Origin of the sequence: uncultured Methanobrevibacter sp., assembly GCF_902774605.1 — an archaeon.
GTDB lineage: Archaea > Methanobacteriota > Methanobacteria > Methanobacteriales > Methanobacteriaceae > Methanocatella.
In genome coordinates this window covers 1-57671 of the sequence record NZ_CACYJE010000012.1, presented here as the reverse complement: position 1 = coordinate 57671, position 57671 = coordinate 1, and the positions used below count along the sequence as shown (strand labels likewise).

Here is a 57671-nt window from a genome sequence, read left to right as displayed (position 1 = left end):
TCCAGGGCAGAAGTTTCATGTGCTCGTTGCGGGCTTGTTTTTGAAGAAAGCTTGATTGACAACGGTCCTGAATGGAGGGCTTTTAATAATGAACAGAGAAACCGACGTACCCGTACTGGTGCTCCGTTATCCTTTGCAATATCGGATAAGGGTTTAAGCACTATGATGGATTTCAGAAACAAGGATATCAATGGTCGAAATATCCCTGAAAGGAACAGGGCTCAATTGTATCGTTTGAGGAAATGGAATAAGAGGATTAGGGTTGCCAATGCCAGTGAAAGGAACTTGGCATATGCATTAAGCGAACTTGACCGTAATTCTTCAAGGTTAAGCATTCCCCGTTCAGTTCGTGAGGACGCAGCATTTATCTATAGGGATGCTGCCAGAAATAAGCTGATTCGTGGCAGAAGCATTGAAAGCATGGTTGCCGCTTCCCTTTATATGGCTTGCAGGCGCAATGGCATTCCTCGCAGCCTTGATGAGGTGGCTGAATCATTCAAGATTTCTAAAAAGCAGATCGGTAGGAATCAGCGCTTTTTATCAAGGGAATTGAAAATAAAATTGAATCCGACTTCCCCTATTGACTTTATCCCTAGGTTTGCAAGCAGATTAGGTGTTTCCACCAGGGTTGAGGTCAAGGCGATTGAAATCATCAACAAGTCCATTGAGCAGGGCTTGAACAATGGCAAGGGACCGACCGGTTTGGCGGCCGCTGCATTGTATATTGCATCCTACTTGTTGAATGAAAGGAAAACCCAAAAGGACATTGCAGAAGTTGTCGGTGTCACTGAGGTCACTATTAGAAACAGGTATAAGGAATTGTCCGAGGAACTTGGTAATGTGTAGTTATATTTATATATTAAAATCTATAGAACTTAATTAGTTTTATATATTTTAATTTATTTATTGTTTTATTGTATTTGTTAAATTTGTATTTATTTGACTTTGTATTTGTTAATTAGTTTGTTTGTGTTTGTATTTGTTTAAATTTGTATTTATTTGACTTTGTATTGTTATGTAGTTTATGATTTGTATTTTATTATTTAGTTTCAATTTTTAATATTATATTTTGTATTTTTAAATTTTATCTACACATTACCTTTGTTTGAATTGTTCTAGACAATTGAATGTTTCACATTCATTTAAAACACTGGGGGCTTATGGAGCAATTGTACATAATATAATACACCACAGGGGCACTGAAACACGGCATCGAGAGTCACTCTTGATGGGGTTATTTTTTTTATTTTTTGAAAATAGTTAAATATGATTTTTTACATATTATATTATTGTCGTATCATTTTTTGACCAATGCCTACGGTCCTTCTATGAGGGAAGTTGATACTGTTGATGATTAGGAGAAACCCAGCATTGGATAGGCTGCCCGTTTCGAGGGTTGCTCGAGGAGCGAAGGGTATTCTAGCAATGATTCAAGAGAGTTAGTATACGGGCAAAATCCATTTTACAAAGTTTTTTAAATTAATAAAACAATATTTTTATTTAATTTTACTTTTAATCTATTATAATATGGGTGAGAAGTGCATGGAAGAATATTTGATGGAAACACCAAGCATTGATTACATGAATCCTCTTTTTCAGGATAATGTTCGGGAATTGATGAATCAATCTGAAGATAATCTGGATTATATAAAACGATGTTACATCTTTGTTAGGGATGAAATTTCTCATTCATGGGACATTAAAACAGATGTGGTTTCAAGAACTGCCAGTGAGGTGCTTGAAAATAAAACTGGAATCTGCTGGACAAAATCTTGTCTTCTTGCAGCACTTCTAAGAGCAAATCAGATTCCATCAGGCATCAGTTATCAGTTGCTTACAAGAGCGGATGATGCAAGTGAAGGTTATATGATTCATGCTTTAAACACTGTGTATATAAAGGATTTAGATAAGTGGATCAGACTTGATGCTCGAGGAAATAAGAAAAATATTAATGCATTTTTCAGTTTGAATGAGGAACGCTTGGCTTATACAATCCGAAGTGAACTTGGTGAAATTGACTATCATGATAACCATGCAGATTTGGATGAAAGATTGGTTAATATTCTGATGCAAAGTGTAGATATCTTGGAGCTTACAACTGATTTTGAGTTTTAGTTAGAATTTCATTAATATGTGTTTTTTCATAAAGTCGCACTTTTAAAATGTTTTTTATTAATAAAAATTATAAGATTAAATAACGACCATTACATTATGGTGATTTTTCATGGTTTTTACTATTGATGATATTAGAAAAAGAGTTATTCCAATTGTAATTAAATATGGTATAAGTACTTTTAGTCTTTTCGGATCTTACGCTCGGGAAGAGGCCAATGAAAATAGTGATTTGGATTTTGTAATGGATAAAGGTGATTTGAAAGGTCTGCAATATGTTTCTTTAGTCCAAGATTTGGAAGATGAATTTAATTGCCATGTTGATGTAGTTAGTAAAGGCAGTTCAAATAAAAAATTTCTCGAAGCAATAAGCAAGGAGGGGGTTCTTTTATATGAACGAGAAAGATAAAAGAAGTGCAGAAACCATAATTGACTATTGTGACCGTATTGCTGATTATTTAAATCGATTTGATGATGATAAAGAAATTTACATGTCTGACAGTTTATATAAAGATGCTTGTGCATTAGTTATAATCCAAATGGGAGAATTTGCCAATGATTTTCAGATGAATTTCTTGAAGAATATGATGGAATTGAATGGGGTCAATTAATTGGATTGAGAAATGTCACTGCCCCTAATTATGAAAATATAATTGATGATATAATTTGGGAAGTTATGCATGATGATGTTCCAGAAATTAAAGAATATTTAGAAAAAATTCTTTATCATTAAAGTTATCTTCAATTCAAATATTAAAAAAGTAATAAATATTTTGTATAGTATACGGGCAAAATCCATTTTAAAAAGTTTTTTAAATTAATGGAACAATATTTTATTTTACATTTTTTTTTGGAATGGTGTTAATTAATGTTAATTAACACGTATTCACATTTTCCTTCATTTCTAATTCCCCATCCCCATCCTGTAAGGCCTGAGGACACTATCTGTTCCATATCTCCAGTAGTGTATTTGCCATATGAATTTACTCCTTCATATTCTATTATTTCCTTATATGGGAATACCTGTCCTGCATGGGTATGGCCTGAAACTTGTAAATCAACACCTAATTTTGAATTTTCTATTGCCTCTAAAGGTTGGTGGTCTATAACTATCACATATTTTGATAAATCGTCTTCATTCAATATTTCACTAACATTTGCTCTTTCGGCATTTCCATCCCATTCAGCATCGCTTCTTCCAACCAGAACAATATCTCCATTGATTGTTGTTTTTTCATCATCCAGTATCCTTATTCCATTTTTCTTTATTGTTTGATTTAATTCAATGTCAGTAAATGTTCTGTTTCCATTTTCATAATCTGTTTGTGAAGGCTGTGTGTCGTGGTTTCCAAATACGTAATATGTACCATATGTTGAGTTGATCTTGCTTAACTCTTCAAAAACTTCCTTCATTTCAGAATTGCTTGTTCTCTCATCAACAATATCTCCACCTAAAATAATAATATTGGGTTTTATATCATTGATTCTTGAAATTGAATCCTTAAGCAATTGGGGATTTTGGATGGTTCCATAGTGTGTGTCGCTGATGAATATTATTTTATAGGAATCATTGCCTATTTTCTGTGTGGTCATATTGTATTCAGTTTGATCAATATGGTTCATGCCGTACACTCCTGATATGATTATGATCATGAAAAGGATTAATGCCAGCCCGCCTTTTTTGTGAAGTTTTGGCATGAATTTTAAATATTTGTCTTTAAGTGCATATTTAACGATTAGTCTAATGATGTCTGCAAATAAAGAGCATAAAAAGATGTATAATGTGTATATTGCAGCATTTGACCATATGTTCAAACAGCATATGAATGCAAATATTGAAATCAGGGCACTGATTATCATTACTTTGTTTTTAGATAATTTGGAATCATTAAGAGCATGTCTCACTCTAAAAAATGCATATGTTCCAATGACAATTCCTATAATTATTCCTGTTAACAGGTACTTGGGGTAATAGCCCAATGTGAAAAAATGGATAGGATTCATATTATCAATTTTATATTTGACTTTTCATGTTAAAAAAAACATTCCATTTTTCCAGTTTTGAGGAGGCATATATTAATTTTTTAGTTTTAAAAGTCCAATTCGGCAACTGATTTGTTGGAAAAGAGTTTGGGAAAATCCAGTTTCATTACCTGCTTGGGTGTTTTTGTTCCTAGGAATATTATAGTTTATTTTATTAATTAATTTGATTAAAGTATGTAATAGGAGAGATTATGAATAATATTTTCAACTTTGACGGAATTGAAATTGACCAGGGCTTGTTGGAGAGAACCAATCCCATATTCAACACTGCAAGGATGACTCTTTTTCAATTGGCCAAGACAGGTCATGATGATGCCAGGGATTTGGTCGAGTGGCTGAATCTCACCCGTGAAGATACTCAAGACAGCAAGACAGTCAAGGCCGACGAGGATGACCTTTTCGTTAACAGCATAGTTATGGATGTGAGATATTCTACCAATGGAAAACTCGCCGAGGAGTCTGGCTTTACAGTGGCTGACTTGCCATGTGGCTTCACGCCCCGTGCCCTTGAATTTGCAAGAATGGGCAGGAAATATGTTGGATTGGATCTTCCTGCAACAATCAATGAGGTTGAGCCGGCCATAATGGCACTGCTTGATGAGAAACACAGGGACCTTGTTGATTTCGAGGGTGTCGATGTAACCAATTATCAGTCGCTCAAATCCGCATTTGATAAGATTGACGGGGAGGTATGCATAACAACCGAGGGCCTCATGATGTATCTTACGGATAATGAAATGGATGCTATGTGCGAGAATATTAAGAGGGTTCTATCAGAGCATGGGGGATACTGGATTACCCTCGACCCTGAGATATCTTTTCTGTATGTTTTGATAGTTAAGGCGTTCTATGGGGACAGGACAAGAGAGATCATGTGGAGGTCCAAGTATAGGATAGATGACAAATCAGATGTAAAGTCCGTAGAGAATTCAATAACCATTAGCCTTCGAGGGGATGTTCAAGAGAATATGAGGAATGCAATTGATTATATTAAATCTAAGGGATTTAAACTGGAGAGGCTTCCATATGCAGACCATGTGCCTGAGTTTAGAAGTCTGGAGAATGCCGACCCTAAGATTGCGGCTCATATTAAGGAAGGATTTAAGAATGTATGCATATGGAAAATCAGCATTGATGAATCAGTGGAGGATGACATTTCCGATGCCAAGGCCGAGTCCTTTAATGCGGATGCGTCAATTTATGGTGACAGGCTTAACCTGGTCTTGTCAGGGAATTTGGACACGCTAAGCGCCCCTAAGCTTCTTGCCAATTTTGAAAAGATTAAGGAGAATAACACTATCGACAGTGTGTTCATTGACTGCTCCAAACTGGAATTTGTATCGTCTGCAGGTCTACGGGTTCTTCTTATCATGCAAAATGACTGCGATGGCGGAATCATAATGGAATCATGCAATGAAACTGTCATTGAAGATTTGTCAGGCACGGGCATTAGGATGTTGTAAGAGCCAAGATAATATTTCAGTAATCTTTTTATTTATTATAAAATAAATTAAACAATATGATTGAAACAGTTTTCTATTTTCCATGGGAGGTTAATCTGATACTATTCATGCAGAGTATCCTTCCGGGTTTCATATTTAGTTTTTTTGAAATTATAGCGAATGTAGTTTCTAAGAATGTTCTTGCATTATTATTCATTTTAGTCTATTTGGCATACAATAAGGATTGGGGCAAATTCACATTGCTCTCGTTGGGTGTGGCTGGCGTTTGCTGCGAGTTTGTCAAGGTGACGGTTGCACGTTTAAGGCCATATGCCGTTGTGGATAAAATCAAGTGTATTTACCCCAATGTTCCGGGCCAGAATCCTTTGGACTTTAAAATACAAGGGTATTCTCTTCCAAGTGGGCATTCGATGATGGCAACCAACCTGTTTCTGGCCATTCCAGTATACATCAGGAATAATCTATATATTGCACTTGGATTGATTGGAGTTTTGATTGTTGCGCTTTCAAGGGTAGGTTTGGGAGTTCACTTTCCCACAGACACAATTGCAGGTTTCCTCATTGCCCTGGTGATAATATTGCTATTGTCCCGCATTTTCGACAGGACTGAATATAGGCAGTATCTTTATTTGGGCATTGTCGCATTGTCTTTAGTGGGAATCGTGTTCTGTCCTGCAATAAGCTATATCAAGTATGTGGCATTGGCTGCAGGTATATCATTGGGTTTTCTTGTTGAGGAAAAATACGTTAACTTCGAAAACCCTAAAAGCAGACGTGATGCGATAGTTAGGGTTTTAGGGGCAATCGTATTGTTTGTATTGCTTTTTGTCCTGATTCCGAAACTTGCAGGCAAAACCGATTTAGTTGACTGCATCAAGTATTCATTATGCACATTCATAATGCTTGCAGTATATCCTATGGCCTTTAAAAAGATTGATAGGGACGGATGATTGAATCCCTTCAATCAACTTTTGCTTTTTTATCATCATTCTTGTTTTAGGTAAAAATACTTCTTTTTGAAATATGTGGGGATATTTTAAATTTCTAAAAAATAATTTTTAAGAATGATGAAATAAAATTAGATATTATGAGTAGGCTTTTCAGCAATAATGATGTCAACAATGGAAGCAAATCGAATGGGATTATGCAAAGGTTTTTGCAATTTTAGCAATGATTTTTGTTCATTTTCTGGCGTTTTGCACATTCGGTAAAATAGATTATGGGTATCTTGAAGAATACCTGTTTATTTTAACCCAATCCTCTGCACCAATTTTCATGTTTGCAATGGGAATTGGAATGGTTTATACCGGCATGATTCCTCAAAGGAATTTGTAATCAGGGGAATTAAGTTATTGCTATTGGGTTTGACATGTAATGCGATGTATTTTTTGTCAAATTATTCAGCTGGAGTTCCGCTTGAATACTCATTGCTGTCCTTTTTGGCAAATGACATATTGCAATTTGCAGGAATTACATTTATCGTGGTTGGAATATTTAAAAAATTTAATATAAGTCATATTCAGATTCTGTTGATTGCTATTTTATCGTCTTTGATCGTATCATATCATCCGGACATTACATTGCATAATAGGTATTTAAATCAATTTTTGGGCAATTTCATTGAAACAACCGGGTAGAATATTGTTAGTTGTTTTCCATTTTTAAATTGGTTTATCCTGCCTGCAGCTGGAATGATGTTTGGAAAAATTTAAAAAAAAGAAATGAATAAGATGGATATTATCTTATTCTATTATAAACTAAAGCTCCAATTGTAACAATCACGAATGCAACTATTATGATTGCTCCATTTCCAATAACGTTAACTAATGAACTGCCGATTGATTTCAGGAAGTCTATAATTGCTTGAACTAATGCTATTAGTTGGTCGATTAAACCAGTAATGAAGCTTATGATTGAATCCAGTAATCCAAACAGGAATCCTAAGAGTTGCTGGATAAGTCCTATAACGAAATTTATTAATCCAGATATTAATCCTATAATTTGATTGATAAGTGAAATTATTGAGGAGATAAGTCCTGCAAGGAAATTCAGCACTGATCCGATCAGGTTTAATAGCTGTTCTACTGCATTTAACAGAATGGCAAACAATTTGAAAATTCCCGTCAGTTCTTTCCATATCGACTCGAGCATGTTTAATAGTTGTTGAATGGCATCTATCAGGGACTGAAGTTCATTCATAAAGTTTGCAAACAACGCCTCCAGCGCATTCAGGGCATTGAGAATCATTAGTATGTCATTTATTAATGTGTCGATAATAGGTTTCCAGGTGTCATAGAGTGCATTGAGAAATGCTAGCCAGTAAGCATACAAATCATCCAGGAATGTCCCATTGGTGTCATTGGTGACTTGCTGAGTTAAATTTGTAATGTTGGTTGGATTAGTGGCATTTGTTGCATTGGTTGTGTTGGTGGTATTGGTCATGTTGGTTGTTGCGTTTGTAATGTTGGTTAAATTACTCACTGGAATGACTTTTTTTGACTCATCATCGTCAATGGTTTTAAATGATACTTTATATGCGAAATAATCTGATTCATTGCCTGACACTGATTTTAAAACTTCAAAATCAAAAACAGCTTCAGTATGATTATCTATTTTAACGACAGCATGGTCGCCTATTTTTTTGTGTGACTTGGCAACCGCTTCGCCGACCTTGGTATGGGATGATCCGGTTTTAACAATATCTGCTATTATTTTCTCCATCTGGCCTGTTGAATCCTGCTTGTAGCATTCGATGATTGCCAGTTTAAGCTTATTTGCATTGCTGGCCTTTGAGGTAGAGACATGTTTGAATTCATCGCCTGAACTTGCAGGTTTTTTTGAGTAATCAAGAATAAATCCTTTATAACCGTCGCTAAATTTAATGTTATTTCCCTTTCCTTTAGCTATAATGTAGGCTTTTTTGGCTTTGTCGTCCGTTTCGGATTTATCGTCTGTTTTTGATGTATCATCCTTTGATTTATCATCCGTTTTGTTTTTATCAGTCGAGTTATCATCGACCTTGTCCTTATCGGTTGGATTATGATCTGTTTCATTGTTATCATTATCTGTTGCATTGTCTGCTACGACAATGCTTAAAAAACAAAAGGAAACTAATATAACCAGAATCAATGTAATTATTTTTTTGTTCATATTATGCCTCTGTATTAATATTTTATATTATTCACATATATTAATATTATTGCATTTTCTGTTGATATTTCACTCAATGGCATATAAATTTGAGTCTGTTGGTTAGTTAGTTGATGGTTACCTACTTTAAATTTTAAATACTATTATCTAAAAATATATATCTGTAAAGCAGTAAGGTTATGTGATAAATATGAATTTACGTGAAATTATAATGGATGCTGTTAAATATCCTATTAGCGATACTCGAAAATTTGCAATATTCTGTGTTTTAACTATTATAATGAGTTTATCAACAATTCTTCCGTCTTATGGTGTTAAGAATGGAACATTGGACATCATTTTAACCCTTGTGACTTTAATTGTTTCATTTGTAATTTTAGGGTACACAGTAGATGTCATTAAAAGCGGAGCCGAGGGTGAGGCTACACTTCCTGATTTTGATTATGTGAAACAATTTGTCATTGGTATTAAAGCAATGATTTTGGATATAATATATTTCATCATACCAGCAGTCATTGTCCTGATTGTTGCTTCCGCAACAGGACTGTTTTCATCATTCACTGAAATCGTATATGCCAGCATTAAGGCAGTAAGCAATAACGCAACCAATTTTACAATGATAATGGCGAAAGTTCCCCCATCTGCAATGAACACATTCACTAATGCGTTAACCATTACTTTAATTGTTGGAATTATACTATTTATCATATTTTCATTGATGTCCTTTACAGCAATGGTCAGATTGGCAAAGTCCGGAAGCGGCATTGAAGGTCTGAGATTCAGGGAAATACTAAAGGACATGTCAAAAATAGGATTTGTAAAGATTATTGTTACTTTGATTGTAATTTATATAATTTCATTCGCTTTTACACTGGTCATAAGCTTGATTGGCCTGATCCCGTACATTGGTGTTTTCATAGGCATGTTTATTGGATTCCCATTCATACTATTGTTTTTACACAGGGCTATCGGTTTATTGTATGCTGACGCATAGCATTAAACCCATTTTTTTTCTTTTTTTAGCGTCTTGCCCGTTAGGGTTAGGTGAGGTTTTGCAAAATCGGCTGAAGATATTTTCAAGCATTCGACATGATGGGCGGGGTTCAAAACCTATCGGATAATTAATTTTCCGTTTGATTAGAATGGGCATGTTGCACTCATATATGATTAGGTGGCACTTGCATTACATTAACTGCAAGAGTTCTTAAAACCAACTCATTATCAACTTGACAATATGGGTTATGAACCATGTTATTTCAATAATTTGATTGTTGGGCATAAATGACATTCAAATTTAGGCATTTTTCAAAAAATGTTTAATCAACCGTTGGATATGTTGAATTATATATAGGATTAGAAATATAATTATGATTATGAAGGAATATAGTAGCACCGACGAGAAAATCATAAAGGCAACTTTTGAAATCCTTCAGGAGGAAGGTTTTGCCAAAGCAACAACCAAGAAAATATCTGCCAAGGCAGGAGTTAATGAAGTAACCATTTTCAGAAACTTCACCAACAAGAAGAATCTGGTTGAAGCTACAAAGGAGTATTATCGGCAGATCTTAATCAGTAAGTTGGAGGAAATCTTTGAGTTTGAAGAGGATGACGAAATTGAAGAGTACCTTAAAATTTCATTTTTCGGGATTTTGAATCTTTCAGAAGAAGATTTAAGCATATTGAGGATTGCCATGGAGGAAGTCAGGGCAGATCCTGAGAAAAAGATTCTCATATCCAACATAACTGATGTGGTATTGAACAAGTTGGAGGAGTTCTTCAAAATAAAAATGGAAAAAGGCATAATAAGGGAAGTGAATCCTAAATCGGTGGCTATAATGTGTTTCGGCATGCTGTTCCAGTCTGTGATATTATGGAAAGTGTATAATCATGATTTGGATTTCAAAACAAATCATTATGCTGATGACTTGATAGACTTGATGTATGATGGAATTAAACCCAAGGCTTAAGTGGCGATGAATCAAACATCCACATTATTGGCCTATTGTATAATTGAATGAAAGGTTTACTGTTATTTTTTCAAAAAAATGCTTTTTTTTATCTTTTTCATTATTTAAAGATGCAAGCGAGTACTTACGCTCGAAAAACTATATATTCCATGATTTTCGAATATTTAATCGTGTTTATATTTCAATTTCAAATCTAATTTCTTAATAAAAAATTCATTCTCTTTCTATCATGTACTCAATAACAAGATACACTCCAAGCACTGCACTGAAAACGAATCCAACCAACCCAAGTGCAGGCATGCCCCATAATTGAGGGCCTTTCTCTGAAAGTATCGCCAGTGAAGATCCAACAAGCAATGCAGACACGATTAATGAAACTGATAACTGATTGGTCAACTCACTGATGTCCTGGAGTTTTATGTTGACTTCAATGTTTCCCTCTTCAAGTTTGGAGATTGTGCTATTGATTGTATCCGGCAAATCCTTTGCCAAGTGCTCTATCTGCAACAGATAATTCAAGCCCACTTTCGCTAGCCTTTCCGGCTTATACTTGTTTATCACAATTTTACGTGAGAGCTTCTTCAATTCTGTTGCGGCATTGAATTCAGGATCCAGTTTCCTTCCTGCATCCTCAATCAGGGAGATTCCCCGACCGATCATGATGAATTCCCTTGGAAGTGTCACTCCATTTTTAATCATGGTGTTGAGCAGGTCTTCCAGCGCACCGTCCATATTTTTCAATTCGGCACCATAATACCTGTGCAACAAATCATCAACATCAGCCTTCAGCTCATCGGTGTTCTGTGATTGAGTGATTATGTCCATATAAATCAGCTGTTTGATGATGTTATTGGTGTTTCCACTAATCAAAAGAAGTATGAGCTCTGCAAGATTCTCCTTAAAGTCGTCATTCAATATTCCCATCATCCCCATATCTATATAGCATAATTTCTGGTCAGGGGTTACAATCAGGTTTCCAGGATGGGGGTCTGCATGGAAAAATCCATCAGTCATAATCTGTTTAAAATAGGATTTCAGGCCGTACTGCGCTATTTTTTTCTTGTTGATTTCAGGATAATTTCCCACAATCAATTCTGAAACTTCCATTCCTTTTATAAGTTCCATAGTGATGAGCTTGCTTGTACAGTAGTCAGTATACGCCTTGGGTATCTTGATGTAGGATGTGTTTTTAAAGTTTCTTGAAAGGTTTTCCATGTTCATCACTTCGTCCATGTAATTGATTTCCTTAAATATGGACCTTTCAAATTCCGATGCCATTGCCGGGAGGTTAAATGATTTCATCTGCAATAGGTATTTATCAATACGGTTCGCTAGAAATTTCATTATCTTTACATCAGATTCGATAATTTCCCGTGAATTGGGCTTTTGAACTTTAATCGCCACTTCCTCATTTGAATCTTTAAGCCTAGCCCTGTACACCTGACCTATTGAAGCGGAACCAATTGGTGTTTCTTCAATTTCAGAGTAGACCTCCTCGATGGGTTTTTGCAGCTCGGATTCAATTACCTTTTTCATTTCACTGAATGGTGTTGTTGGAGTATTGTCCCTTAAACTTTCAAGCTCCTCTGCAATCTCAATGCCAACAAGGTCCGGCCGTGTACTTAACATCTGGCCTAATTTGATATAAGCTGGACCCAATTCTTCAAATACCTTCCTTATCCTAATTGGAATTGATTTATCTGGGAATAATCCTTCCTTTTCAGCTTTACGATTTCTGAGAAATGGGAATTTTTTAAAAAAAGTATTTTCTTCGATTAAATAACCAAAATCGTTCTTTTTCAGAACCTGGTAAATTTCATTTAACCGTTTCATCTCCTCATTTCGGGCATTGGGTATAACTTTCATCATATAATAAATAGTAAAAAGTAGTATATGAGTTTTTAGAATTTCTCTAAAATCCTAGCATATACCGCTTTCAAATCATCATCTGATTTTTCATATATTCTTTTAAGAATTAATTCCGGTGTACTTTTTGCAAGGAAATTCATTTTAGGGGTTCTATCCACAATCAGATTATAGTTTTCATCTAATCCTTTTGCTTCAATACCGTCAACGCGTATGTCGGTGTAGTTCATTAGTTCCCTTGCCATATGAGTGACAATCACACCATAAGAATTGGATTCTTTAATCATATCGATGAAAGTGGATATGATTTTAACGGCTGCATCGAGTTCAGTTATTCCTTCAAGTTCATCTAACAATACTAACTTTTCACTATCTGTGGTGACGATTGGTATGAACACGTTTAAGAATGATTCGAATGCTCCTGCATCAAGTGATCTTTTCTTTGAGAAATGGTAGATTTCATCGAGTAGCTTAATTTCGGCACTGTCCGCACTTACTGGTAGACCCATCTGTGCCATGATTGATATTTGGGTCAGTGTCTCCAGCAGTGTGGTTTTACCTCCGCTGTTTGCTCCTGTCAGCAATGCGATGTTTTCATTTCTTGTCAATTGGTAATCAACTTTCTGAACATGGTCCTTGTCTTTTTCAAGTGCCAGTTCCAGGTGAAGTGCTCCGTTTAGCTTTATGTCTTCGCTGAATTCCGGTCTGCATAGGTCATATTCGTATGCAAAGCTTCCTAAACTGAATTCATAATCAAATCTTATTGCATCCTCAACTTCTGCAATCGCTTTTTCTTTTATTGAGTTCAATTCTATTGCAGCAGTCTTTTTAATGTCAAAAATGTCGTTTTCTTTTTTTGAGGATTGTTCCAGGGTTACTCTTTGAATTTCGGATTCGTCAATTTTAATGGGGTATGTCCTGAGGTATGGGTCAAAACTCATCCCAGTTTTTTCCCTGATGATTTCCTTACGTTTGCTTATAATTTCATCAAATATTTTGCTAATCTTTTCAGGGAAGTTATTGTTTAATAGGTTGAGTATTTCATCTCCCTCAAGGTCAACTTGTTTGATGGATTTTTCCAACTCATCATCCATCTCATCCTTAAGTGAAAGGACAAGTTCCTCAATATCCACTTCCCTCTTGTCAATGATGTTTACTTCATCAATGATGGGAATGATGTCTCCAAGGACACTTTCCTTATTTCTGATCTTTTGGATTTCATGAACCCGAGTGAACAAGTCCTTGTTCTGTATGAAGAAATTGATGATCTTTTCGGGAACGATTTCATAGTCATTGTCATCAATGCTTACCATAATCACATTGGGCATTCCCTCAAAGTCAAGAATCCCCTGGGAGTAAACATAGAATACCAAATCATAATTCCTCATCTCCTCCTGAAGCAATGGGGAATCATTGGCTGTAAGAATAGGGTAATATTGATTCAAGCCCAAATCAGTAAGGTAGGAATTGTCCTCTGCACTTTCCACAAGAATCACCTTGCTTGGATCATACTCTGGCTTTGCCTCTTCAACCTCCTTCAGGTTCTTCATAAGTCCCCTCAGCTTAATGATTGGCAATTGGGAGACATGCTCCTTGGCATTCATCACAAAATCCAATTGTGAATTAATCTTGTCGATATCCTTTGATGGAGAAAGCAGCAGGATTCTGTTTTTGGAATAGGAAGTGTTGGAATATGATAAGATCTTGTTTATGATGTCCTCGTAAAGTTCCATTGCACGGTCGCTTTTGATGAACTCGTATTCTGGATTGTTCAACAGTTGATTCATTATTTCAATAGCCTTGCGTTGGCTTATGCCTTCAATTGATGAAATCTTTTCAACATCAACATTTTCAACAATTTTCTGAAGTTCCTCTTCGCCTCCAACGCTATTCAATATTTTCTCGGAGATTTTATCCCCTATTCCTTTGATATTCTGCAATGTAATTCTTTCTCCTTTCATTTTTACCAAACCCTATTCATGAATATTAATTATATAATTTTAATATATTCTAACTTTGCCGAGAGCGCGTGATTAGTATTCCTAAAAATTAGCAACAGTATTTTTTCGACTGTATTTTTCAAGCTCTTTTCTATTGTAATTGCCGTTCAAGGCTTCATTATAAACATCGATTATTCTATAATAGTCATTATCCTTATACCTGCCGTCAATTGAGAAATTGCGGTATCCAACACTTTTCAGATAATCAATTTCCCCAATCAATGAAAGCTCATTGCTGTCAAAAACAATCAGTTCCTCGCCTGAAATGCTTTTATGAATCGGATACTTATTGCTGTTTTTATCCAACAGGTAATTCCCATAATTCTGCTTTTTCTCATTGCCATACAATAAGTCATACCTGGTTTTCATCAGCTCGACAGACCCCTGGACAAGCATTTCAACCTTTTCAGGAGCATTGCAATGCTTGATGATGCCTTCATAATCGCTTTTCCTAAGCTCGGGAGACAATGTTATGACCCTGTAATTGTCAAGGCTGTTGATTGCTTCAGCATTGGTGATGTTCATTGAGTAAAAGGCGTACTCCCCATTGAAATTGCTGCTCATTATTGGAAGATTATAATGCATCTTATTTAGAATCCCTCTCACTTTGTTCAATGTTCTAATCAGCTTGTCATGAGTGATGTCTGGCCATTTCCAAATCAACTCATATTCCTTGCCCATGGAAATCTCAAATGCCTCCTTAAGGAAACTGATCATGTAGTTGAGATTATATTCCTCTTCACTGTAAGCCAATGAGTCATCCTGAGGGGGAATCTCCAAATACACTCTTTTAACATTATCCAAATGTTTCAGATGTTCCAGATTATTAGTATAATAGGATAAGTTAACCTCGCTTTCTTCAGATTCATTCAATAGGTATTTCAAACTAATCCTCTTGTTCTTATGGGCGTATAGGTTAATGACCTCATTTTCCAATCTTTCAAACAGGTTCCTTCTAAGCTCATTGATTTTGCTGATGGGGATGAATAATGTACCGTCATAATTAATGTTTGTCTGTGTCAGCTCATATGGGTAATTGTCAGTTTTAGACAATTGCTTTTTAATGGTTTCGGCACTGACGCTTTTCTTCAATGGCTTTTCAAATGCCTTGTCGCTTAAAACTTCAGCCTCAACAACCTTATGGTTGGCTAGTGTCAGCCTGCCCTTCAGCAATGGATGCTTGTTCTTAAGGGAAAATGTGAGGATTAACTTGGATTTGACATAGCTTGCGCCCTTGTTTTCAATTTCCCTAACTTTCTTTGTTAGGCTGTTGCGCTTAGTTAAATAAACCTCTGATTCGTTAAGGTTGAAATCACTCCTCTTGTTCTGCCATACCTTTTTAACAATCAACACCTTGTTCTTACGGGTCAAATCTTTAACTTGCTTATTTTTACCCTTGTTGAAATGGTTCAATGTTGTTATGATTGGATTTTGAGATATTTCAAAACCGTAATCCTTGTCGTTTTTAACTATCAGCAACCCGTCGCCTTTCTCGGGAATGGTGGTGATGTGGTCGTTTAACCGTATTGCTATCTGATTTTTGCTGCTCTTAACCACATGCCCTATCCTTAATCCGATATGGCCTGAGCGAATGCTTCGCCTTGAGGTGTTCATGAATTGTCCTTCGGTGAATCCACGATTGAAAACCAGATTTATCTCTTCGCTATTGCTTGTTTTTCCGCTTTTCAGCTTGTTCAATGCTTTGCGGTAATTGCTCACGACAATGGCGAGGTATTCCTTGGAGCGCATCCTTCCTTCAATCTTGATGCATTTGATGTTCAACTCCGCTATGCTTTTCAATTGATTGAATAGGCTCAAGTCACATGGGGACAGGTAATAGTCCTGCTTTTTAATCCCTTCGATGCGATATTTCTGACGGCATGGCTGGGCACAGGTTCCACGGTTCCCGCTTCTTCCGCCTTTAAAACTGCTCATCAGGCATTGTCCTGAGTAAGAGTAGCATAATGCTCCATGAGCGAATATTTCAAGTTCCATGCCTGTTTTAAGATTTGCAATTTCATCATGCCTCATCTCACGCGGAAGAACAACTCTTTTGACGTTCTTGCTTTCAAGATAATCAAGCTTCAGCTGGTTTTCACAGGTAAGCTGTGTTGAGGCATGAATCTTCAGGCCCGGCAAGTGCTTATTGATAAGCTCAATCAGCCCCAAATCCTGTATGAGGACTGCGTCAACCCCGATTGAATATAGCTTTGAGAGGTAATTCATCACGCTTTCAAGCTCATCCTGCCTTATCAATGTGTTCACGGTAACGTAAACCTTGACGTTGTGCAGGTGGGCAATGTTTGCTGCCTTTTCGATTTCATCTAATGTGAAGTTCTCTGCAAACTTCCTTGCACCGTAGTTCTTGCCTGAAAGATAAACCGAACTGGCGCCCGCATTAATCGCCACCTTCAGATGCTCCATTGAACCGACAGGCGCTAGCAATTCAGGAATTCTCATGCAATCTGCCCTCAATATAATTGCCTTTGTTTATGTATGACTGTGAGAAATCCATAATCTGGTATTTGAACTTGGTCAGTTCCTCATCATCCTTGTTCTGGAGGCTTTCATTATAGATTGATAATATCTGTGAAGTGTACTTCTCATTAGAGTATCTGCAGTCAAGAATCAACGAATCCATGCCGAAACCCTTAATCTCATTGATTTCCTCAATCAAACAGAGACAATCCTTGTTGATGATGTGGCTTTGACGGTTATAGTCAAAGAACACCTTATACTTGAACTTCTTACGCTTCTTATCCTCCAGTGTGGCGTAATCGGCATCATTTGATATTATGAAATCCTTGCCGTCATTAAGGTTAGTGAAATCATCCTTGCTCACAATGACCTCAAGGTTGCCGTTGACAATCATCTCCAGGTCAATGTTGCGGTCATGGTTTTTCAAAAGCAGCTCCTTAATCTCTGATCCGGACAATTCGGATGATAGGATCAGTGACTTGAAACCGGCCTCGTTCAAGTCCCGCACGCAGAAACTGTTCCAGACATTCAGGTTATGGTTGCCGTAAACGGGACAGGTGAATATTTCACTCATTCCCGGAAAATCGCCCATCACTGAAATGATGATTCCCTCGTTTTCCAACTCTTCAACAATCTCATTGCACCTGAGGGCATCCTCCTCAGAAATGAATGATGATAAAACCCAAACGAACTCGGTGGGGGAAGCCATCAGACTGCCCTTCTTCAATGTCTCCTTAATGTTAGCGAAGTAATCTTCAGGATTATTGTAATGGCAATTGCCGTCAAAATAGATTCTCTTCAAGTCAAATCCTGAAGCGGCACGAATCTGTGCAATGTCATCAATGAAAATGGATAGTTTAGGAGTCTTGTTCTTCACCTTGCCCTTGTCATTCTCATAATCCTCAATGAACTTGGTCAGGTTCTTCCTGACCTCCTTGACCGCCTTTTTGGTTGGAGTGTAATGGTTCATAAGCAGGCTTGTGGCATTGTCCAATATCTCACGCCTGATCTGGTTGATTTCACCGATCGGTATGAAAATGTCATTTGGCATGTTGTTGAAGCGAATATTCTCAATATAGAATGGGGTGCCTCCGGTCTTTCCTAACTGCTTTTCAATTATTTCCTCAGTCACCGGCTTGTTTTTAGCCTTTTCAAACTTATCCAAGGTTTTATGGCGGAAATTGATTAGCTCATCATCAAGATAAAACTCCACTTTAGTGTAGAGGTTCAGGTTCTCATCCCATGTTAAGGATAGGCTTATTCCCACATTGTTCTTGATTGTTTCCTTCTCGAACTGCTTCAGGTACTCGTGTGTGGATTTGGAGTAGCTGATGAAGACTTCAGTTCCGACCTTGACTAGGCGTGTGGTGTCGATTATGATTTCATTTGCATCCTGCTTGATGATGTTTTCAAGATAAATCCCCTTGATCTTGCCGTTATACTTGAATGCAATACCGTCGCCAGGCTCAAGAATCACCGGAATTTCCTTATTCTTGATTTCAATTGTGACCCTTGTGCCGTCAATGTCTGTGATGTCTCCGATGTAGAGTCCCTCATGGCCTGAATGGCCTCTGCCCATAACGTCTCCCGGCTTATCCCCCATCATGTAACCGTCAGTGAAATGTCTGTTGAAAACAAGGTGCAAATCTTTCTTATAGTCGCCCTCATTGCCGTCAATGAGGTTGCGGTAACTGTTCACGATGGTTCCGATATAATCTCCGGATTTCATCCTGCCTTCCAGCTTCAGGGACTTGACCCCTGCATCTGAAATCTCCTGCAGGTGATTGTATGTTGCAAGGTCATGGGTTGACAACAGGTAGCCGTTGCCTATATTGTATCCGCGATACTTCAAGCGATACTCCCTTCTGCACGGCTGGGCGCAGGCTCCACGATTCCCGCTTCTGCCGCTGTTATAAGATGACATGTAGCATTTTCCGCTGACACAATAGCACAATGCCCCATGGCCGAACACTTCAATGTCCATGTTGATATTGTCTTTTGCAAGCTGGTCATGGATCTGTCTGATTTGCTCGATGTTCACTTCCCTTGGCAGCACCACACGCTTGATATTGTTCTTGCTGGCCCATTTGAATGATGAGTAGTTGTTCAATCCCATCTGTGTGGAGGCATGAACCTCCAAATCAGGAATGAATGTTTTCAAAAGCCAGATTAAACCGAAATCCTGTACGATAACCGCATCCACGCCAATCTTATACAATTCAAACAGGTATTTCAGCACGTCCACTATCTCATAATTGTTGATTAGGGTATTCACGGTCACATGGATTTTGCTGCCGTTCAAATGAGCATACTCGACCGCCTTTTTAATCTCATCCATCGTGAAATTCTTGGCATATGCCCGGGCACCATACTGTTGGCCGGCAATGTAAACCGCATCAGCACCTGCATTGACTGCTATAACCAACACTTCATATGAACCTGCCGGGGCTAATAATTCTTCTAAAACCATTTTTCATATACACCTTGTTTAGATTATTCATTTATATCTTTGGAATTAATTATATATTAAATTAAAACATATTCTATCTTATGTACATAGTATTTGAAGGAATTGACGGTGCGGGAAAATCAACCCAAATCCAAATGCTGAGGGAATGGCTTGAGGCAAACGGGTTCAGGGTTGAAACATTGGTCGAACCTACAGATTCCAAGATTGGAAAACTCATAAGGGAAATGCTGCAAAGGCCTGATGCAACAACAGAAAGTGTTCAAAGAATGTTGGGTTTGCTTTTTGCCGCCGACAGGCTACTCCTGATGGATAAGTTGGAGGATGACTCAAAAATCTTCATCTCCGACCGCTCATTCATTTCAAGCCTTGCCTATCAGGAACCTGCCGAATGGATCGATGAAATTAATAGGTATGCAAAAAAACCTGATTTATTGATTCTTTTGGATTTGGATGTTAAAACATCAGTTGCAAGAGCCTCCGGAGAGGACACTTTTGAAAATGAGGAATTTTTGACCAGGGTTAAAGCCAATTACCTGAAACTGGCTGAAAATTACACTCATGAAATAATCGATGCGGACAGGGGAGTCAACAAGGTGTCTTCAGATATAAAAAAAGCGGTTGCACCTTATCTGGGAATCTGTCCAGACTGCATTTTATAATCTTTTTTTTAATATTTAAAATTAGCTATTTCTTTTAAAGCACTGGACGTGTTTAGTGGTGTCCAGTGCTAATTCGGTATTTTTGGATTAATGTTTAAGATTTGCAAAACAACAAATCCCTGTAGAAGTCCGTAAAATGTTTTAACAGATTGGGTCTTAAACTAACTTGTTCATTGGGTGGTAATCCACTGGTTCGGTTCCTAATGGTTTTGCAGCTTCGGATATGAACATGTCTGTTTGAGCCACTGCAGGAAATGCGATGCCTGCATTTTCAATAGGTCCAAATAGAACAAAGTCTCCAGCGCACATTACCTGCACGATATTTGCTCCAATGTCGCAAACGGTGAATGCGGTTTTGTTTCCTGCCTTCTTGTATTCCCTTAGCCAGTCCCATGCGGAAGGCACATTGTGAATACCTGATCCTACAGGATATCCCCATTTTGCCTTTTCGGCGAAGGAAGTTCTAGCAGCAATACCTGCACCCTGTCCTAAAGGAGTTACTGCAGTATCCATCATGAACTTGTCGATACCGCATTCAGCAGCCACTTCAAGCAAACCTTTCTCGTAAGCACCGTCATCCCCATCTTCCCACATTGCCATTTTCCCTTCAACTGTAGCATTCATAGGGTTGAATCCTAAGATGATGGAGGCGGAAATGTTGGTTTCAGCAAGTGCATCCAATTCAGATTGGTCAGCAGCCATGTTGATTGAGTTATAAATTGCCCTTTCGGTCAATCCGGTTTCGTCAGCGTACTGTGCACCAGCAACTCTTGCTTCACCGGATGTTGAATCTATAAGGAAAGGAGCATCACAAATTTCACCAATATATTCAATGTATTTTGGCAATGCTTCGACAGTCTGTCCGAATACTTGTACAATATAAGGATTACCAGTAACATCGGAGATGGAAGCCATGTCGTTAACTAACTGCTCAGCTCTGGCTTTATCAAAGTCTCCGGTTAATTCATCGTTAATAATATTGTGTCCACCATAGAAGATTGTTCCTGCCAATACGGTTGGATATTCTCCAGGTTGTCCACCCATTTTGACTCCGCCGAAGTCAAAAACTTCTTGTTCTTTATCGAATTTAAACATTTATACTAACCTCTTTTAATTGAGACTCAACTTTTTCATTTTTAATTTATAAAAATTAAAGTTAAGTCTAATATGATTTTCTTATTTAATCATATTTAAATATTTCTAAAAATATTAAAATTTTTTTAATAAATATTGCATTGATGTTTAAAATATTAAAATAAAAATTGCACATTCCATATAATAAAATATTTTTAACATAGGTGGCTTGTATATAAAAACCGTTGTGCACATTCGTCAACTTTGAAATCTATTGTGAAAACAATAAAATAATTAAATGGTAATGTTTAATCATGATTATTAAATTAAATTAAGATTTTAATCAGTTTCAAGTGAACAATGAATATTGAATGATTATTATGTCCTGAAACTTCTTTAGGTTCGAGCAATTTCCATAAGGTTTGCTCCATGCTCTAAAAGTAAAAAATAAGTTACATTATTATGTGTGGGCAATGGCGTTTACTGGTTAATAAAAAAATAAGTTAAAGGAAAATTTATTTGTTTCCTTCAAGTTCTTTCAATCTCTCACGAATAGCGTTTTCCAAAAAATCCCTTACCTTAACAAGCTCATCATATTCTCCGATGAGTTTAGGGCCGAATTCGCCATGCTCCAATTTAATGTCAAACTTTTCAAAGGCATGGGCAAGCATCTGTTCTCCGACACCATTAGGAATTCCCATTTCAAACTCTTCCTTTTCTTCAACCATTTAATTCTCCTCCATGTATTTTCTAACAGGTTCAAAGAATTCAATTAGGAAATCTTTTATTCCATTTTTCAAGTCCATTGGGTGAAGGTTGCCTTCGCTGAAATCCTTGATCAATTCATCATGAGTCAATTCAATATCTCCGCCGAACTTTTCAGGCCTTTTGATTAATAACTTTTCCTGATTAGGATAAACGAATGTTTCTGCAATTTCAATCATAGGATTGTCTTCAACTTGTCCCTGTGGACAGTAGCTCTTGTTGATTTTTTTAGTGATTTCTTCAACGCTGTCATCCACTGCAATGTAGTTTCCTTTGCTTGAAGACATCTTGGCATCTCCGTCAAGGCCATGAAGCAATGGGGTGTGGATGCAGACAGGAACATTTTCACCGATTTTTTCAAGGTTTTCACGTGCAAGCATCTGGATTTTCCTCTGTTCCATTCCGCCAAGTGCAATGTCCACTTCAAGAGCAGCCATATCAACGGTCTGCATAATTGGATAAATTACACTAGCCACTTTTGGATTGTCATCTGCACGGCTGACCTGATCCATACTTCTTCTAGCTCTTTTCAAAGTGGTCATGGTAGCCAATTGATAAACCTTATCAGTGTAATCGCTTTCCAATTGGAATGATGAGCCTAAAACATATTCGGTAGTTTCATCAAGGCCAAGTGCCTGGAAACATTTCTTATTGTACTCAGCAGTTTCAGCTATTTCCTCAACAGTTCCCTTTCCATTCAAGAATGCATGATAATCTGCTAAAAGGATTTTAATTTTAAAACCTAAACTTTGTAATTGTTTTAATTTCTGCACGGTTACGGCATGGCCTAAATGGATTTTGCCTGAAGGTTCATAACCGGTATAAGCTACTGGCTGGTCCTTTTCAAGAACTGCCTTCAACTCTTCAGTGTCAATAATTTCTAATGTTCCGTTTTCGATTAATTGAATTTTTTCTTCAATATTCATCTTATCACTTAATTTAGTAAATAAATGTAATTGTCAATTTTAATAAGTTTGATTTCATCACCAATATTATAATCCTTGAATTCATCCTTCATCTCCAAATCCACAGCGGAATAGTCGCTTGGATCAAGGATTTGTATCATGCTCGGTGATTTTGATATGATTGTAGTGGTTTCTATTTCTGATGATTTTTTAACCAGTTTAATGTCTTCCATATTCTTCATTGGAATATTGTGCTTTTTATCGGTTGAGATATCCATTCCAACCACGCTAGTTTTGCCGATACTATTGATTCTAATAATCTTATCCTCATACTTGACGAAATCATTAACTTCAAACTCAGGGATTCTCACTGAAATCCAAACACGGTACAATCCCTTGCCTGTGGATTTGTCTTCACTGATGAGTCTTGGGGATTCCTTGGTTATTCCGCCGAACTCCTCGGTTAATGCTTCAGCCACTTTTTTGCCTGATTTGAAAGAACCAATGTAGTAATCATGACCCTCCTTTAACCTTGCAATCTGGGGACAATACGCTAGCTTGTCCTTTTTGGATTGTTTTAACAGGGTACGTTCAACAATCTCATCAGCTAAACTGTATTCTTCAGGCTTGATTTCACGATTGGCTGCCCTGAACTGAATGACTGACTCATAGTATCCTGATTGTATCTTGCTGCATGTTGGACAAACGGTTTTAAGAATTTTGACTTCAGTGTCATGGGTTTCCTCAATCTGTGCCCCATGAACCTCGCCAACAATCTCAACATAGCAACTTGCTATTGTGCCTTTTATCTGGTCGATTTCAAGGTTGATGATTTCGTTTTCAACTTCATCAGCTATCTTTATGTTTCTCTCAAGCGCGCGGTAAATTATCTCTTCTTCGGGAATGAACTCATCGCTCCATTTACCTTCCTCAAGTTTGCTGTTGCAATGGCTGCATATTTGAACTTCAATGCGTTTCGGCAGTTCAATCATCTGGAATTCTTTTAAAAAACAGTCTATGCAGATGTCTCCAACCATTTCCTTATCTGTACTTCCGCACTCTGGACAAAACATGGTATCAAAAAAAATAAGTGAAAAAAGTAGAATTTTATAATGATTTTAAAGGTGCTGTAGCACCGCATGCAGCACATTTAAGCAAGAATATTCTACCTTCTCTGATAATTCTAGTATCTGGTCTGTTGCATTCGTGGCAAATAACGTACTTGTCCACATAATCCTCGATTCTTTCATTGATTAGGTAATGTGTGAATTTACCTTGCAGGATTGCTCTTTGACCTTCAATGTTTCCTGCAGTACCTAATTCCCTCATCAGGAATTTCAATAAGTGTTGAGGATCCCTGTTTAAACCTTCTGCAACATCTTTAAAGTTCTTGATGAATGTTCTATTACCTTGAATGTCTGAATAAGCTTTAGGGATTTTGAATCTTTTATGTTCAAATACTTCAGGAGGTAATTGGTCTATTGCTCTTTCTAATAAATCTTCGTATTTATCCATAATTATCTCTCCTTATAAAATTAGTATAAGTATAATATATTAAATTTAGTTTTAATCATTTATTAATGTATTGTTAAATGGTGGTGTTTTTAAAAAATTTTCAAATAAAATAATAAAAAATGGGAATATTTAGACTACGCGTCTAAAGTATCCTGTTGTTGGCTGATAGATGACTCCCTTCTGAACAAGGTTTCTGACGATTTGCTCGGTCTTATCCTCGCTGACGCCATACTTGTCGCTCATGTTTGAAAGTAAAACATTCAATGGGGCGTTACCAGCATATTCCTCTTCAAGGAGTTTAATTTCTTCAGTTACGGTTTGGATTTTATCCCTGTCGGATTTAGGTGTTCCTCCACTCACGATATCTGCATCGATTTCACCGGTTTCCGGATCAACACCGATCTCCTTAAGACAAGCCATCTGCAGCTTAACCGCACGCTCTGCATCTTCCTTGTCAACAGTCTCCTTAAGCTTGATTTTAGCGCTTGCCTCTGAGAGACGAATGATTGCCTCCAATTGCCTTGCAGTAATCGGAACTGGACCTTGCTCTTCGGGGTTGCTGTTCCTTGTGCTTACGTAAAACTCTTTTAGAACCTGTATGGCCTCATCGGTCAAATGTGGATTCACGTTCTTACGGGCATAAGCAATATATTTCCTGAGCAATTCTGGCTCGATTTCATATTCAACAGTGTTTTCCTGGTGTATCTTAAGAATATGGTCAGCTAGCTTTGCATCCCCTTCTTTGCTTGGCTTATCCTCGATAACGAAAATCAAATCGAAACGGGAAATGATCGGCGCAGGCAAGTCAATCTGCTCTGCAAGCACTTTATAACGGTCGAACCTACCGAACTTAGGGTTTGCCGCTGCAAGAACTGAACATCTTGAATTCAAGGTTGCCATGATTCCCGCCTTAGCGATACTTACAGTCTGCTGTTCCAATGCCTCGTGAAGCGCTGAACGGTCCTCTGACCTCATCTTGTCCAATTCGTCAACGCACACGTTACCCTGGTCCCCAAGAACCAATGCACCGGCTTCCAGGGACCATCCTCCAAGCTCGTCACGAACTGCCGCTGCGGTTAAACCTGCACCACTTGTACCTTTACCACTTGTATAGATACTTCTCGGAGCTAATCTTGAAACGTACTTCAATATCTGGGACTTACCGATACCAGGGTCCCCGACAATCAGGATGTGAATGTCTCCCCTCAGTTTGGTTTCATCCTCAAGTTGCTTTGAAGCCCCACCGAACAGTTGAAGCGCAATGGCTTCCTTAACGTTAGGGTAACCTCTGATTGAAGGAGCGGTTGAACGGATAATCTTATCGTGGATGTGAGGGTCCTGTGATAGTTCAATGATTTTCTCCTCATCCTCTTCGGACAGGCTCAATTCCTCGAATTCCTGCTCCAACGGCTCAATGTGATTGACATAAATGTAGTTCTTGAACTTTCCGCTGCGCTCTTCACGGAATGTTTTCAGGGTTCCTGTGATTCTCACCTTGTCCCCCGGGTTCAGCTCATCCACCAGGTCATCTTCAAGAATCATGAGCATCTGTTTAGGTTCTGTTCCTCCGGACAGGTTCTCGAGCGGTTCCTGCATCCTTGCGGTTTGTGTATCGATGTATTTTGACTCTTCCTGAAGCAATCTGAAGGATCTTCCTCCGCATTCGCTACATAATGACGGTTCGATGATGTGGTTTCCTGAAGTTTGCTCGACCTCGTGCAGTCTCATACAACCTCTACATTCAAAAACACCTGTTTCAATACGTGGTCGAATCTCATCAGTTTTCCTTACAATACCATCTGCAGCTACGAATGTTCCAATGTATTTGCTTAGCAAATCCTTTAGCTGGATTACATTGCTCAGATTCTCGAAACGAATGTTTATGTCAGCATCCTTAACCAATGGGTCAATGTTCTTGATGGCAATTTGAGCGGCTTCAATAACTTCCTCAGGCTTGTCGATTAACAAATCCGCCAAGTCAGGATCGAATATCTCCAAGGATTGGTAGTTTACGGTCAGTGACCTTTCATCGGGATATTTTTCAAGTATCTCGAATACGTCATCCTTATATGATGTTGCAAAAAATTCTTCAAATTTTGCAGTTGATGTTTGTGTTTTATTAGTAGAGTTCATTGTCATAATATTAGATTTTTTATATTTAAAAAATATTGGGTAGAGAGCGTGTGATAAGTAAAAATTATATACTAATATAAATAAAAATAGTTTCAATAAATTTAATGATTGAGGTTAATATGAGAAAATCTAGATTAAGTTTATTTAAATCCACTTCTATGTTAATTTCCGTCGTTGGAATTATCATGATAATTGCAACAATAATTGTGGTGGCATATGTGGGTTACAGTATTGTTTCCAGTGGAATTACAAATGAAATATCTTCCGGAACTCAATATGATGAACTTGCAGAGCTTAAAGCTACATATGGTAATCTGTCCGTGAAGTTTGACAGCGTCAAATCCACATTTTATGCTGGCGGCGCCGATGACGTTAAAGTTTACAATGATGCAAAATTAGAGTTGACACGGGCGAATTCAGCTATTGAAAATGTTCAAAGTGCATTGGATGCGGGCAAGCCATCCAATGAAGTAGATAGTAGGATTGAATTTGCAAAAAAAGAACTTGATACTGCTAACAAGGCGTATAATAATCTTTAAATTATTTTCTTTTTCTCTTTTTTTTATTAGGCATATATTCCAGGCCGACAACATACATTTCAGAACTTTTTTTACGTGATGATGCAGGCTTTGTTGTTCGAACATGTCTGAACTTGCCCTTAAGTGAATCCAGCATCTCCTTGTATTCAGGACCCTGGAACACCTTCATGACAAGGTTTCCCTTAGGCTCAAGAATGTTTTCAGCGATTCCGATGACTGTATATGTCAAGTCGATTGACCTGAGCTGGTCAATGTTTTTAATTCCGCAAAGTGAAGGTGAAGCATCAGACATCACTACTTTGGCTTTTCCCCCGATAAGCTCCATTATCCTTTCCTGAACTTCGGGGGTGGTGAAATCTCCGCGGATTCCATAATAGTTTTCTTCATGGAATTTCTTGAAGCGGTTGAGGTCAACTCCCACAACGACTCCTTCCTCACCGACCTTTTCAAGCGCAACCTGTGACCATCCTCCAGGTGCCGCTCCAAGGTCAACCACGGTATTTCCCTGCTTGATGAGCTTGTACTTCTTGTCCAATTGCTTGAGCTTATATGATGCCCTTGAACGGTAATCCTCTTTCTTTGCTTTTTTATAGTATGGATCATTATGCTTTTCCATCTGCCATTTACTGCCCATTTCTAATCCCTCTTGTATTGGTCAAAGTCAAGTGCGCTGCATACCGGAGCGCCGACCTTTATGATTTCAACATCAACTTCCTTATCATGGATTTCAAGCAACATCACAGTCCTGTCAGCCAATCTGGGAACGATTGGACTTCCAGGATTGATGAGCAAAACTCCGCTTTTCTGCTCTATTTTCGGCTGGTGTGAGTGTCCTGAAACCAGAATGTCAACATCCAATTCCTTTGCAAGGTATAATAATTGGTCACTGTCAGCTCTCGGATAAACTTCTCCGTGAATCAATCCAATTTTCAAGCCTTCAGCTTCGATGACCTTTGCCTTGGGAAGCTGGATTCCATTGGCCCTGTCCATATTGCCCTGAACAGCCATTACAGGAGCGATTTCCTCCAGCTCTTCAATGACTCTCGGTGAAGTCAAATCCCCTGCATGCAATATCAATTCAACATCATTGAACGCTTCAAGCACTTTTGTAGGCAATACCTTTGCCCGATCAGGTATATGTGTGTCTGAAATTAAACCGATTAACATATTATTCAATCCTTATTTATTCAAATTATTTCTTTGTTTCTCATTGTAATTAAATTTTAAATAACAACTATTATAAATTGTTAAAAATATATTTATATATATCATTCTTGCAAGGAGAAGATAAAATGGGAGAAGTTAAAAAGGAAGATATTTTAGATATTTTGGCTAAATATGACAAAAGTGAAATCACAATAGCCACTCTCGGAAGCCACACTTCTTTACACATTCTACAAGGTGCAAAAGAAGAAGGATTCAGAACCGCTATTGTCTGTCAAAAGGGAAGAGAAATTCCATATCAACGTTTCGGAGTGGCTGACGAATACATCATCGTCGATGAGTTCAAGGACATAGTCAACGAGGATGTTCAGCAAAAACTCAGGGACATGAATGCGATTGTTGTTCCTCATGGATCTTTTGTAGCATATGCTGGCCTTGACAATGTTGAAGACAAGTTCAACGTACCGATGTTCGGAAACAGGGACGTGCTCAGATGGGAAGCTGAAAGGGACAAGGAAAGAGCATTGCTTGTTGAAGGTGATGTGAGAATACCATTCAAATACAACAGTCCTGATGAAATCGACCGTCCGGTAATGGTCAAGTTCCCAGGCGCAAGAGGTGGAAGAGGATATTTCGTTGCATCATCCCCTGAAGAATTCGATGCAAAAATTGAGGCAATGAAAGCACGTGGATGGCTGGAAGACAGTGATGTGGAAGCAGCACACATTGAAGAATACGTTTCAGGCTGTAACTACTGCATACACTATTTCTACTCAGCACTTGACGATACCGTAGAGCTGATGGGTATGGACACAAGATACGAATCCAGTATAGACGGTTTTGTAAGAATGCCTGCTAAAGACCAATTGGACATTGACTTAAGCCCATCTTACGTTGTAACCGGTAACCACCCAGCAGTAATTCGTGAATCATTGCTCCCACAAGTGTTCGACATTGCTGACAAGCTAACTGAAAGCGCTAAAAAACTAGTTGCACCGGGATTGAACGGTCCATTCTGTATGCAAACATTAGTCAACGATAATCTAGAAGTAATCTGTTTTGAAATCAGTGCCAGAACCGACGGCGGTACCAACACTTTCATGGACGGTTCCCCTTACTCCTACTTGACCTACGGTAAGCCAATGAGTATGGGTAGAAGAATCGCTCTTGAAATCAAGCGCGGTATAGAAAGAGATGAATTAGAAAAAATAATAACATAAAACTGTTATTATTTTTTATTCTTATTTTTATTTTTGTTTTTGCCGATTTTTTGCTGTTTTTCGTATTCAGCCAATGCTTTCATACGATTAACTTTTGTCAATGCACCAACAAGACCAACAACAGCACCGACAACTATAATAATCAGGGTTACACTTATTACTCCAGTATTGCTCACGAAAAACCCTGAAAAGGTTCCCATGTATCCCTGTAAGGTCAAAATCACAATAGGGGTTGCACCAAGCGCTCCCAATATTGTTCCTTTTAAAATGCTGTCCTGCCCATATCCAATGTATAAGAGCCCTATTGCTGAGAATGGGTAAAGCCAATCATTGATTTGATATCCGAATATTATGAATGCTGCAGCAATCGCCGCACCGAATACTAACGCTTTAATATTGATTTCTGGTAGAAACTTATTCATATTATTTTACTCCAAAAAATTATTCTTTAGAAGCTAATAGTCCTCCGAAAGCTCCTGTTATGCCCATTACAATTGCATAATAAATTAGATTTTCAATTATTGCAATGATACTTGCAACTCCAGATATTGTAAATCCGGCCAATCCTCCAAAGATTCCGGCAATGCTTCCTCCGAAGGTTGCAGCCAGTATGAATAATATTGCGCAGATGATTGTTCCCAATGCTCCTGCGACAGCGGCATTCCACAAACCGCCAAACATTCCGTCATGGGCAATGTAACCGGTTATGAAACCGACAATCAACAATCCAATAAATTCATAAGGGGCAAAAAATGATTTTACAATTACAGCTAATATGAAACCTATAATCACTGCACTCCATTTAGTCATGAAAATCACCTTTAAGTATTATTATTTAATTTCATTAATAAAAGTATTTATATTTGAGTTTCAATTTGATGATGTCAATAGATGTCTTTTAACTTATCTTTTATCTGGTCAAGAATTGCCTGATGCATCCTTTTGGTGAATTCTCCCTTGTCGTTTTGGTTCAGCACGTCAAGATAACCCTGTGAAACAAGATTGAATGCAAATGGACTTGGAATAACCGTATCAATGGTTTTGATTTCCATTTCTTCACTGGCAACCATGTTGATGACTTTCAATGCGTTTTTAATGTCCATGTAATCTTCCATTGCCTCACGACGCGCTTCCTTTAGAATGGAGAAATTGTCATCCATCTCCTGAACGAACTTGAGAAGAATTTTTCCACGAACCTGTTGGCGACCGACGGATTTGGATTCTCCCTTGTATCTTCTAAGGGTCATCAGTGATCTGCCTGCACAATGGCGGAATCTTGAAGCCAGGGTTTCGGTTTTGTTCAATGAACTTGCAAGTATCCTTTCAAAATTCTCAGGAGTCAATTGCCTGAATGATTCAAGACCTCCTATTGTGCCGTCTGAGCTTAGGTAAAAACCATTGTCCGATATGGAAATGGTAATGTTCGTATTGTATCTTTTGGCAACCACATAAGCCACAGCACGTGACAATGCGTCATTGACCTTGCGGCCGAAAAGGGAATGGAATATTACGAATTTCCTTCCGCCGAATCCTGTGTAGTACTCAATGAGCAGGCATCGGTTGGATGGGATTTTGGCGTACTTGTACTGTTCGACAAAGTATTCATAAATTGAATTTGCCGCAAAGTCATCAACGTAGAGGTAATCGTAGATGAACTCCATTATCTCCTCCTTGCTTCTCCTGTACTCGAATCGTGTTTCCATATGTGAGCGGAACCTTTGAATGTCCATTGCAAGGTCAAATGACAAAGGCAGCTGCTGTGAAAACCATGAAGGAATTGTTGGCGGGCCGCTTGCAGGAGTGACGTTGATGGTCATTCCCTTGCCGTAATTGAACCTGAATGTTCTTCCCCCTAAAACGAAGGTGTCTCCCTTTTTCAGTCGCTCCATGAAAGATTCCTCAATCTTTCCCACTGTCTCGCCGTCGCACTTGACAAGCACTCCTGATGAGTCGGGGATTGTTCCAATGTTGGTGGAGTAAAGCATTCTTGCGAGCTTTCCGCGCTTGCCGAAGGTATTCTCCTTATAGTCAATCCAGATTTTGGCGTAAACGTAACGCTCCTCGAGCTCAGGGTATTCGCCAGCCATGTAGCTTAAGACATCCTCATAATCGTCTCTAGTCAGGTCCTTATAGCAATAGCTTTTGCGGATTACGTCATATGCGTAATCGATGTCCCAGGGGTTTTCAATGCTCATTCCGTAAATGTGCTGTGCCAAAACGTCAAGGCAATTGGTTGGAATGCTGATCTTGTCAATTTTTCCTTCCTTGGCATTCTTGAGCAGAACTGAGCATTCCACAAGGTCATCACGTTCGGTCACTATGATTCTGCCTTTTGACTTTTCATGCAGTCTGTGTCCGCTTCTGCCTATTCTCTGCAGGGCTCTTGCAACGGATTTTGGGGAATTTATCAAAACGACAAGGTCGATGTATCCTATATCAATTCCCAATTCAAGGGATGTGGATGACACCACTGCCTTCAATTTCCCTTCCTTGAGCTTGTTTTCGGTTTCCAAACGAACTTCCTTCGAGAGTGAAGAGTGGTGGGCCATGATGTTTGAGTTGTTATAGTTCATCGGATACATTTTCTTCAGGTTGTAGACGAACCTTTCGGTTCCGCTACGGGTGTTGGTGAATATCAACGTGGTCTTGTTTTCCTGAATCAAGTCATCCAGCAGGTCATACATCCCCAATCGGGTGTCCTCCTCATCGGCAAGCACTATGTCGCTTACAGGACACATTACCTCCATGTCCAATTCCTTTAGGTAGTTGATGTTGACTATTTTACAGTTCCGCTCAACACCGTACTCGTAACCTACAAGGAACCTTGCAACCTCTTTTAATGGACTTACTGTTGCGGACAGGCCTATTCTTGTGTAGTTTCCAATCAGGTGCTGCAGCCTCTCCAATGACAGGCTTAAATGAACTCCTCTCTTGTTCTCTGCAAGTGAGTGTATCTCATCGATGATGACGTATTTGACGTGGCTCAGTTTCTCCCTGAACTTAGGTGCCACCAGTAGAATTGATAATGTTTCTGGTGTGGTGATTAATATGTGTGGAGGTTTTTTAAGCATTTTCTGCCTTTGGTATTGTGAAGTGTCACCGGTTCTGACGGCTTTTCTTATTCCAAGCTTTTTGCCAGCTATCTTTTCAATGCCGTTCAGGGGTTCCTCAAGGTTTTTTTCAATGTCGTTGTCAAGTGCCTTCAGGGGGGAAATGTATATGCAGTATACCTTATCCTCCAGCTTGTCATTTTCGGCCAATGAGGTTAATTCACTAATCACTGATAAAAATGCGGTTAAGGTTTTGCCGGACCCTGTTGGTGATGAGATGAGGATGTTGTTTTTCTTGTGAATGTCGATGATTGACTTTTTCTGTGCCGGCGTGAAATCGTCGAACTGTGAGTCAAACCATTTCTGAACCCATGGGTGCAGGGTCTTGAATATTTGCTTTTTTGTATAGCTTTTGGTTTGCTCTTCAATCATATTTGACTCCTCGTCTTTTATAAGTTTGTTAATGTTTATTTAATTTTACTTTTAATTAAACTTATTGGTTTATTTAATTTTTGTTTAAAATATTTTATTTTAAGTACGATTTATATACTGGGGCGATTAATCAAGTAACCAATAATATCTATTATTTTTTACATTAAATTGAATATTTTTTAAAAATTTTAAATAATTTTGGAAAATAAAAATTTTTATATACTTTATGATGTAATATACACCTTGTTGAAATCCTTTTTTAAATTTTTGTTGATTGATCAATATTATAAACTAATGTTTTTAGTCTTGTTTCTTTGTTCTGCAAACGTGTACTCTTGCTTTTATTTATTCCTGAGAATTTACGTTTTATTACACTGAATACACTTTCTACATTGTTTCTTCTTGAATATATTTCTTTTTTGAATGTTTTGATGCTTAATCTTCTGTACCAACCATGTCTGAAGTTTGATCGTAGTGGTATTTGGTCTGATGCTTTTATTTCTTCATTTATGCAGGTTCTTATTGGATTTGAGTCATATGCTTTGTCTGCTATGATGAATTGCGGATTATATTTTTTTAGACTTCTTATTGATGCTATTGCGAATTTTGTATCGTGTCTTGGTCCTTTTACTGCTTGTGAGTAGAGTATTAGTCTTGAATCAACATCAATTGCAATATGGCATTTAGTGTAGTTTTTCACGTCATGGCTACGTATTTTTGAGTAATATTTATCAGCGTAGTCGCTTGTGAACCCACTGCCATCAAGAGCAACTAATTCTGGTTGTATTTCTAAATGTCCGATAATTTGCTTTGTTATTCTTTCAAACATGTCAGTTGGCATCCTTTTGAAGAATTTCTGAAGAGTGGAGTAATCTGGAGCTCTTTTAATCTTCAAATATTTCTGTAATCTATCTGAAAAGCTAATAAATTCAACTATTTGACGATAAGTTAAATTTAAATAAGTTTTCAATGCAATAATTGTGAATAATGCAGGTTGCGAGTACATTTTCTTTGAATATTTACTTGAATATAGATTTAAAGATATTCTAGCATAACTGTAAGTATGTTCAATGAATTTAATCAAGTTATTCGTGTTAATCTCGATTTTACTGTCTTTTTCATATTTTTTGAAATATTTTTTTGTTTGTTTTTTAAAGCCAAAATCCAAAAGGTTTTTATGCTTTGAAAACCTAACTATTACTGGAGAATGTTTGTTTTTTTGGTTCATATATATAAATATTCTCCATTTTACTATATATAATTTATTATATCTTATTTTTTAAAATAACCAAGTATTATTTCAAATGTAATAAAATAAATTACATATATTGAGCAAATCTAAGAAATACTAATTTTACATCAAGAAACATATATTGAGCAAATCTAAGAAATACTAATTTTACATCAAGAAATCACATCGATGTGAAATTTCAAGTGAAAAAAATTTTAGGATTTCAACATTGCCGTAATATATCTAACTATAGGCATTACGCCTAAAGGTGGTAATAAAATGAATGATTTATTTAATTTACAAGGACAAGTAGCACTTGTAAGTGGTGCATCCTCCGGTATCGGAGTGGACATGGCAAAAGCTTACGCAAGATACGGTGCAAACATTGTAGTCACCGGAAGAAGGAAAGAAAGATTAGACCAAGTGGCAGAAGAAATCAAAGAACTTGGCGTTGACTGCATTGGTGTAGTTTGTGACGTAACCGACACTGAAAGTGTAGATGCATGTGTAAAAGAAGTCATGGACCACTTCGGAAGAATCGACATCCTCCACAACAACGCAGGATACGGTGCAACCAAGGAAGCAGAATTATTAACCGATGATGAATGGAACAAAACCGTAGACGTTGACCTTACCGGTACATTCAAAATGTCCAGGGCTGTAGCACGTGAAGCAATGATTCCACAAAAATACGGAAGAATCATCAACACTGCATCCATGTTCGGTTTAGTCGGAACCATGGCTACCCCAACATCCCCATACGCAGCAGCAAAAGGTGGAGTAGTAAACCTCACAAGACAATTAGCAGCAGAATGGGCAAAATACAACATTACCGTAAACGCAATCTGTCCAGGTACATTCCCAACTGAACTCACCCGTTCAACAATCGACAACGATGAGTACAAAGCATACACTAAAACCGTTGTGCCTGTTGGAAGATCCGGTGTTGACGGAGAATTAGACTCCACAGTTGTTTACTTAGCATCTCCTAAATCCAGTTACGTAACCGGACAATCAATTGCTGTAGACGGCGGATACACCTGTATCTAAATTGAAAATAACCAATTTTCAATTTTCCTTTTTTCTTTTTTTAGACAATAATCACAAACTTTTAGCCATTAAGCCAATTCAACCAGACCCTGCCATATTTTCTAAAAAGATTAATATATGCTTAAAATCTAACTAATAAACATGTCAAATTTAAATTTTAATGACGCTATTAACAATTTATCAGATGATGATGTTAAAGTCAGAAAAGAAGCAATAGAATCATTAGTTGGAATAACTGATGAGGAAGCTATTGAACCATTAATAAAAGCCACCACTGATGAAAGCGCACAAGTGAGATTCAAAGCGGCTGAAATATTGGGGAACATGGGTGAAGTTGCTGTTGATAAATTAATAGAAGAATTCGAAAACGCACAAGGAAAGGACAAAAGATTTTTAGCGTTCGCACTTAAGGAAACCGGAGACGAAAAGGTCATCCCATACTTTGTTGAAGCAACACAGGATGAGGACTTCGGTGTGAGAAAAGTGGCAGCACGCTCCCTAGGCGAGCTTCAGGCTGAAGAAGAATTGGATGCGATTGAAAAATGCTTGGAAGATGAGGACTGGGGAGTCAGGCTCGCAGCAATCCAGGCATTGGGAGACATTGCAACCGACGATTCAATCAAATTAATAAAGGACGCCCGCAAGGCCGAAAGCGACAAGGACTTTAAAAAATCATGCAACAAGGCACTTAAAAAAGCCCAAAAAAGACAAAAGGCAAAGGCATCCGGTGAGGAAATAGTTTCACTGATTCCAATGAGCACCCTTAAGGAAATGGAAAAAACCAATGTCCAAAAAGCAATCAAGGGTTATGAAAGCTATGTTGAATCAAAACAGGCTAAAGATGCACCATACAAAAGATTATGCATATTATACAGGAAAGCAAACGACTATGACAATGAAGTGAGGGTCATAGAAACCGGAATAGAAGTGTTTGCCGACAACCCTAAAAAACTCGCATACTTTGAAAAAAGATTGGCTAAATTAAAGTAATTTAGTTTCATATAAGTCTTCCCGCTTATTTTTTAAAAGGGGAAGCTCCTCTCTTATTTTTTTAATTTCACTCAAATCAACACTGCATGTGATAACTTGTTCTTTTTCATCGCATTGGGCCAAGACCTCTCCCCATGGAGTTGTGACTATCGAATGGCCGTAGCTGTGATAGCTTGCCTCCTCGTTCAATGCAGGGGCAACGCCCACGCAGTAAGCCTGATTGTCCAATGCTCTTGAACGGAATAACAGTTCCCAATGGGCAGGGCCTGTAGTCATATTGAAAGCTCCGGGATAAAACAGTATCAATGCACCTTTTTCAACCATCAGACGGGCAAGCTCTGGAAAACGAACATCATAGCATATTCCAATGCCCACTCTTCCAAAATCAGTATCCGCAATTGTGACATTGTCTCCGGCGGTTAATACATCAGATTCCCTAAAGGTGATCTGGTCCTTAACGTCAATGTCGAAAAGATGCATCTTCCTATGCTTCGCGATGATTTTCCCGGTTTTGTCAAACAGGTAACTTGTATTGTATAGCTTGTCGTTTTCCTTTTCGGGAATTGATCCCGCAAGTATATAAACATTGTTTTGCCCAGCTAGTTTTGAAATGGTGTTTAAACTCAAGCTGTCCTGTTCATATTCCGCATACTCAATGAACTTGTCATTGGAATAGGGGCAGCTGAACATTTCAGGCAAAATTATAAAATCGGCATTCGCATCCACGCCAGCACGTATCATCTCGCCGGCCTTTTTAAGATTTGATTGCTTATTGTCAACAACATTCATTTGACAAAGCGCAAGTTTGACAGTGGTCATTTTAAACACTTTAAAAAATAGAAAAGAAGTATGATTTAAATCATACTTAAGCAATATCTGCAGAACTTATGGCAGATTCAACGTCTTCGGATGTAACTGAATTAACTGAACTGCCGGTTATCTTGAACACGTGAGTTTGACCGTCACTTAACATTGAAACATAACGGGTGTAGTCTCCATCAGCATTTTCTAGAATGATGTTTGATGAGTTTCTACCGTCAAGGGTTATTGTTTCAACAAGTTCCACGTAATCGCCATTACCTTGGGCATAGCTAATTATGCCTTGAGCTATTTCTTTTATTGATCCAGACTCTGAAGTTACATTATAATATTCTATAACTGTCTGATTTTCATTTTGGAAAAATTTAGCTCCTATATAATCTTCATCAGTTAAATTTAATTCTTTCCAACTTTCAGGATATTTGAATGAGAATTCGCCAGCGCTGTATTCAAGCAAATCATTACCTGATAGCTGTATTGGTGAACTTGAATTATTGTTGGCCTTATCATTTGATCCAGTGAGAACAATTCCGCAAATAACTATTAATGTTATAAGCACTATTGCTCCAATAACAAGCTTGTTATCTTTAATTATACTTAATGTATCTTGATTATTGGTTTTCTTTTCTTTTTTAGGTTCTTGTTGGAAGATATTTTCACTTTTAGGGGCTACAACTTTTGGTTTTGGGAAAGTGTAACCACAATTTCCACAAACAGGAGCTCCATCATAACTCGGATTTCCACATTCAGGACATTTTTTCACAGTTTTACCTCCATTAAAATTTACATTTATTAATCATAATATAAAAATATATTTAATAAAGCGTGATAGTATGACAGATGAAAAAATTATTAATCTTGATGATATAAATTATGCAATTTATAAAATAGGTGATTGGAAAAACCATTATGAAATCAATCAAATAGGATTGTCCCATGAAATTCCGGTCACAAAAAACACAATAACCCATATTAAGTTTTCAATGGATGAAATCAGGAATTCCAGATTTGAAATTTCAGACAAGACTGTCAACGGTTTTGTGGCAATAGCCCTTCAGCTAAACCCTAAAGTGCAGGAAATGAAACTGGAGGATGTTATTGAACTTGAAGAAACAGAATTCAACAATATCATGTCTGAACTTGAAGAATTGGAAGTGTTAAGTGATGATGATACCATTCCATTGGACGGTGAAGATTATCTCATATACAAATTGGAAAAGGATTGTCATGTGACTACATCCATTCCAGCAAACAAATTCACAGAGGAATTCTTTAAAAACGAATTGAAAAAAATTGAAGATGCATTAGACTAGAAAAAGTCTAATGTCACTTTTTTATCTCTTTTTAACTCACGAGGAGGTTCAACTGATACGAATTCAATGCCTTCCTCTTCAATCAACTCAAGAGCATCATCCATTATTGAAGGCGCCACAAGCAGGCCACGAATCTTTTTCTTTTCAGCCTCAACCTCTCTTAAATAGTCATTGTCAGTATTTTCCATGTCCTGAATGTATCTTCTTAATTGCTTGACCGCACTCACTCCGGCCTTACGGGCCTTCAGCTCAAGAATCATCAAATTGTTGTCGCTGTCCTTGCCGAGAATGTCAATGAATCCATGCTCGACGCTGTATTCACGGGCAGTCGGTGTGAAACCCTCCTCAATCATGTGAGGCTTTTCCATTATCATGTCGCCCATGTCCTTCTCGTATCCTGCCTGCTCAAGTTCCTCATAGTCCTCGATATTGGCATAGCTTATAAATTGGATCTTATTGATTTCAGCGGTTAATAACTCCTTAGGGGTTCTTCTGCGACTTTCTAAAAAGAGATGGTCGTCCCTGAGGTATGATTTTGTCTTGGATTTTGGAGGCTGCCAATTTACTGGCTCAACTTTCTTGTCCTGGTGGATTAAAAAAGCGCCATCGGGCTTAATCATGATTATGCGTTCTCCCCAATCCAATTCACTTAATGCACGACCTTCATACTCGACTCTACAGCATGCATAAATGATTATTGTCGCTCTTTTCCTTAAGGCGTCCTGAATCAATTCATATGCATTTTCGCAAGTGGGTTTTTCTAATATTTTATATTTCATCACAATTTACATTGTTTAGTTTAATTTAAATATTTTGTTCATTAAAGAAGATATTATATGGTTCATGGGGGAATTTAAATTTACGATGATGAATATTTTGAAAGCAAAAACGAATACTATACAATGGATTCTTTCGAATTTGAAAACGGGGAAGTCCTGAATGATGTGACTGTTGAGTATATGGCCTTCGGAACACCAGTTTATGATGAAAATGGTAATATCAGCAATGCAATTGTATACTGTCATGGCTCACTTGGAAATTACTCCGGCATCAAAAAGCTCGCTCCGCTTCTTGGCGAAGGCGATGTGTTTGATGAAAACAGGTACTTCTTCATATCCCTAACTGCTTTAGGGTCTCCATCTTCATGTTCACCATCAACTACGGATTTGAAGAACAAATTCCCCAAATATACAATTCTTGATGTTGTCAATTTCCAGAAGCAGTTTCTTGAAGAAAAATTCAACATAAAACATGTCTTGGGAATTATAGGAAATTCCATGGGGGGATTTGTTGCGCTGACCTCAGCTATACATTATCCGGATTATGTCGAATTCATAATGCCTGGGGTGAGCAGCTATAAGGTTGCAGGTCATGATTACATTCTCTCAAAGTTCGTTGACGAGATAATAACCTCCGATCCGGATTACAATAAGGGTGAGATGACATATTCATTGATCAGAACATTGAGGCTAGCCAATCTTGCAGAGTTCAATTTCGGACTTTCAAAGGAGGCATTAAGAGCAATGTCCAATGATGAATTGGACGCGGAGCTTGAAAACTTCGGCAATGAGATGCTTGAATTGGACATTTATGATGTGAAATACTGCAACGAGTCATGCATGCACTATGATGTCGAGGCGGATTTGGATAAGGTCAAATCAAAAGTGTTAATCATCTCCTGCAAGCAGGACCCTCATTTTCCTCCAGAGCTTGATGGAATTCCAATGAGCGAAATGATTGAGGATGCAGGAATCGTCATAATGGATTCCGAGCTGGGACACTTGTGCTTCAATGAGCTTGAAACAATAAGGCAGGACTTGAATGAATTCATGAGAGGGTTATGATGATTGTTAAGATAACAGATTACGGCCAGGGTGAGGTTAATTTTGTCGAGTATCAGGTTTCCGGATTAACAGAAGAACAGTTAAAATATCTAAACGACAATCTTAATGAGAAAACATCCATTAGGGAGAATAATTTAATTATTGAAAGCATTTTTGATGATGAATTATATCCCTTCCAAAGTGAAGTGGCACAATTTCGATTGGAAGATTTCATATCTCGTGAAGAAATAGAGATGACTGTTTTTTTATCGAGTTTTTTAGAGGACATGTAAAAGATTGAATGTTCGGTTAATATTTTAAGTAATTTTTATTCACTTTCAGCATGTTTAAGGAAATTTTATATATTAAAATTAAAATATATTTAATCAAAGTAAAGAAGGTGTATAAATATGGCTGGGGTGGAAGAAATATTTCAAGGATATGGTAAATTTACTATGGATGAATTTGAATTCGAGTCTGGTGAGGTTCTTGAAAATGTTGTAGTGGAATATTCAGCAAAAGGAACTCCCAAATATGATGAAAACGGAATAATCTGCAATTCATTAATCTATTGCCATACCTTTAATGGTAATTACTCCTCAGTTGATAACCTATACCAATTGACTGCTGAAGGCAAACCTTTTGATTTAAATGAATACTATTTCATATCCATTACCTCTTTAGGATTTCCAGAATCATGTTCGGCTTCAACCACCGGCATGAAACATAATTTCCCAAAATTGACCATAAAAGACCGTGTCAATTTCAAAAGACAATTCATCAAAGAAAGATTTGGCATTGAAAAGGTTTACGGCATCATAAGCAAGGGCGTCGGAGGATATGAGGCATACACTTGGGCATGTGAATATCCAGATGAAATGGATTTCATAATGGTTGCCGGCAGCGCATATAAGACAAACGGCTATCGTTATGTCGTTTCAAAATGTATGGAAAGCATAATCGATTCCTCAGACGACTTTTACTCTGAAGTGTACAGCGACACATTATCAAGAATGATGGTTTCAATAAACCGGCTGTTGTACTCCAACTATTTTTCTAAAAAAATCTTCCAGAATCTGACCAATGATGAGATTGATGTTTTGATGGATGACTTTGTTGATGAGGGACTTTTCACCGACGTTTATGATTTCAAACTGCGTAACGACGCCATATTGGAATATGATGTGGAAGACAAGTTAAAAAACATTAAGGCACATGCATTAATTGTAAGTTCAGATAATGACATGTATTACACTCCTGAATTTGACGTGTTGCCTTTAAATGACATGATTGAAAATTCAAAAGTGATAATATTCAAATCCAACAGCCAATATGTCGATTATGATGACTGCTCCATAATAGAAGATGACATTCGGGAGTTTATGGATAATTTAAAAAATAAAAAAGAGTAGCTAGAAAAAACTAGCTATTTGGATACGTCCAACATATGCTGAACTGCCTTTCTGGACTTGTCGGCAACATCCTTAGGCAATACAACTTCTGGAGCTTCATTGACAAGTGAATCCCTGATTTTTTCAAGAGTATGCAATTTCATTGTCTCACAGATTGCTCCTTCAAGCAACGGGTATAATTTCTTGCCCGGAACCTCGGAGTTGATTCTTGTAATCATGTCGATTTCAGTTCCGATAACGAATTCTTCCTTGTCGCTTTCAGCAATGTGCCTTAACATTCCGCCGGTTGACATGACAACATCACATGCCTGCTGCACTTCAATGTTACATTCAGGATGACAAATGATTTCAGCGTTAGGGTGCTGTTCACGTTTGAGTTCAACATCCTCCACATGGAAAAGCCTGTGAACATAGCAGTGACCGTCCTTTGGAACAGGGATGATTTCCTTATCGATTTTCTCAGCAACGTGTGTTCCCAGGTTCTTGTCCGGTCCGAATAAAATCTTGTCATGGGGCAGGCTTTCAGTGACCTTGACCGCATTTGCTGAAGTGCATAATGTGTCCGCATGCTGCTTGGCCTCTGCAATACTGTTCACATAAAGAATCACGCCTGCATCAGGATGTTCCTCTTTTGCCTTTAACAATTCCTCTTCCGGAAGCATGTGCGCCATTGGACATTCCGCTTCAAGTGTTGGAATGACAATCTTTTTATCCGGATTTAGTATGAAAGCGGTTTCGGCCATGAAATCAACGCCGCAGAAAATCACCAGATCCTTATCATCAATCTCGGATGCTTTGATGCATAGTTCAAGTGAATCTCCAAGAAAATCAGCGATTTCCTGAACTTCTTTCGGCTGGTAATTGTGCGCAAGGATTATGGCATTTTTTTCTTCTTTCAATCTTAAAATCTCATCTTGAATGGGGCTACTCATCTGTTTCACCTTGTATATATTTTCTTATGTCATTTGTAATTATTATTTTATATTTGTCCTTATCATTAAAATTATTTACCCAAAAGGATACTTTAAACTTACTTTGTTTAAAGCTGATTTCTCTTCCATAAATCTCAGGATTTGGCTTGTCTGAAATTTCAGGATAACTATTTATTTTCGCGAGTATGTGCTTGCGGAAGTCCACGACATCAACATTCAATGGCAATCCCACCATGATGTCCACCCTATTCACTTCATATTCAGTGAATTCAAGATATTCATTGTTGGTCAATACGGAATTCGGAACATGGTTCCTGACTCCATAATCGTCGACTATTGTGGTGGACCTGAGGGAAACCTTTTCGACATAACCCTTCTCCTCATTGATTTTAAGTGTGTCCCCCACTTTAACGCTTCTGCCTAAAATCAACATTATTCCGGAAAATAGGTTTGAAATAATGTCTTTTGCAGCAAAACTCACTGCAATACCTACAATACCTAAACTCAACAGGGTTCCTGCAAGATTTATTCCGAAAAGTTGCATGATAGCCATTACTGCAATGAAGTAAATAATAGAAATTATTATGTCTCTTATAAGATAGGTTGCAGTCATGTCATTATACCTTTTCTCCATCCTATGCGTTATAAGGGTAACTATCTTGGTTGCAATGACTGTTATTGCCACGACGATTAGAACATACATTAATGCTTTTATAAAGGGATTCTCTAGTATTTGGATATTCATAGTTTTCGTTCCATTAAATCTTTAGCTATCAGCGTATTTTCAAATACTTCTTTCGCTTCATTAAGCATCATATCCGCATAATCTTCACTATACCTTGTGCTGATATGAGTCAATATCAACTCTTTGCTGTTTGACTCTCTTGCAACATAGGCCGCATCGATGGAAGTTGAATGGGCATGCTCCTCGGCATTCAAACTGTCCTGCTTTAGAAATGTTGACTCGTGAATTAGTATGGTGCTGTCCTTTGCAAATTGAATCATTTCTTCACAGGGTCTGGTGTCGCCGGAATAAGTTATCTTTTTACCTTTTCTAGGTTCTCCAAGCACCTGTTCCGGTTTAATGATTCTGCCGTCAACTTCAATTTCTTCGCCATTGTGCAATCTTCCAAATGCAGGTCCTTCGGGAACTCCTAACTCAAGAGCCTTGTCACGCAGGAAACGTGGTTTCTTTTTCTCTTCAATGGAATATGCAAGGCAGGGCACATTATGCTTAACCCATTGTGATGAGATTATGTACTCGTCGGTTTCCTCTATAATTCCCGATTCGATTTCAATAAAATCAATAGGAAATTCGATTACACAATAACCTAAACCGTAAATAGCATCCTTCAATGCATTCAAACCTTTAGGTCCATAAATGGTTAGTTTTGATTCTCTTCCTTGAAGCCCCATTGACTGCAATAGTCCCGGAAGGCCCAGGATATGATCTCCATGAAAATGAGTGATGAAGATTTTTGATATTTTCATCGGACTTACTTTTGTAAAAAGTATTTGTCTTTGGGTTCCTTCACCGCAATCAAACAGCATCACGTCTCCGAATGCCTTCAGGGCAATTGACGGATGGTTCCTTTCCTTTGAATGAACTGCTGATGAAGTTCCTAAAAATATTATTTCCATAATGTAATCACTTTAATAGTTATTAGATATAATATATATTAATAATTCATATTAAATGTTTATTGGGGTGATGATTTTGGATAAGATTATTAAATATATGCTTGATGAAGATGAAGGATTTGGGGATGTGACATCCAATGCCGTTGTTGAAGAGGGCAAAATCGTTAATGCATATATTATTTCAAAAGATGAAGGAATCCTTGCAGGAATCAACATTATCCGTGATCTCTTCGAGGAATATGGCGTCAAGGTTAAATTCTGGCTAACTGAAGCAAGCAAAATATCAAAAGGCGATTTATTATTGGCAATCGAAGGGGATGCAAGAACAATCCTGCTGCTTGAGCGCACAGCCTTGAACCTCATCATGAGGATGAGCGGAGTGGCTACGGCGGCCAACCATTATGTTAACCTTGTTGACAATTCCAGCGTAAGGGTTGCCGGGACACGCAAAACCTCACCGGCCATCGGCAAATTTGACAAGTATGCCTTGAAGGTGGGCGGTGCAGACACTCACCGTTTCAGTTTGGATGATATGGTCTTGATAAAAGATAACCATATAGCGGCTTGCGGAACACCATTGGAAACACTTCTGAAGGCAAAGAAAAACACCAGCTTTTCCAAAAAGATAGAAATAGAAGTGGAAACACTTGATGATGCAGTTGACTGTGTTCAAAACGGTGCGGACATTGTAATGCTCGATAACATGAACGCTTCCCAGGTCAAGGAAGTTCTTGATAAGTTAAACGAGCTCAACATTCGCCAAAACTCACTAATAGAAGTGTCCGGCGGAATAACTGAGGACAATATCTCAGATTATGCGGGCCTAGGCGTGGATATCATATCAATAGGCGCATTGACACACTCATCTAGAAGCCTGAACTTCAGCTTAAAAATCAAGGAATCATAATCTTAATGAAAGAACTTCCTTAAGTTCCTCATCACTCATTTCAGTGATGAATGTCTCGTCATTGCTGATGGACTTGCTTGCAAGATCAGTCTTATGCTTGCTTATCGCATCGATAGTCTCCTCAAGAGTCCCCTTGGTGATGAACCTGTAAACCATCACGTCCTTGCTTTGGCCGATACGATGAACCCTGTCGGTTGCCTGGTTTTCAACGGCGGGATTCCACCATAAGTCATAATGAATGACATTGCTTGCAGCAGTCAGGTTCAAACCTGTGCCTCCAGTCTTTAGGGTGGCAACGAATATTTTATAATCATCATCCTCTTGGAAGGTGTCTATGATTTCGGTTTTTTCCTTAAGGGTCTGGGAACCGTGCAGGAACAGCACTTCCTGCTTGAACTTCTTGGATATTAGCTCCTGAATCAGCTTGCCCATTTCAACGTATTGGGTGAATATTATGACCTTCTCATCGTTATCCAGTATGTTCTCCAATATATTGACCAGGAGCTCCATTTTGCCGGATTCGGAAATCTTGGGCTTTTTGATGTCCAGGAATTGTGCCGGGTGATTGCAGGTCTGCTTAAGTGCGGTCAGGATTTTCAGGATGATTCCCTTCCTTTGAATCCCCTTTGAGTTTTCAATGTCGAAGAATATCTCATCCAGAATGGCATTGTATAACTTGATTTGTTTTTTTGACAATGTGCAGTAAACGTCATTGACCAATTTGTCAGGCAATTCCTTTTTGATGTCCTCATCACTCTTCAAACGCCTCATGACGAATGGCTTAGCTATTGTTCGGAGGTTTTCCAAGGCCTCCTCATCATCAAGTTTTTCAATAGGCATGACATAGTTCCTCTTAAAGTCATCTTTAGTGGATAGGTAACCCTTATTCACGAAATCAAATATGGACCAGTAATCCATTAGTCTGTTCTCTATCGGAGTACCCGTCAAGGCGATTTTGGTTCTGGCGGGAACTTCCTTGATTGCTTTTGTCTGCTCGGTATTCGGATTCTTAATGTTTTGGGCCTCATCGATAACGCATAAAAACCAGGTCTGGTCCATGAACATGTCCAAATCAAGGCGGATTACACCATATGAAGTCAATATTATGTCATAAGTCTCTAATGGGAATGTCCTGTTGGAGCCATGGTAAATGTAATATGTTAAGTCTGGTGTGAACTTGTTGATCTCGTTTTCCCAATTGGATATTAATGTAGGTGGAACGATTATCAGTGCGGTTTTGTCTTCAAGCATATCATGTTCCTTGTAAAAAAGAATTGCGGACAATACCTGTATTGTCTTACCAAGCCCCATGTCGTCGGCCAGTATGCTTCCGAACTTGTATCGGATATTCTGAATCAGCCACGAATAGCCTATCTTCTGGTATGGTCTCAACTCCCCGGTCAACGATTCGGGGGAATCATAGATTTTGGTTTCCTTGATTAATTTCTGAAACCTCTTGTAATCTGAAGGATTTTTTAATTGTTTTCTAGCCAGTCTTCCAGTATTTCCCATAACTTTGCTCTCTTCATATTCGATTAGTTAATTATAATGTTTTCATGATTATTAAAATTTTTTTCAAGTATGATATTTGCTAAATTTTATTCAATAATCCCCAATATTTTTCTTTAAATTTTGAATTAAAACGCTAAAAAAGAAAGTTTATAATATAGTAAAATGAAATATATAAAAGATAGAGAATTATATTTTCTTAAAATGGTGATTTAATGGTAAAAATAGCTAAATTAGCTTTGGAAGATGGAACTGTTTTAAAAGGTGAAGCATTCGGTTATGAAACCACTAAATTAGGAGAACTCGTTTTTTCCACAGGTATGGGTGGTTATACTGAATCATTAACTGATCCGTCTTTTAAAGGAGAAATATTGATGTCCACTTACCCATTGGAAGGTAATCATGGCGTAAGTGAAAAATGGTACCAATCTGATAAAATTCAGGTTGAAGGATTTGTTTGTCGTGAGGTCTGTCGTGAAGTATCCAATTTCGGACCTCAAAAAACATTGGATGATTTCCTGAAAGAATTCAAGACTCCGGGAATAAGCGGAATCGACACACGTGATTTGACCTTGAAGATACGTGAAAGAGGCTCACTTAAAGCAGCAATAACAACCGAGGACATTGCTGACGATAAGCTTGTTGAAATGGCAAAATCACAGCCAAGCATCGAAGACATTGATGTTGTGCCATTGGTTTCAACAAAAGAGATTAAGCAATTCAATGAGGATGCCGATAAAAAAGTAGCATTGATTGACTGTGGAGTCAAAAAGAACATTATCAACTCATTTTTAGAAAGGGACATTGGAGTAGTGCTTTTCCCTTATGACACTGATTACAAAACTGTTTTGGATTACTCTCCAAACGGTTTGATGATTACTTCCGGACCTGGAAACCCTGACAGGGTGACCGAGATAATCGAAACCATGAAAAAATTAGCCAACAGACTGCCGATTTTCGGAATCTGCATGGGTCAACAGTTGATTGCAAAATCATTCGGAGCAAAATCATATAAAATGAAATTCGGTCACCGTGGTGAAAACCAGCCGGTTAAGGATTTAAACACTGGTAAAGTCTATATCACATCACAAAACCATGGATTCACAATAGACAAGGAATCCTTGAAGGAAACTGATTTAGTATTGACTCACGTTAACTTGAATGACGGCACTCCTGAAGGTATTTCACATAAAGAATTGCCAATGCGCTGCATACAGTACCACCCTGAAGCGGGACCTGGTCCAAACGACACCAGAAATACTTTTGACGAGTTTAGCCAAATGATGGATGATTATTAAGGAAGGGGATTACATATGCCAGTAGATAAAGATATTAAAAAAGTATTAATTATTGGATCTGGGCCTATTCAAATCGGACAAGCTGCAGAATTCGATTACTCAGGTTCACAAGCATGTAAATCATTAAGAGAAGAAGGTATAGAAACAGTACTCGTTAACAGTAATCCTGCTACAATCCAAACAGATATAGATATGGCAGACACTGTTTACACTGAACCATTAACTCCTGAAGTTGTTGCAAAAATCATTGAAGAAGAACAAATTGATGCTATTTTACCAACAATGGGTGGACAAACCGGATTAAACATTGCAACAGGACTTGGAGATTTAGGATTACTCGAAGGAATCAAAGTATTAGGTTCCGACGTTCAAACAATCAAGGACGTTGAAGACCGTGACCTATTCGCAAACCTCATGGAGGAAATCGGCGAGGAAATACCAAAATGTCATGCTGTTGAAAGCGTTGAAGACGCACTCAAGGCAGTGGAGGACATCGGTTATCCTGTAATCGTAAGACCTGCATTCACCTTAGGAGGTACCGGTGGGGGAATAGCTCACAACGAAGAGGAATTAATCGAAATAGCAAATCACGGATTGGACATGAGTTTCATCAACCAAGTATTGATTGACGAATCAGTGCTTGGATGGAAAGAAATAGAATTCGAGGTAATGAGAGACAAGGAAGACACATGTATCATCGTATGTACCATGGAAAACATCGACCCGATGGGAATCCACACCGGTGACAGTGTCGTAGTGGCTCCAATCCAAAACCTATGCGATGAAACCATTCAGAAAATGCGTGACGCATCAATCAAGATCATCAGAGCGCTCGGTATTCGCGGAGGATGTAACATTCAATTCGCATTAAACCCTGAAACCGATGAATACAAGGTAATTGAAGTAAACCCTCGTGTGTCAAGAAGTAGTGCGCTTGCATCAAAAGCAACCGGTTACCCAATCGCTAAGATATCATCCAAAATAGCTCTCGGAATGACATTGGATGAAATCAAAAACGACATCACAAAGGAAACCCCTGCATCATTCGAGCCTGCAATCGATTATGTTGTTATCAAAATCCCAAGATGGCCATTCGACAAGTTCAAGGGAATCAGCCGTGAAGTCGGAGTTCAAATGAAGGCAACCGGTGAAGTCATGGCTATCGGAAGAACCTTCGAGGAAGCATTCCAGAAAGCATTAAGATCACTAGACATGGGCTTTGACGGATTCGAATATGTGGAATACACCGAAGAGGACCTCTCACATCCGACAGATTTAATCTACTTCCAAATCTACTCAGCCATTAAGGACGGAATGGACATCGACAAGATTCGTGAACTGACAAAAATCGACAATTTCTTCCTTTACAAAATCAGAAACATCGTCAACTTCGAAAACGAGGTAAGCGCTGACAAATTAGATGATGAGGATTACCTTAGAAAAGCAAAACAAATAGGATGTTCCAACAAACGCCTAGCGGAATTATCCGGTCAAACCGAAGAGTACATTAGAAACCTGCTCAACAAATACAATATCAAACAATCATATAAGATGGTTGACACCTGTGCAGCTGAATTCGAGGCAAAAACACCATACTACTACAGCAGCTATGACAAGGGTAACGAGTTAACATCAACCAACAAGAAGAAAGTGGTGATTCTAGGTGCAGGACCAATCAGAATAGGTCAGGGTATAGAATTCGATTACTGTTGTGTACACTCATCACTTGCATTAAAAGATGATGGAATAGAAACAATCCTAATCAACAACAACCCTGAAACAGTAAGTACCGATTATGACATTTCAGACAAGCTGTTCTTCGAGCCATTGACATTTGAGGATGTTATGGGAGTAATCGAACAGGAAAAACCGGACGGCGTAATCGTGCAGTTCGGAGGACAGACCTCAATCAACCTTGCAGTGCCACTGGCAAATGCTGGAGTTAAAATATGGGGTACACCATATGAAAGCATCGACCGTGTAGAAGACCGTGAACTCTTCGCAGAGCTCCTTGAAAAATTACACATTCACCAAGCACCATATGGAACCGCAAACTCATTTGAGGAAGCAAAAGAAATCGCAGAAAGAATCACATTCCCAGTGCTGGTGCGTCCGTCATACGTTATTGGTGGAAGGGCGATGGAAATCGTTTATGATATCAATGAGCTTGAGGAATATATGAAAGAGGCAGTTAAAGTCTCACCGGACCATCCAATTCTTGTGGACAAGTTCCTCGAGGATGCAATAGAACTGGACGTTGACCTATTGTGCGACGGAGAAGACGTGTTCATTGCAGGAATCATGGAACACATTGAGGAAGCAGGTGTCCACTCAGGAGACTCCGCATGCGTAATACCTCCTCAAACAGTGCCTGAACACATGCTCAACACCATCCGTGAAAACTCAAGAAAACTTGCATTGGAATTAGACGTTAAAGGTTTAATGAACATTCAATACGCAGTGAAACCTGATGAGGAAATGGTATACATTATCGAGGCAAACCCACGTGCAAGTAGGACAGTTCCATTCGTCAGCAAAGCAATCGGCGTGCCATTGGCAAAAGTGGCTACCTGGATTATGGACGGGGCCAAGCTAAAAGACTTCGACTTGACCAAGGAAATCAAGATTGACCATGTTGCTGTAAAAGAATCAGTATTCCCATTCCTCAAATTGCCGGAATCAGACACCGTGCTTGGACCTGAAATGAAATCCACTGGTGAGAGCATAGGTATTGATGAGACATTCGGAATGGCATTCTACAAGTCACAGCTTTCAGCAGGCATGGAATTGCCTAAGGAAGGTAAAATATTCATTAGTGTTAAAGAAACAGACAAGAAGAAAATCAGGCCAATCGCTGAAAAAGCAGTTAATTTAGGATTTGAAATCGCTGCAACCCGAGGAACTGGTGAATCAACAGGTTTGGATACTGTTGAAATTGTTAAGAAAGTGTCTGAAGGTTCACCGAACATCCGCGATGCAATCCTCAACAAGGAAATCGATTTAATCATTAACACTTCTGAAGGAAAACAATCTGCTAAAGACGGTTATATCATCAGACGTTTAGCTATTGAACTGGGCATACCATACGTTACCACTTTAGCAGGTGCAAGAGCAGTCTTGAATGCTATTGAAGCTGTTCAGAACAGTGAAATAAACGTCAAATCTTTAAACAAATATGCTGATGGGGAATAGTTATTCTCCACAACTCTTTTTTTTTTTAATTATTATATAAATAGTCTTTAATGTTAATACCGCATGAAGGGCATTCCTCTTCACCGATTTTCAACCTGCTTTTACACTTAGGACAGAAATTAAGCTTGACTTTATATTCTTTTGTTTGATCGATGATGATGTTGACTTCAATTTTCTCGGTAATGTGGGTTTTTAACACTGACATGTCCCAGTTGTTGTCCATCAAAAGCTTCTTGTAGTAAAAAGCTTCAGTCATTGTGTCATATGATCCGATGGTTTCATCGCCTTTCTGAATATAGAATTTCCTAATCTTGTGGTTGAACAGTATTTCCCCTTCCCTTTCGGTCTTGTTGACTTTACTTCCTTTTATACGGCCTTTTGGTCTTTTTTCTGGAAACGGCGGAAGTTCCATGTTCTCATACTTGTTTTCAAGGTCGCATTCCACAAGAAGGTCATAATCAAAGTTGCAAAAAAACAGTGCGTCCCTTTCATATAATGCATCAGATAACTTTCTGAACTCTCCATAATCCTTATTGTTATATTTAACTCGGTATACATCACCAGTTTTAACAATATTCCTGTAAAAGTATCTTATTTCCTGAGAGTTAATGAAAATCACCCATTGATAAGTTTGTTGATGAGGTTTAATTCAAATCATTAGAGTCTTAAAAAAACTGTTAATAATATTATATTTTTTAATCTATATTACTCTTTTGAAAAATCGGATTTCCAACTGGAAGGGGTTGAATTTTTATTTTAATCTAGTGAGAATTTTTAAAACAAATTGTTTTGCTTGCAAAAAATATATTAATAAAAAAAATTAGATTTTCCTTTAATGTTCACTATATCTAACGGATTAATATTAAAGGGCCAAGATTTAAAGCCTGTTCGTGAAAACATTGTTGTTGACGATGGTAAAATCATTGAAATCGCTAAAGACGCCAAAGAAGGTAAAATCATAGATGTTGATGGGGCAGTGGTAAGTCCCTCTTTCATTAACGGTCATGTTCACATTGGGGACTCAATAATCAAGGATGAGGGATACGGATTGAGCTTAAGCGAAATGGTCAAGCCGCCCAATGGCGTTAAGCATGTGGCACTGTCTAATGCTGGTGATGATGAGTTGATTGATGCCATGAGAAAGTCAATGAAGGACATGGTCGAGTCAGGTACAACACACTTCATAGATTATCGTGAAGGCGGTCTTAAAGGGGTTAAACTATTGAAAAAGGCATCTGCGGACTTGCCGATTAGGCCAATCATCCTTGGTCGTGACGACAGTTTTTATGGTGATGACCCTGACCTGGCCAAGGTTAGGCATGCTATTCGCAAACTTTTAAAAATCGCTGACGGAATTGCTCCAAGCGGATTTGGGGAGATAACCTCGGAGGTTGCACGGTTGATTGTTGATGAGTGCAATAGGCAAGGCAAGATTTCATCAATACATGTTGCCGAATCGGAATCCAACCAAATAGAATCCTTAAACAATGATAATCAAACTGAAATAGCTAAGGGGGTTGAAGCCGATTTCAACCAGCTTGTGCACTTGACCAATCCTAAGGGCAATGACTTGGAATTGGTTTCCAAATCCGGTCAAAACGTTGTGGTTTGCCCAAGAGCAAATGCTACATTAAACGTAGGTGTGGCTCCGTTAAAGAGAATGCTTAACTTAGGCTTAAAGCCATTGCTCGGAACTGACAATGTGATGCTCAACTCACCCAACATGCTTAGGGAATTGGAATTCACTTTAAAGATTATGTCAGTGCATTATAGAAGTTATATTGAACCTGCAGAATTGGTTAAGATGGCAACAACCAATGTCTGTGGATTTAAAATCAATGACATAATTAAAAAGTCGATGATTTTAGAGGATAATTTTGCGGAATTTATTGTTTACAAATCTTTTTCTAGAAATCCTTACCTTAATATATGCAATAGGGCAGAAACGAAAAATATATTATATATCATTAACAAAAAATTTAGCATATAATATCATGGATATAAATCTATATATTATGGGAGATGTTAATGATGTATAAGAAAATATTGGTCCCTACAGACGGGTCAGAATTTGCAAAAAAAGCTCAAAAACACGCCTTATTCTTGGCAAGTGTTAGTGGAGCTGAAATAATCGCTGTGAGTGTCACAGAAAATAATTTTGTTAACGGGCTTCCATTAGACGATGAAGTATACCAGTTAAATCAAATCCTAAAAGAAAGATCAGAAGAGAATCTTAAGGAATTTGATAAGCTAAATGAAGAAGATCTAAAGGTTACTCATGTGGTTAGAGAAGGCTCACCTGCCAGGGTCATCCTGGAGGTTGCAGACGAAGAAGCCGTTGATTTAATTGTAATGGGTAGTTCAGGTAAATCTGGTTTCGATAGATTTATTATGGGCAGTGTAGCGGACAAGGTTGTGAACTCAGCCAAGTGTGCAGTGCTCGTAGTTCATTAGTTTTATTTACCATTTTATTATTGAATTTTATAAAGGTGTTTTTTATGTTAGTTAAAAGAACAATGTCTAAAAATGTAGTAAGTGTTTCCGTTCCAGGAAATCGTGAAAAAGTTTTAGACTTAATGAGAAAAGAAAACAAAGCAGTGCTTCCAGTAGTAAAAGAAGATACTGACATTTTAGTAGGACTAGTAACTCGTTCTGATTTAATTAATAATCCTGATGAAGAACAAATTGCAATGTTAATGAGCAGAGACTTAATCACAGTTAAACCTGGTGATGATGTAGTGGACGCTGCTCGTGTAATGATGGAGAATAATGTTAGAAGAGTACCAGTTGTTAACGATGACGGTGAACTTGTGGGAATCATCACTTCCTTCGACTTAGTGTCAAAAGCATTGACCAAAATCGAAATCAATGATGCAGTTGAAAACTACATGATCACCACTGTGCCAACAACCTGGGAAAAAGCTCCATTGAACGTTGCTTTTGAAACCATGAATCAATTTGGTTTGAAATCAGTTTTAGCGTTAGATGATGAAGCTAAACTATCAGGTATCCTTACCGAAACCGACTTCATTTCTGAAATAGAAATCATCTCTGAGAGAAGCGAACACAGTTCCACTGTTGGAACTGAAGGAGACAAATGGTCATGGGACAGCACTTCCGTATTGTACATTGAGAAAAACAGTTTAAAATTCACCGACAAGGTAGTTGCCGATGTTGCTGTTGGAAATGTGGAAGTTGCAAACTCAAAAACCAAGGTTTCAGACTGTGCTAAAAAAATGAAAACATTAAACATTGAACAGATTCCTGTAATCGGTGTTGAAGGAGATTTAGTAGGACTTGTAAGAGCAAGTGATTTAATCAAAGCATTAGTGACAGAATAATTGTGATATGATGGTAGTTAGTCCAGTATTAGTGATAAAAACAGATGATAGTCATGTTGGGGTTCGTGCAAGATTCTATGATGATTTTGCCGAACACAATATTGTCCTGAATTCTGTCATTACCTATTGGTGGGCTAATAATCTGCCACCTGCCGTGAAGTTTTTGGAACTTTTCGATTCGGTTATTAAAAGAACAGTCAATGAAATTATGCCTCATAAGACTTTGGATTTGAAGTATGAGGTCACTGCCAATCAAACATTGGAATATGCTTCTGAAATCAAAATCAATCTGATTTCCGTTGTAGCAGACAATGTAGGGTTTAAAATTGATGGTGGATCAATCTCTTTAAAGGGCATTCGTAAAGTGGAGGATGATTTTGAAGAAAAAGAATTCAATGCCACTTTCGATCAAAGTATTGATACACCAGATATTGTTTTGAAAAAATATAAGGAAATGAAAAATAGATGATTCAATTCATTTATTTTACCTTTTTTTGCTATTGTTCATGATATCATTTTCTTTAAGCATTGGTTAATTAAAACATATTTTTTTCTATTTCTTACTATTTAATCAATTGAAGAATTGTTTTAATGGTATGATGGTTGTGATTTTACAAAAAGTTTCCAGTGATTATATATCTCATCACTCATAAATGCAATTTTTAATGTAATTCAATAATTCAACCGCATCACTCTTCTTGATATCCTCACTTTCACGGATAAAGTCAATCAGTTCGGCCTTTTTATCATCGCTTAGGCTGGACTCGGATAAGGTTTGAGCATAATTCCTTTTAGGGTAAAAAGTCTCCTTTGCAATACTGCTCAACTCTTCCCGTTCACTTTCAGTCAGGATATTTTCACATACGGCATTTTCAAAAACATAATTCATGCTGATTAGGGGAACGGACAATGCCTCCAGGCTTTCGCTGTCAAGCATCACTGCAACATCATCATCGGAATCAATCGCCCCGCTTGCATACTGGTTATAACAGTATCCAACACCAATCATGCCCAGTGAATCCAGTTCCGATGCCCTTAAGGCGCCCATGCTTGAAGCGCCGAACACTTTAACGCCGCTTTTCATGACTTTAAGTATTTCCTTATGTCCAACAGCGGAGTTCTGATGAAAAACGCCGTCTATAATTGCAATGATGTCTGGATTTTCCTTCAATGCCAAATTTAGGTCTCCTCTCTGAATGGGTCTTTTATATATGACTTCAACATCCTCAGTTGAATCCAATATGTCTCTTGCTTCATCGAAAGGCAGGGACAATCCAGTATAAACTATAATCTTAACCATAAATCTCAAACTCTTAAAAACCTGTAACCTGCACGGGAAGGATCAATGGCATACATTTCCATTTCAGGAATCACTACTCTAACAACGCTGACATCAATTTCGGGACGGGTCAAATCATGATAGAGCACATGCTTGATTTCATTGGACACCAATTCCTCCTTGACGATATCCAAATCGTCACTTATTGAAGTGGTGGACTTGTTTTCAATGTCTGCAAGGTTAACCTGCTCATCCTCCTGCTTGAAGTAGAACTTATTAATTCTTTTCATTCTCTCATAACCGGCTTCACGTGCAAAATCCGCCCGGACTGTGTCTTCACGAGCACCGTTGATTTGTGTGGCTCTGCTTTGGGCAACTTCAGTCAATGCCCTAAGTATTGCAACTTCCGGGTCAAGATGTGTTCCAATCCCCAGGGTCAACAATCCGGCATCCCTTGTAACGGTATCGTCTGCTGAAGCGGCTATTGTCGGTACATTGATGTCTGCTGTGAAATCCATCAGCTTGATATTGATTCCGTTTGAAGTGAACCTGTCAATGGTTTCATTGATGACATCGCTTTCAATTGTCTCCAGGTTGATTTGAGAATAGTTCTTGTGGGTCAGCTCGAAAATGCTCCATGCATCCCTTTCAATGACTTCAAAAATACCGTGCAGGATTGCTTCTTCCAAAACATTTCCTGAAGCAAGGCCGTTAGTGTTGGACTTGAATAAACTATCAACATCCTCCCCACTGTTGTATGGATGGTAGATTGCATTGGATGGGATGTAGTAATCCTCGCAGGTAATCAAATCATGAGCAAGGCTCCATTCCAAATTCATGTCGCCGATGTCCCTTTTTTCAAATTCCTTTGGCAGGTTCAATGATTTTGGGTCAATGTAATTGCCATGGCTTGAAATGCTATCGACTGTGCTTATGATGACTTCATCATCAGCTTGTTTTTCAGATGAGTATCTCTCAAAGCCTTCCATCATCGCTGAGGCTTTTGCATGGTCTTTGCTGATTCCCTTTCCCCCATAGATGCTGATTGCACCATCCTCGGCTGTGGGCCTGATTGCAGTATACACTGGCAATCCTATACGATCCAAATCGGTAATGTCTGCAATACGGGTTATTCCAGCGGTCTTCAATTTGTCTTCATTGATTTCAATAGTTTTCTTGGGAGCTATTACCCTATGAGTTCCTTTAAAGTATGTGAGTTCGTTTGTCATTTTACATTCCTAAGATTAATCTAACAATATTTTCAACACCAATGGTCATTGATGCGGCGGTTAAAATTCCTGCGATAGCGATTGTAACAATCCAGATTCCGAAATTCCAAGTCAATACTTTAGACCCGTCGAGGTTGCCTATAGGAAGCAGGTTGAACACTGCCAGGAAACTGTTGACGGAGTATCCTGTTGCACAAATGATGAATATTAGCAATGCATCACTTGATGTGAAAGCGGACTGGTAAACTGATGTGGCAATCGCTAAAAACACTAAAGCCAAAATGATATTGACAATAGGTCCTGCAATTGAGATTTTACCATTGATTTCATCAGTCATGTAGTTCGCATAGGTGTAGACCGCACCTGGAGCTGCGAATACGAAACCGAAAAATGATGTTACAAGTGCAAATATTAATCCTTGAGGCCATAACTTGAATTCGGCCCAGTAGCCGTACTTCATTGACACGAATTTGTGCCCAAGCTCGTGCAGAATGAATCCTGCTCCGACACCAACCATGACAATCGGCAGGATGGATAATATTGCATTTGTATCCCTTCCACCTTGCACTATTGCAAAACAGAGTGAAATTACGATGAATGCAATTATTAAATCTCTTACTTCACTTGCTGTAAATTTAAACATAATGTTAAAATATCTAATTTTATATATAAAGTTTTTTCTAAATATTATAATATGGAC

Annotated in this window: 55 protein-coding genes (1 of these 55 running past the window's edge); 26 read left to right on the top strand and 29 right to left on the bottom strand. The window is 38.1% G+C overall.

The annotated features are described in order from the left end of the window. The 5 genes from QZU77_RS04390 to QZU77_RS10830 form a co-directional block, all read left to right on the top strand. On the top strand, nt 1–846 hold the 3' portion of the coding sequence (locus tag QZU77_RS04390) for a transcription initiation factor IIB (RefSeq protein ID WP_394350523.1). Its footprint begins 66 nt before the window's first position; only the last 846 of its 912 coding nucleotides appear in the window; the start codon falls outside the window, past its left edge; its stop codon occupies nt 844–846. A gap of 681 nt (nt 847–1527) precedes the next feature. Next, nucleotides 1528–2115, top strand: coding sequence for a transglutaminase family protein (locus QZU77_RS04385; protein ID WP_295600578.1), 588 nt, complete (start codon nt 1528–1530; stop codon nt 2113–2115). 109 nt (nt 2116–2224) lie between these two features. Next, the gene (locus tag QZU77_RS04380; RefSeq protein ID WP_295600575.1) at nt 2225–2521 is read left to right on the top strand and encodes a nucleotidyltransferase family protein; all 297 of its coding nucleotides are present in this window, start codon (nt 2225–2227) and stop codon (nt 2519–2521) included. Further along, nucleotides 2505–2723: a hypothetical protein gene (locus QZU77_RS04375; protein WP_295600572.1), complete on the top strand. Its 219-nt coding sequence runs from the start codon at nt 2505–2507 to the stop codon at nt 2721–2723. Before QZU77_RS04380 ends, QZU77_RS04375 begins: the two co-directional genes overlap by 17 nt. A gap of 5 nt (nt 2724–2728) precedes the next feature. Beyond that, on the top strand, nt 2729–2845 hold the full coding sequence (locus QZU77_RS10830) for a HepT-like ribonuclease domain-containing protein (protein WP_366208860.1): 117 nt from the start codon (nt 2729–2731) through the stop codon (nt 2843–2845). Between the two features lie 128 nt (nt 2846–2973). On the opposite strand, the gene QZU77_RS04370 is transcribed toward QZU77_RS10830, so the two are convergent. Then, nucleotides 2974–4116: a metallophosphoesterase gene (locus QZU77_RS04370; protein WP_295600569.1), complete on the bottom strand. Its 1143-nt coding sequence runs from the start codon at nt 4114–4116 to the stop codon at nt 2974–2976. Between the two features lie 230 nt (nt 4117–4346). On the opposite strand from QZU77_RS04370, the gene QZU77_RS04365 reads away from it, so the two are divergent. The 3 genes from QZU77_RS04365 (at nt 4347) to QZU77_RS04355 (ending at nt 6953) form a co-directional block, all read left to right on the top strand. Continuing rightward, complete coding sequence (locus tag QZU77_RS04365) at nt 4347–5618, top strand: STAS domain-containing protein (RefSeq protein WP_295600566.1); 1272 nt, start codon at nt 4347–4349, stop codon at nt 5616–5618. Nucleotides 5619–5674: 56 nt separating this feature from the next. Further along, nucleotides 5675–6568 (top strand): phosphatase PAP2 family protein, encoded by an 894-nt coding sequence (locus QZU77_RS04360; RefSeq protein WP_295600563.1) that lies wholly within the window; start codon nt 5675–5677, stop codon nt 6566–6568. 181 nt (nt 6569–6749) lie between these two features. Next, nucleotides 6750–6953, top strand: a complete 204-nt coding sequence (locus tag QZU77_RS04355; RefSeq protein WP_295600583.1) for a heparan-alpha-glucosaminide N-acetyltransferase domain-containing protein — start codon at nt 6750–6752, stop codon at nt 6951–6953. Nucleotides 6954–7355: 402 nt separating this feature from the next. Here the strand turns inward: QZU77_RS04355 and QZU77_RS04350 are convergent, their stop codons facing one another. Beyond that, a complete protein-coding gene (locus QZU77_RS04350) occupies nt 7356–8768 on the bottom strand; it encodes a hypothetical protein (protein ID WP_295600560.1) in 1413 nt (470 codons plus the stop codon). Nucleotides 8769–8958: 190 nt separating this feature from the next. Between QZU77_RS04350 and QZU77_RS04345 the strand changes: the two genes are divergently transcribed. Then, nucleotides 8959–9762, top strand: a complete 804-nt coding sequence (locus QZU77_RS04345) for a DUF4013 domain-containing protein (protein ID WP_295600558.1) — start codon at nt 8959–8961, stop codon at nt 9760–9762. A gap of 379 nt (nt 9763–10141) precedes the next feature. After that, a complete protein-coding gene (locus QZU77_RS04340; protein ID WP_295600555.1) occupies nt 10142–10735 on the top strand; it encodes a TetR/AcrR family transcriptional regulator in 594 nt (197 codons plus the stop codon). Between the two features lie 213 nt (nt 10736–10948). Here QZU77_RS04340 and QZU77_RS04335 read toward each other — a convergent pair whose 3' ends face one another. The 4 genes from QZU77_RS04335 to QZU77_RS04320 all read right to left on the bottom strand — a co-directional run bounded on the left by QZU77_RS04335 (nt 10949) and on the right by QZU77_RS04320 (nt 19549). After that, nucleotides 10949–12601: an AarF/ABC1/UbiB kinase family protein gene (locus QZU77_RS04335; RefSeq protein WP_295600553.1), complete on the bottom strand. Its 1653-nt coding sequence runs from the start codon at nt 12599–12601 to the stop codon at nt 10949–10951. A gap of 35 nt (nt 12602–12636) precedes the next feature. Next, entirely contained in the window at nt 12637–14562 is a 1926-nt protein-coding gene (locus tag QZU77_RS04330; protein ID WP_295600550.1) for a helix-hairpin-helix domain-containing protein, read from the bottom strand. A gap of 81 nt (nt 14563–14643) precedes the next feature. Next, nucleotides 14644–17061, bottom strand: coding sequence for a U32 family peptidase (locus QZU77_RS04325; RefSeq protein ID WP_295600547.1), 2418 nt, complete (start codon nt 17059–17061; stop codon nt 14644–14646). Then, nucleotides 17048–19549 carry a U32 family peptidase gene (locus QZU77_RS04320; RefSeq protein ID WP_295600545.1) on the bottom strand — a complete coding sequence of 834 codons (2502 nt, stop codon included), beginning with the start codon at nt 19547–19549 and terminating at the stop codon, nt 17048–17050. The genes QZU77_RS04325 and QZU77_RS04320 overlap by 14 nt, the downstream gene beginning before the upstream one ends. 80 nt (nt 19550–19629) lie before the next feature. Between QZU77_RS04320 and tmk the strand changes: the two genes are divergently transcribed. Beyond that, the gene (tmk, locus tag QZU77_RS04315) at nt 19630–20208 is read left to right on the top strand and encodes a dTMP kinase (protein ID WP_295600542.1); all 579 of its coding nucleotides are present in this window, start codon (nt 19630–19632) and stop codon (nt 20206–20208) included. Nucleotides 20209–20364: 156 nt separating this feature from the next. Here tmk and mtrH read toward each other — a convergent pair whose 3' ends face one another. From mtrH to mcm, 6 genes are all read right to left on the bottom strand, one after another. Continuing rightward, a complete protein-coding gene (gene mtrH, locus QZU77_RS04310; RefSeq protein WP_295600539.1) occupies nt 20365–21303 on the bottom strand; it encodes a tetrahydromethanopterin S-methyltransferase subunit H in 939 nt (312 codons plus the stop codon). Nucleotides 21304–21797: 494 nt separating this feature from the next. Further along, complete coding sequence (locus QZU77_RS04305) at nt 21798–22010, bottom strand: hypothetical protein (RefSeq protein ID WP_295600537.1); 213 nt, start codon at nt 22008–22010, stop codon at nt 21798–21800. Beyond that, the gene (locus QZU77_RS04300) at nt 22011–22973 is read right to left on the bottom strand and encodes a tyrosine--tRNA ligase (protein WP_295600534.1); all 963 of its coding nucleotides are present in this window, start codon (nt 22971–22973) and stop codon (nt 22011–22013) included. An 8-nt stretch (nt 22974–22981) separates the two neighbouring features. Beyond that, the gene (locus tag QZU77_RS04295; RefSeq protein WP_295600532.1) at nt 22982–24025 is read right to left on the bottom strand and encodes a 60S ribosomal export protein NMD3; all 1044 of its coding nucleotides are present in this window, start codon (nt 24023–24025) and stop codon (nt 22982–22984) included. Nucleotides 24026–24059: 34 nt separating this feature from the next. After that, on the bottom strand, nt 24060–24467 hold the full coding sequence (locus QZU77_RS04290; RefSeq protein ID WP_067040760.1) for a translation initiation factor IF-2 subunit beta: 408 nt from the start codon (nt 24465–24467) through the stop codon (nt 24060–24062). Between the two features lie 129 nt (nt 24468–24596). After that, nucleotides 24597–26600, bottom strand: a complete 2004-nt coding sequence (gene mcm, locus QZU77_RS04285) for a minichromosome maintenance protein MCM (RefSeq protein WP_295600529.1) — start codon at nt 26598–26600, stop codon at nt 24597–24599. A 119-nt stretch (nt 26601–26719) separates the two neighbouring features. On the opposite strand from mcm, the gene QZU77_RS04280 reads away from it, so the two are divergent. Beyond that, nucleotides 26720–27139 (top strand): hypothetical protein, encoded by a 420-nt coding sequence (locus tag QZU77_RS04280; protein WP_366208859.1) that lies wholly within the window; start codon nt 26720–26722, stop codon nt 27137–27139. A 1-nt stretch (nt 27140) separates the two neighbouring features. On the opposite strand, the gene QZU77_RS04275 is transcribed toward QZU77_RS04280, so the two are convergent. Beyond that, nucleotides 27141–27773, bottom strand: coding sequence for an RlmE family RNA methyltransferase (locus tag QZU77_RS04275; RefSeq protein ID WP_295600524.1), 633 nt, complete (start codon nt 27771–27773; stop codon nt 27141–27143). A gap of 2 nt (nt 27774–27775) precedes the next feature. Then, nucleotides 27776–28315: a metallophosphoesterase gene (locus tag QZU77_RS04270; protein ID WP_295600522.1), complete on the bottom strand. Its 540-nt coding sequence runs from the start codon at nt 28313–28315 to the stop codon at nt 27776–27778. Between the two features lie 116 nt (nt 28316–28431). On the opposite strand from QZU77_RS04270, the gene QZU77_RS04265 reads away from it, so the two are divergent. Then, complete coding sequence (locus tag QZU77_RS04265; RefSeq protein ID WP_295600519.1) at nt 28432–29523, top strand: formate--phosphoribosylaminoimidazolecarboxamide ligase; 1092 nt, start codon at nt 28432–28434, stop codon at nt 29521–29523. Nucleotides 29524–29531: 8 nt separating this feature from the next. Here the strand turns inward: QZU77_RS04265 and QZU77_RS04260 are convergent, their stop codons facing one another. The 4 genes from QZU77_RS04260 to QZU77_RS04245 all read right to left on the bottom strand — a co-directional run bounded on the left by QZU77_RS04260 (nt 29532) and on the right by QZU77_RS04245 (nt 34233). Then, a complete protein-coding gene (locus QZU77_RS04260; RefSeq protein WP_295600516.1) occupies nt 29532–29945 on the bottom strand; it encodes a hypothetical protein in 414 nt (137 codons plus the stop codon). A gap of 19 nt (nt 29946–29964) precedes the next feature. Continuing rightward, complete coding sequence (locus tag QZU77_RS04255) at nt 29965–30333, bottom strand: DUF5518 domain-containing protein (protein WP_295600513.1); 369 nt, start codon at nt 30331–30333, stop codon at nt 29965–29967. 74 nt (nt 30334–30407) lie between these two features. Further along, nucleotides 30408–33005 (bottom strand): ATP-dependent helicase, encoded by a 2598-nt coding sequence (locus tag QZU77_RS04250; RefSeq protein ID WP_295600510.1) that lies wholly within the window; start codon nt 33003–33005, stop codon nt 30408–30410. Between the two features lie 259 nt (nt 33006–33264). Beyond that, nucleotides 33265–34233, bottom strand: coding sequence for an IS5 family transposase (locus QZU77_RS04245; protein ID WP_295600507.1), 969 nt, complete (start codon nt 34231–34233; stop codon nt 33265–33267). A gap of 282 nt (nt 34234–34515) precedes the next feature. Here QZU77_RS04245 and QZU77_RS04240 point away from each other — a divergent pair, with 282 nt between their 5' ends. Then, nucleotides 34516–35286 (top strand): SDR family NAD(P)-dependent oxidoreductase, encoded by a 771-nt coding sequence (locus QZU77_RS04240; protein WP_295600504.1) that lies wholly within the window; start codon nt 34516–34518, stop codon nt 35284–35286. A gap of 141 nt (nt 35287–35427) precedes the next feature. Further along, the gene (locus QZU77_RS04235) at nt 35428–36276 is read left to right on the top strand and encodes a HEAT repeat domain-containing protein (RefSeq protein ID WP_295600501.1); all 849 of its coding nucleotides are present in this window, start codon (nt 35428–35430) and stop codon (nt 36274–36276) included. Here QZU77_RS04235 and QZU77_RS04230 read toward each other — a convergent pair. Together QZU77_RS04230 and QZU77_RS04225 are read right to left on the bottom strand one after the other, a co-directional pair. Continuing rightward, nucleotides 36268–37095 (bottom strand): carbon-nitrogen hydrolase family protein, encoded by an 828-nt coding sequence (locus QZU77_RS04230; RefSeq protein ID WP_295600498.1) that lies wholly within the window; start codon nt 37093–37095, stop codon nt 36268–36270. The genes QZU77_RS04235 and QZU77_RS04230 overlap by 9 nt on opposite strands. A gap of 46 nt (nt 37096–37141) precedes the next feature. Then, nucleotides 37142–37858 carry a PsbP-related protein gene (locus QZU77_RS04225; RefSeq protein WP_295600495.1) on the bottom strand — a complete coding sequence of 239 codons (717 nt, stop codon included), beginning with the start codon at nt 37856–37858 and terminating at the stop codon, nt 37142–37144. A 70-nt stretch (nt 37859–37928) separates the two neighbouring features. On the opposite strand from QZU77_RS04225, the gene QZU77_RS04220 reads away from it, so the two are divergent. Then, nucleotides 37929–38408 (top strand): hypothetical protein, encoded by a 480-nt coding sequence (locus QZU77_RS04220; protein WP_295600492.1) that lies wholly within the window; start codon nt 37929–37931, stop codon nt 38406–38408. On the opposite strand, the gene nucS is transcribed toward QZU77_RS04220, so the two are convergent. Beyond that, a complete protein-coding gene (nucS, locus tag QZU77_RS04215) occupies nt 38405–39187 on the bottom strand; it encodes an endonuclease NucS (RefSeq protein ID WP_295600489.1) in 783 nt (260 codons plus the stop codon). The genes QZU77_RS04220 and nucS overlap by 4 nt on opposite strands. Before the next feature lie 123 nt (nt 39188–39310). On the opposite strand from nucS, the gene QZU77_RS04210 reads away from it, so the two are divergent. From QZU77_RS04210 to QZU77_RS04200, 3 genes are all read left to right on the top strand, one after another. Next, a complete protein-coding gene (locus QZU77_RS04210) occupies nt 39311–40252 on the top strand; it encodes an alpha/beta fold hydrolase (RefSeq protein WP_295600486.1) in 942 nt (313 codons plus the stop codon). After that, nucleotides 40252–40524, top strand: a complete 273-nt coding sequence (locus QZU77_RS04205) for a DUF5750 family protein (protein ID WP_295600484.1) — start codon at nt 40252–40254, stop codon at nt 40522–40524. The genes QZU77_RS04210 and QZU77_RS04205 overlap by 1 nt, the downstream gene beginning before the upstream one ends. Before the next feature lie 117 nt (nt 40525–40641). Next, nucleotides 40642–41643, top strand: coding sequence for an alpha/beta fold hydrolase (locus tag QZU77_RS04200; protein WP_295600481.1), 1002 nt, complete (start codon nt 40642–40644; stop codon nt 41641–41643). A gap of 14 nt (nt 41644–41657) precedes the next feature. Here QZU77_RS04200 and nadA read toward each other — a convergent pair whose 3' ends face one another. The 3 genes from nadA to rnz are packed head-to-tail and all read right to left on the bottom strand — an operon-like array spanning nt 41658 to nt 44216. Continuing rightward, entirely contained in the window at nt 41658–42575 is a 918-nt protein-coding gene (gene nadA, locus QZU77_RS04195) for a quinolinate synthase NadA (RefSeq protein WP_295600478.1), read from the bottom strand. After that, complete coding sequence (locus tag QZU77_RS04190; protein WP_295600475.1) at nt 42568–43278, bottom strand: mechanosensitive ion channel family protein; 711 nt, start codon at nt 43276–43278, stop codon at nt 42568–42570. Before QZU77_RS04190 ends, nadA begins: the two co-directional genes overlap by 8 nt. A 38-nt stretch (nt 43279–43316) precedes the next feature. Further along, nucleotides 43317–44216 carry a ribonuclease Z gene (gene rnz, locus QZU77_RS04185; protein WP_295600472.1) on the bottom strand — a complete coding sequence of 300 codons (900 nt, stop codon included), beginning with the start codon at nt 44214–44216 and terminating at the stop codon, nt 43317–43319. Between the two features lie 76 nt (nt 44217–44292). Between rnz and nadC the strand changes: the two genes are divergently transcribed. Next, entirely contained in the window at nt 44293–45123 is an 831-nt protein-coding gene (nadC, locus tag QZU77_RS04180; RefSeq protein ID WP_295600469.1) for a carboxylating nicotinate-nucleotide diphosphorylase, read from the top strand. On the opposite strand, the gene QZU77_RS04175 is transcribed toward nadC, so the two are convergent. Then, a complete protein-coding gene (locus QZU77_RS04175; RefSeq protein ID WP_295600466.1) occupies nt 45118–46635 on the bottom strand; it encodes a DEAD/DEAH box helicase in 1518 nt (505 codons plus the stop codon). The two genes, nadC and QZU77_RS04175, sit on opposite strands and share 6 nt — an antisense overlap. A 212-nt stretch (nt 46636–46847) precedes the next feature. Between QZU77_RS04175 and carA the strand changes: the two genes are divergently transcribed. Next, complete coding sequence (gene carA, locus QZU77_RS04170; protein ID WP_295600463.1) at nt 46848–47930, top strand: glutamine-hydrolyzing carbamoyl-phosphate synthase small subunit; 1083 nt, start codon at nt 46848–46850, stop codon at nt 47928–47930. A gap of 15 nt (nt 47931–47945) precedes the next feature. Continuing rightward, nucleotides 47946–51122, top strand: a complete 3177-nt coding sequence (gene carB, locus QZU77_RS04165; protein WP_295600460.1) for a carbamoyl-phosphate synthase large subunit — start codon at nt 47946–47948, stop codon at nt 51120–51122. 25 nt (nt 51123–51147) lie between these two features. On the opposite strand, the gene QZU77_RS04160 is transcribed toward carB, so the two are convergent. After that, nucleotides 51148–51741 carry a zinc ribbon domain-containing protein gene (locus tag QZU77_RS04160; protein WP_295600457.1) on the bottom strand — a complete coding sequence of 198 codons (594 nt, stop codon included), beginning with the start codon at nt 51739–51741 and terminating at the stop codon, nt 51148–51150. 216 nt (nt 51742–51957) lie between these two features. Here QZU77_RS04160 and QZU77_RS04155 point away from each other — a divergent pair, with 216 nt between their 5' ends. Genes QZU77_RS04155 through QZU77_RS04140 form a run of 4 tightly spaced genes read left to right on the top strand, consistent with a single transcriptional unit; the run spans nt 51958 to nt 54932 of the window. Continuing rightward, a complete protein-coding gene (locus tag QZU77_RS04155; protein WP_295600455.1) occupies nt 51958–53112 on the top strand; it encodes an amidohydrolase family protein in 1155 nt (384 codons plus the stop codon). A gap of 41 nt (nt 53113–53153) precedes the next feature. Continuing rightward, nucleotides 53154–53576, top strand: a complete 423-nt coding sequence (locus tag QZU77_RS04150) for a universal stress protein (RefSeq protein WP_295600580.1) — start codon at nt 53154–53156, stop codon at nt 53574–53576. A gap of 44 nt (nt 53577–53620) precedes the next feature. Further along, nucleotides 53621–54463, top strand: coding sequence for a CBS domain-containing protein (locus QZU77_RS04145; protein ID WP_295600452.1), 843 nt, complete (start codon nt 53621–53623; stop codon nt 54461–54463). Nucleotides 54464–54473: 10 nt separating this feature from the next. Then, a complete protein-coding gene (locus QZU77_RS04140) occupies nt 54474–54932 on the top strand; it encodes a hypothetical protein (RefSeq protein WP_295600449.1) in 459 nt (152 codons plus the stop codon). Nucleotides 54933–55106: 174 nt separating this feature from the next. Here the strand turns inward: QZU77_RS04140 and QZU77_RS04135 are convergent, their stop codons facing one another. Genes QZU77_RS04135 through QZU77_RS04125 form a run of 3 tightly spaced genes read right to left on the bottom strand, consistent with a single transcriptional unit; the run spans nt 55107 to nt 57614 of the window. Continuing rightward, nucleotides 55107–55763, bottom strand: coding sequence for a TfuA-related McrA-glycine thioamidation protein (locus QZU77_RS04135; protein ID WP_295600446.1), 657 nt, complete (start codon nt 55761–55763; stop codon nt 55107–55109). Nucleotides 55764–55768: 5 nt separating this feature from the next. Beyond that, on the bottom strand, nt 55769–56971 hold the full coding sequence (locus tag QZU77_RS04130; RefSeq protein ID WP_295600443.1) for a YcaO-related McrA-glycine thioamidation protein: 1203 nt from the start codon (nt 56969–56971) through the stop codon (nt 55769–55771). Nucleotide 56972: 1 nt separating this feature from the next. Continuing rightward, complete coding sequence (locus QZU77_RS04125; protein WP_295600440.1) at nt 56973–57614, bottom strand: site-2 protease family protein; 642 nt, start codon at nt 57612–57614, stop codon at nt 56973–56975. Between the last annotated feature and the right edge of the window lie 57 nt (nt 57615–57671).

Excerpts from the sequence above, each read along its gene's own strand:
- QZU77_RS04150 (WP_295600580.1), top strand. The coding sequence starts at position 53,154 with ATGTATAAGAAAATATTGGTCCCTACAGACGGGTCAGAATTTGCAAAA.
- QZU77_RS04365 (WP_295600566.1), top strand. The coding sequence starts at position 4,347 with ATGAATAATATTTTCAACTTTGACGGAATTGAAATTGACCAGGGCTTG.
- QZU77_RS04380 (WP_295600575.1), top strand. The coding sequence starts at position 2,225 with ATGGTTTTTACTATTGATGATATTAGAAAAAGAGTTATTCCAATTGTA.
- QZU77_RS04370 (WP_295600569.1), bottom strand. The coding sequence starts at position 4,116 with ATGAATCCTATCCATTTTTTCACATTGGGCTATTACCCCAAGTACCTG.
- QZU77_RS04265 (WP_295600519.1), top strand. The coding sequence starts at position 28,432 with ATGGGAGAAGTTAAAAAGGAAGATATTTTAGATATTTTGGCTAAATAT.
- QZU77_RS04125 (WP_295600440.1), bottom strand. The coding sequence starts at position 57,614 with ATGTTTAAATTTACAGCAAGTGAAGTAAGAGATTTAATAATTGCATTC.
- QZU77_RS04360 (WP_295600563.1), top strand. The coding sequence starts at position 5,675 with ATGATTGAAACAGTTTTCTATTTTCCATGGGAGGTTAATCTGATACTA.
- QZU77_RS04240 (WP_295600504.1), top strand. The coding sequence starts at position 34,516 with ATGAATGATTTATTTAATTTACAAGGACAAGTAGCACTTGTAAGTGGT.
- QZU77_RS04175 (WP_295600466.1), bottom strand. The coding sequence starts at position 46,635 with ATGGGAAATACTGGAAGACTGGCTAGAAAACAATTAAAAAATCCTTCA.
- QZU77_RS04290 (WP_067040760.1), bottom strand. The coding sequence starts at position 24,467 with ATGGATAAATACGAAGATTTATTAGAAAGAGCAATAGACCAATTACCT.
- QZU77_RS04245 (WP_295600507.1), bottom strand. The coding sequence starts at position 34,233 with ATGAACCAAAAAAACAAACATTCTCCAGTAATAGTTAGGTTTTCAAAG.
- rnz (WP_295600472.1), bottom strand. The coding sequence starts at position 44,216 with ATGGAAATAATATTTTTAGGAACTTCATCAGCAGTTCATTCAAAGGAA.
- QZU77_RS04210 (WP_295600486.1), top strand. The coding sequence starts at position 39,311 with ATGGATTCTTTCGAATTTGAAAACGGGGAAGTCCTGAATGATGTGACT.
- QZU77_RS04220 (WP_295600492.1), top strand. The coding sequence starts at position 37,929 with ATGACAGATGAAAAAATTATTAATCTTGATGATATAAATTATGCAATT.
- QZU77_RS04130 (WP_295600443.1), bottom strand. The coding sequence starts at position 56,971 with ATGACAAACGAACTCACATACTTTAAAGGAACTCATAGGGTAATAGCT.
- QZU77_RS04255 (WP_295600513.1), bottom strand. The coding sequence starts at position 30,333 with ATGACTAAATGGAGTGCAGTGATTATAGGTTTCATATTAGCTGTAATT.
- QZU77_RS04230 (WP_295600498.1), bottom strand. The coding sequence starts at position 37,095 with ATGACCACTGTCAAACTTGCGCTTTGTCAAATGAATGTTGTTGACAAT.
- QZU77_RS04375 (WP_295600572.1), top strand. The coding sequence starts at position 2,505 with ATGAACGAGAAAGATAAAAGAAGTGCAGAAACCATAATTGACTATTGT.
- mcm (WP_295600529.1), bottom strand. The coding sequence starts at position 26,600 with ATGAACTCTACTAATAAAACACAAACATCAACTGCAAAATTTGAAGAA.
- QZU77_RS04140 (WP_295600449.1), top strand. The coding sequence starts at position 54,474 with ATGGTAGTTAGTCCAGTATTAGTGATAAAAACAGATGATAGTCATGTT.
- QZU77_RS04280 (WP_366208859.1), top strand. The coding sequence starts at position 26,720 with ATGAGAAAATCTAGATTAAGTTTATTTAAATCCACTTCTATGTTAATT.
- QZU77_RS04145 (WP_295600452.1), top strand. The coding sequence starts at position 53,621 with ATGTTAGTTAAAAGAACAATGTCTAAAAATGTAGTAAGTGTTTCCGTT.
- QZU77_RS04260 (WP_295600516.1), bottom strand. The coding sequence starts at position 29,945 with ATGAATAAGTTTCTACCAGAAATCAATATTAAAGCGTTAGTATTCGGT.
- QZU77_RS04300 (WP_295600534.1), bottom strand. The coding sequence starts at position 22,973 with ATGAATATTGAAGAAAAAATTCAATTAATCGAAAACGGAACATTAGAA.
- QZU77_RS04335 (WP_295600553.1), bottom strand. The coding sequence starts at position 12,601 with ATGAAAGTTATACCCAATGCCCGAAATGAGGAGATGAAACGGTTAAAT.
- nucS (WP_295600489.1), bottom strand. The coding sequence starts at position 39,187 with ATGAAATATAAAATATTAGAAAAACCCACTTGCGAAAATGCATATGAA.
- QZU77_RS04275 (WP_295600524.1), bottom strand. The coding sequence starts at position 27,773 with ATGGGCAGTAAATGGCAGATGGAAAAGCATAATGATCCATACTATAAA.
- QZU77_RS04350 (WP_295600560.1), bottom strand. The coding sequence starts at position 8,768 with ATGAACAAAAAAATAATTACATTGATTCTGGTTATATTAGTTTCCTTT.
- QZU77_RS04345 (WP_295600558.1), top strand. The coding sequence starts at position 8,959 with ATGAATTTACGTGAAATTATAATGGATGCTGTTAAATATCCTATTAGC.
- QZU77_RS04325 (WP_295600547.1), bottom strand. The coding sequence starts at position 17,061 with ATGAGAATTCCTGAATTGCTAGCGCCTGTCGGTTCAATGGAGCATCTG.
- QZU77_RS04155 (WP_295600455.1), top strand. The coding sequence starts at position 51,958 with ATGTTCACTATATCTAACGGATTAATATTAAAGGGCCAAGATTTAAAG.
- QZU77_RS04200 (WP_295600481.1), top strand. The coding sequence starts at position 40,642 with ATGGCTGGGGTGGAAGAAATATTTCAAGGATATGGTAAATTTACTATG.
- QZU77_RS04135 (WP_295600446.1), bottom strand. The coding sequence starts at position 55,763 with ATGGTTAAGATTATAGTTTATACTGGATTGTCCCTGCCTTTCGATGAA.
- QZU77_RS04305 (WP_295600537.1), bottom strand. The coding sequence starts at position 22,010 with ATGGTTGAAGAAAAGGAAGAGTTTGAAATGGGAATTCCTAATGGTGTC.
- QZU77_RS04385 (WP_295600578.1), top strand. The coding sequence starts at position 1,528 with ATGGGTGAGAAGTGCATGGAAGAATATTTGATGGAAACACCAAGCATT.
- mtrH (WP_295600539.1), bottom strand. The coding sequence starts at position 21,303 with ATGTTTAAATTCGATAAAGAACAAGAAGTTTTTGACTTCGGCGGAGTC.
- tmk (WP_295600542.1), top strand. The coding sequence starts at position 19,630 with ATGTACATAGTATTTGAAGGAATTGACGGTGCGGGAAAATCAACCCAA.
- QZU77_RS04320 (WP_295600545.1), bottom strand. The coding sequence starts at position 19,549 with ATGGTTTTAGAAGAATTATTAGCCCCGGCAGGTTCATATGAAGTGTTG.
- nadA (WP_295600478.1), bottom strand. The coding sequence starts at position 42,575 with ATGAGTAGCCCCATTCAAGATGAGATTTTAAGATTGAAAGAAGAAAAA.
- QZU77_RS04330 (WP_295600550.1), bottom strand. The coding sequence starts at position 14,562 with ATGAAAGGAGAAAGAATTACATTGCAGAATATCAAAGGAATAGGGGAT.
- carA (WP_295600463.1), top strand. The coding sequence starts at position 46,848 with ATGGTAAAAATAGCTAAATTAGCTTTGGAAGATGGAACTGTTTTAAAA.
- QZU77_RS04190 (WP_295600475.1), bottom strand. The coding sequence starts at position 43,278 with ATGTATGTTCTAATCGTCGTGGCAATAACAGTCATTGCAACCAAGATA.
- carB (WP_295600460.1), top strand. The coding sequence starts at position 47,946 with ATGCCAGTAGATAAAGATATTAAAAAAGTATTAATTATTGGATCTGGG.
- QZU77_RS04235 (WP_295600501.1), top strand. The coding sequence starts at position 35,428 with ATGTCAAATTTAAATTTTAATGACGCTATTAACAATTTATCAGATGAT.
- QZU77_RS04295 (WP_295600532.1), bottom strand. The coding sequence starts at position 24,025 with ATGTTTTGTCCAGAGTGCGGAAGTACAGATAAGGAAATGGTTGGAGAC.
- QZU77_RS04250 (WP_295600510.1), bottom strand. The coding sequence starts at position 33,005 with ATGATTGAAGAGCAAACCAAAAGCTATACAAAAAAGCAAATATTCAAG.
- QZU77_RS04205 (WP_295600484.1), top strand. The coding sequence starts at position 40,252 with ATGATTGTTAAGATAACAGATTACGGCCAGGGTGAGGTTAATTTTGTC.
- QZU77_RS04340 (WP_295600555.1), top strand. The coding sequence starts at position 10,142 with ATGAAGGAATATAGTAGCACCGACGAGAAAATCATAAAGGCAACTTTT.